This is a genomic window from Aureispira sp. CCB-QB1, assembly GCF_000724545.1.
Taxonomy (GTDB): domain Bacteria; phylum Bacteroidota; class Bacteroidia; order Chitinophagales; family Saprospiraceae; genus Aureispira.
Genome location: NZ_JHBV01000002.1, coordinates 1 through 57,671, shown reverse-complemented (window position 1 = coordinate 57,671; position 57,671 = coordinate 1). Strand labels below are relative to the sequence as shown.

Annotated in this window: 42 protein-coding genes and 3 tRNA genes (1 of these 45 running past the window's edge); 21 read left to right on the top strand and 24 right to left on the bottom strand. The window is 33.7% G+C overall.

Going from position 1 to position 57,671, the window contains the following annotated elements:
• Window positions 1–613: the 3' portion of a DUF4804 domain-containing protein gene (locus tag CG11_RS00315; RefSeq protein WP_052591949.1), read on the top strand. It extends 449 nt beyond the left edge of the window; 613 of the gene's 1,062 nt are visible here — the last part of the coding sequence; its start codon lies off the left edge, out of view; its stop codon occupies window positions 611–613.
• 16 nt (window positions 614–629) lie between these two features.
• Here the strand turns inward: CG11_RS00315 and CG11_RS00310 are convergent, their stop codons facing one another.
• The 8 genes from CG11_RS00310 to CG11_RS00275 all read right to left on the bottom strand — a co-directional run bounded on the left by CG11_RS00310 (window position 630) and on the right by CG11_RS00275 (window position 8,999).
• Complete coding sequence (locus CG11_RS00310; RefSeq protein ID WP_052591947.1) at window positions 630–1,034, bottom strand: hypothetical protein; 405 nt, start codon at window positions 1,032–1,034, stop codon at window positions 630–632.
• A 168-nt stretch (window positions 1,035–1,202) separates the two neighbouring features.
• Window positions 1,203–2,813 carry an NAD(P)/FAD-dependent oxidoreductase gene (locus tag CG11_RS00305; RefSeq protein ID WP_052591944.1) on the bottom strand — a complete coding sequence of 537 codons (1,611 nt, stop codon included), beginning with the start codon at window positions 2,811–2,813 and terminating at the stop codon, window positions 1,203–1,205.
• A 233-nt stretch (window positions 2,814–3,046) separates the two neighbouring features.
• Window positions 3,047–3,709 carry a hypothetical protein gene (locus tag CG11_RS00300; RefSeq protein ID WP_052591942.1) on the bottom strand — a complete coding sequence of 221 codons (663 nt, stop codon included), beginning with the start codon at window positions 3,707–3,709 and terminating at the stop codon, window positions 3,047–3,049.
• Window positions 3,710–3,951: 242 nt separating this feature from the next.
• Complete coding sequence (fmt, locus tag CG11_RS00295) at window positions 3,952–4,890, bottom strand: methionyl-tRNA formyltransferase (RefSeq protein WP_231512743.1); 939 nt, start codon at window positions 4,888–4,890, stop codon at window positions 3,952–3,954.
• Window positions 4,891–5,051: 161 nt separating this feature from the next.
• Window positions 5,052–5,720 (bottom strand): ribulose-phosphate 3-epimerase, encoded by a 669-nt coding sequence (gene rpe / locus CG11_RS00290; RefSeq protein WP_052591940.1) that lies wholly within the window; start codon window positions 5,718–5,720, stop codon window positions 5,052–5,054.
• Between the two features lie 206 nt (window positions 5,721–5,926).
• Window positions 5,927–6,934, bottom strand: coding sequence for a Gfo/Idh/MocA family protein (locus CG11_RS00285; protein ID WP_052591938.1), 1,008 nt, complete (start codon window positions 6,932–6,934; stop codon window positions 5,927–5,929).
• A gap of 9 nt (window positions 6,935–6,943) precedes the next feature.
• Complete coding sequence (locus tag CG11_RS00280; protein ID WP_052591936.1) at window positions 6,944–7,687, bottom strand: hypothetical protein; 744 nt, start codon at window positions 7,685–7,687, stop codon at window positions 6,944–6,946.
• A complete protein-coding gene (locus CG11_RS00275) occupies window positions 7,680–8,999 on the bottom strand; it encodes an AAA family ATPase (protein WP_197043746.1) in 1,320 nt (439 codons plus the stop codon). The genes CG11_RS00280 and CG11_RS00275 overlap by 8 nt, the downstream gene beginning before the upstream one ends.
• A gap of 165 nt (window positions 9,000–9,164) precedes the next feature.
• Between CG11_RS00275 and CG11_RS00270 the strand changes: the two genes are divergently transcribed.
• The 4 genes from CG11_RS00270 to CG11_RS00255 all read left to right on the top strand — a co-directional run bounded on the left by CG11_RS00270 (window position 9,165) and on the right by CG11_RS00255 (window position 14,204).
• Complete coding sequence (locus CG11_RS00270; protein ID WP_052591934.1) at window positions 9,165–12,482, top strand: AAA family ATPase; 3,318 nt, start codon at window positions 9,165–9,167, stop codon at window positions 12,480–12,482.
• A gap of 156 nt (window positions 12,483–12,638) precedes the next feature.
• Window positions 12,639–12,712: transfer RNA gene (locus tag CG11_RS00265), tRNA-Asp, on the top strand.
• 40 nt (window positions 12,713–12,752) lie between these two features.
• A tRNA-Asp gene (locus CG11_RS00260) sits at window positions 12,753–12,826 on the top strand.
• A 691-nt stretch (window positions 12,827–13,517) separates the two neighbouring features.
• Complete coding sequence (locus tag CG11_RS00255; RefSeq protein WP_052591933.1) at window positions 13,518–14,204, top strand: hypothetical protein; 687 nt, start codon at window positions 13,518–13,520, stop codon at window positions 14,202–14,204.
• Window positions 14,205–14,913: 709 nt separating this feature from the next.
• Here the strand turns inward: CG11_RS00255 and CG11_RS00250 are convergent.
• Window positions 14,914–15,768, bottom strand: a complete 855-nt coding sequence (locus CG11_RS00250) for a hypothetical protein (RefSeq protein WP_156039608.1) — start codon at window positions 15,766–15,768, stop codon at window positions 14,914–14,916.
• A gap of 5 nt (window positions 15,769–15,773) precedes the next feature.
• A complete protein-coding gene (locus CG11_RS00245; RefSeq protein ID WP_052591931.1) occupies window positions 15,774–16,256 on the bottom strand; it encodes a T9SS type A sorting domain-containing protein in 483 nt (160 codons plus the stop codon).
• 99 nt (window positions 16,257–16,355) lie between these two features.
• Between CG11_RS00245 and CG11_RS00240 the strand changes: the two genes are divergently transcribed.
• Window positions 16,356–16,568, top strand: coding sequence for a helix-turn-helix domain-containing protein (locus tag CG11_RS00240; protein WP_052591930.1), 213 nt, complete (start codon window positions 16,356–16,358; stop codon window positions 16,566–16,568).
• Between the two features lie 67 nt (window positions 16,569–16,635).
• On the top strand, window positions 16,636–17,634 hold the full coding sequence (locus CG11_RS00235; protein WP_156039607.1) for a hypothetical protein: 999 nt from the start codon (window positions 16,636–16,638) through the stop codon (window positions 17,632–17,634).
• 26 nt (window positions 17,635–17,660) lie between these two features.
• Here CG11_RS00235 and CG11_RS00230 read toward each other — a convergent pair whose 3' ends face one another.
• A complete protein-coding gene (locus tag CG11_RS00230; protein WP_052591928.1) occupies window positions 17,661–18,833 on the bottom strand; it encodes a hypothetical protein in 1,173 nt (390 codons plus the stop codon).
• 20 nt (window positions 18,834–18,853) lie between these two features.
• Complete coding sequence (locus CG11_RS00225) at window positions 18,854–19,480, bottom strand: hypothetical protein (protein ID WP_052591927.1); 627 nt, start codon at window positions 19,478–19,480, stop codon at window positions 18,854–18,856.
• A 119-nt stretch (window positions 19,481–19,599) separates the two neighbouring features.
• Here CG11_RS00225 and CG11_RS00220 point away from each other — a divergent pair, with 119 nt between their 5' ends.
• Window positions 19,600–20,160, top strand: coding sequence for a hypothetical protein (locus CG11_RS00220; RefSeq protein WP_052591925.1), 561 nt, complete (start codon window positions 19,600–19,602; stop codon window positions 20,158–20,160).
• Window positions 20,161–20,166: 6 nt separating this feature from the next.
• Here CG11_RS00220 and CG11_RS00215 read toward each other — a convergent pair whose 3' ends face one another.
• Window positions 20,167–20,583: a hypothetical protein gene (locus CG11_RS00215; RefSeq protein ID WP_052591922.1), complete on the bottom strand. Its 417-nt coding sequence runs from the start codon at window positions 20,581–20,583 to the stop codon at window positions 20,167–20,169.
• Window positions 20,584–20,805: 222 nt separating this feature from the next.
• Here CG11_RS00215 and CG11_RS00210 point away from each other — a divergent pair, with 222 nt between their 5' ends.
• On the top strand, window positions 20,806–25,515 hold the full coding sequence (locus CG11_RS00210) for a sacsin N-terminal ATP-binding-like domain-containing protein (RefSeq protein WP_197043745.1): 4,710 nt from the start codon (window positions 20,806–20,808) through the stop codon (window positions 25,513–25,515).
• Between the two features lie 434 nt (window positions 25,516–25,949).
• Here CG11_RS00210 and CG11_RS00205 read toward each other — a convergent pair whose 3' ends face one another.
• Genes CG11_RS00205 through CG11_RS00195 form a run of 3 tightly spaced genes read right to left on the bottom strand, consistent with a single transcriptional unit; the run spans window position 25,950 to window position 32,005 of the window.
• Window positions 25,950–27,662 carry a hypothetical protein gene (locus CG11_RS00205; RefSeq protein WP_052591917.1) on the bottom strand — a complete coding sequence of 571 codons (1,713 nt, stop codon included), beginning with the start codon at window positions 27,660–27,662 and terminating at the stop codon, window positions 25,950–25,952.
• A gap of 8 nt (window positions 27,663–27,670) precedes the next feature.
• On the bottom strand, window positions 27,671–29,626 hold the full coding sequence (locus tag CG11_RS00200; RefSeq protein ID WP_052591915.1) for a hypothetical protein: 1,956 nt from the start codon (window positions 29,624–29,626) through the stop codon (window positions 27,671–27,673).
• Between the two features lie 45 nt (window positions 29,627–29,671).
• Window positions 29,672–32,005, bottom strand: coding sequence for a dynamin family protein (locus CG11_RS00195; RefSeq protein ID WP_052591914.1), 2,334 nt, complete (start codon window positions 32,003–32,005; stop codon window positions 29,672–29,674).
• Window positions 32,006–32,331: 326 nt separating this feature from the next.
• On the opposite strand from CG11_RS00195, the gene CG11_RS00190 reads away from it, so the two are divergent.
• Window positions 32,332–32,718 carry a hypothetical protein gene (locus CG11_RS00190; protein WP_052591912.1) on the top strand — a complete coding sequence of 129 codons (387 nt, stop codon included), beginning with the start codon at window positions 32,332–32,334 and terminating at the stop codon, window positions 32,716–32,718.
• A gap of 298 nt (window positions 32,719–33,016) precedes the next feature.
• Here CG11_RS00190 and CG11_RS00185 read toward each other — a convergent pair whose 3' ends face one another.
• Both CG11_RS00185 and CG11_RS00180 read right to left on the bottom strand, forming a co-directional pair.
• Window positions 33,017–33,316, bottom strand: coding sequence for an AlpA family transcriptional regulator (locus tag CG11_RS00185; RefSeq protein ID WP_052591911.1), 300 nt, complete (start codon window positions 33,314–33,316; stop codon window positions 33,017–33,019).
• A gap of 34 nt (window positions 33,317–33,350) precedes the next feature.
• Window positions 33,351–34,586 carry a site-specific integrase gene (locus CG11_RS00180; protein ID WP_052591909.1) on the bottom strand — a complete coding sequence of 412 codons (1,236 nt, stop codon included), beginning with the start codon at window positions 34,584–34,586 and terminating at the stop codon, window positions 33,351–33,353.
• A gap of 246 nt (window positions 34,587–34,832) precedes the next feature.
• Here CG11_RS00180 and CG11_RS30025 point away from each other — a divergent pair.
• From CG11_RS30025 to CG11_RS00170, 3 genes are all read left to right on the top strand, one after another.
• A tRNA-Asp gene (locus CG11_RS30025) sits at window positions 34,833–34,893 on the top strand.
• 578 nt (window positions 34,894–35,471) lie between these two features.
• A complete protein-coding gene (locus CG11_RS00175) occupies window positions 35,472–36,365 on the top strand; it encodes a hypothetical protein (protein ID WP_052591907.1) in 894 nt (297 codons plus the stop codon).
• A 183-nt stretch (window positions 36,366–36,548) separates the two neighbouring features.
• Window positions 36,549–36,947, top strand: a complete 399-nt coding sequence (locus CG11_RS00170) for a hypothetical protein (protein ID WP_052591905.1) — start codon at window positions 36,549–36,551, stop codon at window positions 36,945–36,947.
• A 91-nt stretch (window positions 36,948–37,038) separates the two neighbouring features.
• On the opposite strand, the gene CG11_RS00165 is transcribed toward CG11_RS00170, so the two are convergent.
• The 3 genes from CG11_RS00165 to CG11_RS00155 form a co-directional block, all read right to left on the bottom strand.
• Entirely contained in the window at window positions 37,039–37,923 is an 885-nt protein-coding gene (locus tag CG11_RS00165; protein WP_081909412.1) for a T9SS type A sorting domain-containing protein, read from the bottom strand.
• A 238-nt stretch (window positions 37,924–38,161) separates the two neighbouring features.
• Window positions 38,162–41,278: a leucine-rich repeat domain-containing protein gene (locus tag CG11_RS00160; protein WP_052591901.1), complete on the bottom strand. Its 3,117-nt coding sequence runs from the start codon at window positions 41,276–41,278 to the stop codon at window positions 38,162–38,164.
• Window positions 41,279–41,299: 21 nt separating this feature from the next.
• Complete coding sequence (locus tag CG11_RS00155; protein ID WP_052591900.1) at window positions 41,300–42,589, bottom strand: DUF5103 domain-containing protein; 1,290 nt, start codon at window positions 42,587–42,589, stop codon at window positions 41,300–41,302.
• 442 nt (window positions 42,590–43,031) lie between these two features.
• On the opposite strand from CG11_RS00155, the gene CG11_RS00150 reads away from it, so the two are divergent.
• From CG11_RS00150 to CG11_RS00130, 5 genes are all read left to right on the top strand, one after another.
• Window positions 43,032–43,985, top strand: coding sequence for a magnesium transporter CorA family protein (locus tag CG11_RS00150; RefSeq protein ID WP_052591899.1), 954 nt, complete (start codon window positions 43,032–43,034; stop codon window positions 43,983–43,985).
• A gap of 322 nt (window positions 43,986–44,307) precedes the next feature.
• Window positions 44,308–46,551 (top strand): type IV pili methyl-accepting chemotaxis transducer N-terminal domain-containing protein, encoded by a 2,244-nt coding sequence (locus tag CG11_RS00145; protein WP_052591898.1) that lies wholly within the window; start codon window positions 44,308–44,310, stop codon window positions 46,549–46,551.
• Window positions 46,552–47,188: 637 nt separating this feature from the next.
• A complete protein-coding gene (locus tag CG11_RS00140; RefSeq protein ID WP_081909411.1) occupies window positions 47,189–47,743 on the top strand; it encodes an RNA polymerase sigma factor in 555 nt (184 codons plus the stop codon).
• A gap of 56 nt (window positions 47,744–47,799) precedes the next feature.
• Complete coding sequence (locus tag CG11_RS00135) at window positions 47,800–48,564, top strand: hypothetical protein (RefSeq protein WP_052591895.1); 765 nt, start codon at window positions 47,800–47,802, stop codon at window positions 48,562–48,564.
• A gap of 411 nt (window positions 48,565–48,975) precedes the next feature.
• On the top strand, window positions 48,976–50,601 hold the full coding sequence (locus CG11_RS00130) for a hypothetical protein (protein ID WP_052591894.1): 1,626 nt from the start codon (window positions 48,976–48,978) through the stop codon (window positions 50,599–50,601).
• Between the two features lie 189 nt (window positions 50,602–50,790).
• Here CG11_RS00130 and CG11_RS00125 read toward each other — a convergent pair whose 3' ends face one another.
• The 3 genes from CG11_RS00125 to CG11_RS00115 all read right to left on the bottom strand — a co-directional run bounded on the left by CG11_RS00125 (window position 50,791) and on the right by CG11_RS00115 (window position 54,345).
• On the bottom strand, window positions 50,791–52,032 hold the full coding sequence (locus tag CG11_RS00125) for a T9SS type A sorting domain-containing protein (RefSeq protein WP_052591891.1): 1,242 nt from the start codon (window positions 52,030–52,032) through the stop codon (window positions 50,791–50,793).
• 308 nt (window positions 52,033–52,340) lie between these two features.
• Entirely contained in the window at window positions 52,341–53,306 is a 966-nt protein-coding gene (locus tag CG11_RS00120) for a hypothetical protein (protein ID WP_052591890.1), read from the bottom strand.
• Between the two features lie 286 nt (window positions 53,307–53,592).
• Window positions 53,593–54,345 carry an isoprenyl transferase gene (locus CG11_RS00115; protein ID WP_052591888.1) on the bottom strand — a complete coding sequence of 251 codons (753 nt, stop codon included), beginning with the start codon at window positions 54,343–54,345 and terminating at the stop codon, window positions 53,593–53,595.
• A gap of 184 nt (window positions 54,346–54,529) precedes the next feature.
• Here CG11_RS00115 and CG11_RS00110 point away from each other — a divergent pair, with 184 nt between their 5' ends.
• The 3 genes from CG11_RS00110 to CG11_RS00100 all read left to right on the top strand — a co-directional run.
• Entirely contained in the window at window positions 54,530–55,303 is a 774-nt protein-coding gene (locus CG11_RS00110; protein WP_052591887.1) for a ScpA family protein, read from the top strand.
• Window positions 55,304–55,588: 285 nt separating this feature from the next.
• Window positions 55,589–56,860, top strand: a complete 1,272-nt coding sequence (locus CG11_RS00105) for a lysylphosphatidylglycerol synthase transmembrane domain-containing protein (protein ID WP_063832975.1) — start codon at window positions 55,589–55,591, stop codon at window positions 56,858–56,860.
• A gap of 99 nt (window positions 56,861–56,959) precedes the next feature.
• Window positions 56,960–57,671: ABC transporter permease (locus CG11_RS00100; protein ID WP_197043744.1), on the top strand; the 712-nt coding region annotated here is incomplete at its 3' end.

The following is a 57,671-nucleotide window of genomic DNA, read 5'->3' as shown; positions in this document are numbered from 1 at the left end:
ACTATACGAACGTCGGTTGTTGCCATTGTTGAAATATGCAGATGTAGAAGCTGCGAAAGCAAATAAAGAAGCGTTTATAACCATACCTGGTTTGGGGTGCGGTATGTTTGCTGGTCGATTTCAAGGGCAGTTGGGGGCTTTGTTGAAACAGGTGCTCATTGATTTATTAGAAAATTATGGAGGGCAGTTGTCCAATATAAAAGCTGTCTATTATGACCCTTATCAAGAATGTAATAACGAACGCTTGGAAATTGAGGGCATTTCTTTGATGGTTCGCCCTTTGGCAAAGGGCAATGAAGGAAAATCTCAACTAGCAAAGTTATCTACTTTTGAAGAAACTTCAGACGATTTTTCAAACTGCTTATTGTTTAGTCTAGTTGCTTGGGATCATGTTTCTTGGCCTGGAAACGATTTTTATGTTAACTCTAGGGCAACCGATGATGGTGTAAAGGCAGCGGCAACAAGTTCTATGTTTGTGATGACAGGAATAGAAGGTGCTTATGATAAAATAAGTTGTTGCTATCAAGCACCGTCTCCTTATCAAAACTGGAAACAAGTCATTATTAACAATCAATTGAAGTTGAGAATAAGAGGAAATTTACAAGTATTGTAGCTGCTGATGAGGAAATTTAAATAGATAAACTACCCCAATATACTAAACCGCTTAAACATAGTAATAATAGCCATTGCCCTAATTTTATATAATTCTTAGGAAACGATTTGGATATAGCAATTGTCAGAAACCAAACAATTGCGTAACCTAAAAAGTAAATTGCTAATACTTGCAGCAAGGTTTGAGAGGTTGTTAAAATATCTGTAAAATTAATGACAGTCAGCCCAAGGGTAGCAAACAAAAGGTCAAAAGAAACCCAATGCCAGCCACAACGTGCCATCGTCCATTTTTCTTGATGGAGAAAATCATTTTCAGGATCGGAAGGAGGGGCAATCATTCTTATTTCCTTGTCTCCAACAAAAGTATGGGCAAAAAAAGCTAACAAACAAAGGGTATTGGCAATTAAGAGTGGGATATTCATTGGATTTATTTTTAATACGAGATCCTTTATTTAATTTCGTATAAGCATTACTCCGTTGAAAAATCAATGGAGTAGTAATAAGATGAGTGTTGAGAGATTGCTGTATATCAAATGATAGAAATAGACAATCGCTGTTGATAATTCAAAGAACGAAATCAAGGTATTAAACTAAGTGTAAATTTTCATAGATTTACCTCGTTTTTTTCGTTGTTGATTATCCATTTTTATTTTAGGAATAAGCGAAATGGCTCCTAGTTTACTTCCAATTTTAGCAGCCGAAATAACACCACCAAAAGCAGCACCAGAAACTCCCATAATCATCACATCGGCACCACTTAGGTAAAGGTTAGGAATAGAAGTTTGAGCGTTGAGACAGGTTAAATCAAAGCGTTGTTTACTTAAATCCAAACCATACATGGCACCTTTAGGACGCTGCGTAAACTTTTTTAAACTTAAAGGAGAAGAAACCTCAATATAGTCTATCATATCCTTAAAACCAGAGAAACGTTTTTCTATAAAAGAGATATAACGTTCGGCAACCATTTTTTTGTAATCCTCGTATGCTTCGCCTCTGTTTTGCCAGTCAGTATGTTGCCATTGTTCAAACGTTTTGTACTGAGTAAAGGCAACAATTTCGGCAGTATGTGCTTTTCTGGAAGGGTCTTTGAGAGAAGGAAAAGAAAGAAAGCAAAATTGAGCAGGATTTTTTGCAATGTCTTCGTTTTTGACAAAATCATTGTGATTATAATGATTAAACAACCAAAAATTTCCCCCTGTAACGCCTAATTTCTCTTTTGGATTTTCTTTTAATCCTAAATAAATAGTCATTGCTGTATGTCCAGACTGTATCTGTTCTATCTCTGGGTGGATGGGATTCCGAAGTAATTTTCTAAAGGTATTTTTAGCGCCTATACTCGAAACAATATTGTCTGCATAGACTGTCTTTTCAACCCATTTTCCCTGCTCTTTGATCCGATAAGTACAACCTATGGCTTGACCATTTTCGATCAAAATTTCATTGACAGAAGCATTGCACAAACATCTCCCACCTGCCGCTTCAATGGTTGGAACAACAGATTGAGCAATGGTTTTGGAGCCGCCTTTGGGATAAAATCCCCCAATACTATAATGATTAACAATCATACAATGTCCCCACAGTATACTCTCGTTTGGAATGGTAGCATAATCCCCCCATTGAGAAGTTAGCAAAGCCTTTAGTTTGGGATCTTTGAAGTTTTTATCTAAATAATGCTGTGTAGTCTGCATGAAAAATCCTTCCTGAGACTTTTTAAGCAATGCCATTATCCAACTTAACGGACGAGGAAGGGTTTCTTTTAAGAACCAAAAAGCAGCCCAGTTAGCGGCTGATTTTACATGCTTAAAAAAACGTAAAATAGCTTTCTTTTCTTTTGGGAAAAGTGCACAAAGGTCTTTTTTATACTGTTCTAAGTCTGAACTGACACCAAATCGAAAGTCAGGATACCAAAATGTATCAAAGGGATCTTTAATTTTTTCCCATTCCAGCTGACCATTGCTAATATAATCATAGACCTCTGTCATTAAATCTCCTTGCTGTAAAAAACCGATATAGTGTACCCCAACATCCCAGTTATAAGTATTGGAGGCTGTTTTTCGCTCAAATTCATGCGTTAAACCTCCTAATGTCCAATGTTGTTCCAAGACCAAGACTTTTTTATGATAAGCTTTGGCTAGTAGGGCGGCGGTGGTTAGTCCTCCAATTCCAGAACCAATCACGATGGTATCGTATTTATTTTTCATTCGTTTGTCTTATTTCAATAGTAGTGATAGTTACGTTAACACGATCTTAAACAGAGCAGTGCTTCTTAAACAATAGTTAGCTGCGCTGCTACTACGTGGTCGTTGAAACCACAAAGTAGCAATGCCGTTAACTACTATCTTAAAAGTAACTAGTTTTTGAATTACAACAAAAAAGAAAGCCATTCCGAAAGCTTCAGAATGGCTGTAATTATATTAACTTGTTTTATAGATTACTATAAATTATCTTCTACCACAACAACATCTTTAAGTTGATAAGGCAATTTTAAGAAATCTGTGGTGTTAAATTCTAAGCGACCTCTAATTTTAATTTTACGTTCTGTATAGGAGATAGGTTTTTTAGGAAATGCCTCCATAACAGATTCTGCCCCTGCGCCACCGCAGAAGAAACAAGAAGCTAAAGGAAAAGCCGAGAACATAAATTGTTGTCCATCGTCATCCAAATCAGCCATTGCATCCGCAGCAATATCATGAGGGATAATAAAACCTTCTACTTCAATTATCTTTCCTTCGTATTGGCGAACTCTTTTTGAAATTTTAGGTTCAAAAATAACATCGTCAACACTTTCATCAAAACGAATATCGAATTTTAAGGTTAGCAAATCTTCCCAAGGACCTACAGGTTCCATTTCCTTTTCGACAACAAATTTGCCATCCATAGGATGGTCAAAAACTTCACCTAAATTGGCAGAACTATATCCTTCTGCATATTCGGTTGTTGATTCTCCAACACCACGAGTAGCAGCAACAAGATTTTCTCGATCTATTAAGTCCTTGTCATTGGATTCATTACTACTGAACATTCCTTTGAATAGATTAGGACGTAGACAAACCAATAAACTTAATAAGATTATAAAAAAGCCTATTTTCTTAATCATGTTTTCTTTTTTATTTGAACAAAACACTTTGTAAATGCAAACTCTATTCCTAAAAAAGAGTCGTTCCCTTCATTTACAAGGTTACTTTCTAACATGGTTTTAGAAATCTAAAGTATTCCTATCAAATTTCAAACTATTATAAATATAGTATTTTTTCGTTTTAAAGCAACATTTAGATAACTACAAAGATACATTTTCTGTTGTATAAGCCTAAAGGCTTCACTTTTTTTTAACAATTAGCTTTAAATACTAGATGTTGTTATAGTGTTATCTTGTATGGTATAACCATTTAGAAAGCTTTTGATATCCATGCGTTTGCGTTTGGTTAGTTGGACATCTAGTAAGTTGACATAACCATCTTGAGTTGCTACTTTTAAGAATTTTTTACCATCTGTTTTAAGAGTGCCTGGTGGATAATTGTGTGTAGTGGTTTCTTTTTGAGTTTTAAAAATTTTCAATTTTTCACCGTCTAAAGTTGTCCAAGCAGTAGGGAAGGGGCTCATACCGCGAATAAAGTTGTGTACCGCTTCTGTGGTTTGATCAAAGTTGATGTTACAGTCTTGATGAAAAATTTTAGGTGCATGGCAAACTTGGCTATTGTCCTGTGGTTGTAATTGATAATTACCGTTCTCAATGGTCTGAACGCTTTTTAGCATCAAATCAGCTCCAATTACTTTTAAGCGATTGTATAACTCACCTGTTGTTTCATTTTCTCCAATTTCTGTTTTGGCTTGAAAGAGCAAATCGCCCGTGTCGATTTCATGTTGCAACAAGAAGGTTGTTACACCAGTTTCTTTTTCACCGTTTACAACAGCCCAATGAATGGGAGCTGCTCCGCGATATTTAGGTAATAAAGAACCATGCAAATTCATCGTTCCCAAAGGAGGCATATCCCAGACAGCTTCAGGCAACATACGAAAGGCAACCACGATTTGCAAATCGGCTTTTAAGGCACGCAATTCAGCTTGAAATTCAGGACTTTTTAAGTTTTTAGGTTGTAAGATATGGAGCCCTTTTTCTACAGCATACTTTTTGACATCAGATTCTAGCAACTTCTTATTGCCACGACCGCCCCATTTGTCTGTTGCCGTAATAACGCCTACAATATCGTAGCCATTTTTTAATAAAATATCTAAAGAAGGAACCGCAAAATCAGGCGTTCCCATAAAAACAATTCTCATGTAGATTCTATTTATACCCTCCAGTTACCATAGTATAGCAACAGAGATGGGCAAATTATTACTAAAATACACTTGTGTTGAGTTAGTAGTTAGTTGAGCTGCTACTTCGTGGTCGTTGATTACTTCGTGAGCTCGTGAGCGCAGTTAACTATTGTTGAGTATTAGATGATTTTTTCAACGCCCACTTGTTTTAGGCGATTGATCATATCCTTTGGATCTTCGGCTTTGAAAACAGCAGAACCCGCTACCAATACATCGGCACCCGCTTGCAATAAAACTTCTGCGTTTTGCAACCCCACACCACCATCAATCTCAATTTTGGTATTTAAGTTTCGAGTGATAATTTCAGCTTTTAAATCTCGTACTTTTTGCAACGTCGAATAAATGAACTTTTGCCCTCCAAACCCAGGGTTTACAGACATCAAGCAAACCAAATCAATTTCTTCTAAGATGTCAAACAATAGGTCTACTCTAGTATGTGGGTTTAAGGCAACACCAGCTTTAGCTCCTGTTGCTTTAATCTGTTGCATCGCACGATGCAAGTGGTTGGTTGCTTCGTAGTGAATGGTAATAATATCGGCTCCAGCGGCAGCAAATTCTTCAACATATTTTTCTGGTTCCTCAATCATCAAATGACAATCCATTACTTTGTCTGTTAAAGGTTTGATGGCTTTTAGGACAGGGAATCCAAAAGAAATATTGGGCACAAAACGACCATCCATGACATCTACGTGTACCCAGTCGGCATTGCTCTCGTGTAACATTTGGATGTCTCTTCCCATGTTGGCAAAATCAGCAGCTAGAATTGAAGGTGCAATTAAGTGTTTCATTGTTGTTGTCTATTTTTTGAAAATGAGTTTGAAGTCAAAAGTAACTTGATTAAGATTCTTCAAACTGTAGGAATGTATGGTATGGCACAAAAATAATAGAATCCCCTAAGAATAGGTAAGAACTCAAAATTATTATTAAACATTTTGTTCTCCTGCTTATGGTTTCAACGAATTCTGTTTTCTTAAAAGAAAGAAAAGTAATGTTCTTAAAATAGTTTATGTTGATTTTGGTTGGTTGTAATTCGATTTTGATGATGTTCAATCTCTTGCATGATCCAGTAAGCTAATTGCAAGGCTTTTAACCCATCTTCTAAGGCGACTTTTGTTGGTTGGTTGCTAAGAATGCTATTGGCAAAGGACTCTAATTCCATTTTAATAGCATTGTTGGGCTTGGCTTCGGGCATATCCAATTCAATATAGCGTTTACCAATACTGGTATCCAATTCCATGCAGTTGTCTTTACCTGTTGGAATTTGCTCGTGAATGCGCACCACTTCTGTTTGTTTGTTTAGAAAATCCAAACTCAGATAGGCATCGGATTGAAAAACTCTCAATTTGCGCATATTTTTCATAGAAATACGGCTGGCTGTAATATTGACAATGGCGCCATTTTTGAATTCTATTCGAGCATTGGCAATATCTGCCGAAGAACTAACAATAGCAACGCCACTCGCTTGGACAGAATGAACTTCGTGAGGAATTAATTTTAAAATAATATCCAAGTCGTGAATCATTAAATCCAATACAACAGAGACGTCTGTTCCTCTAGGATTAAACAAGGCCAACCGATGCGCTTCTACAAACATAGGATTTAAGTTTTTATCTTCGATGGCTAACAAGGCAGGATTAAAACGCTCTACGTGTCCTACTTGTGCTTTGATGGGTTGGTTTTGTACCAATGCGCAGAGTTCTTGTGCTTCTTGAAGCGTATGGGTAATTGGTTTTTCGATAAAAAAATGCTTGCCAGCAGCAACAACTTTTTTTGCCAACTCAAAATGGGTAATGGTTGGCGTTACAATGTCTACTACATCTACTGCTTCGATCAAGGCTTCAACCGATTCAAAAGCTTGAACATTCTGTTCTGTCGCTATCTTGGAGGTTAACTTTTGGTCTACGTCAAATAAGCCAACTAACTCGTATTGGTCAATCATTTGAATGCATTTGACATGAATTTTACCTAAATGACCTAGTCCTAAGACGCCTATTTTGAGCATGTTTTTGGTTTATTTTAAATCTAAAGCACAAGATTTTGCCAAGTCTTCTAATTCTTGAAATGTAGGTGCCCAGAGATTGTGTTTTATAAAAATTGCTTTGGTTTGTTGATAAGAATCCTCATGGAGTAGAATGGTTGCTTTGGTAGCACTGAAAACAGTACTAGGAATGCAACGTTTCATGATTTTGGATAAATGAGAAGTCAGCCGTCCTTTTTGGCTATATAGTCCTTTTTCAAAACGTTCCGCTTTATCTAAGATTTCTTCTAATTCAAAAATAAGTTCTTTACCCAAGGCATAACGAACATCGACCAATCTATCATCATCGTTAAGGTTGATTTTACGAATGGTTTCCTTTCCTAAATCTGTCTTACCATAAAGTCGATATAGTTTAAAAGAAAGCTCGTCTTGAGGATTGTCAATAGCAGGATGGATTAAAGGTGTCTCCACAACATCATGGTCGTTTTTTGTGGTGTTGCAACGTTGACAACAAGGAAGTAAATTTTCCCAATCTAGTACTTTGTCTTCAAATTTATCTTTATGATAAAAGTGCTCTACTTGCATATAGTTACTTGCTTGAACAACATCACATTCGCAGTAACAACATTTGTTGTTAGACATTTTTAGAAGTGCTTGTTTAATATCTTTTCGTTTCCAAACTGCCTTTTTTTTATTTTGTTTGAATAAATCGGTTAACTCTTTTACAAGGGCATCTGTTAATCCAATAGGTCTAGGTTCAAAGGTTAATTTAATCATTACTTAAAGATGCCATTTGGAGTTTTAACAATTCTAATTTTGCACTTTGGGGGTTTAAAATCTGTTTTAATTCTTCAAAAGCTATATTTGCTAGCTGATAATTATCTTCGTCTAAACCTTCATTGAATCTTGATAAAAGTTCTAAGTATTTATCGGAACGAATTTTTGCTCCCATCCCCATCAAATCAGATAGAATTTCTTCTATTGTCCAACCTTGAAAGTTGGTTTCTTTGGGCTGATAAATACTTACTTCATCTGTTTCCTCATTCTTTTGCAAGACCACCACATTAATATCATCTGAAGATTGAATTACCAAAGGGCTGTGAGCAGTAACAATGAATTGCGTTTTAGGAAACTTATCTCTCAAAAAAGATACAATTTTACGTTGCCATTCGGGGTGCAAATGCAAATCAATTTCATCAACCAAAACAATAGCTGGTTCCGCCAATGGATTGTCGCTAGTAGGATAACGGTCAAACATACGTTTGGCAAAGTCTACGACCCAAGTGACCAAACTTTGGTATCCCGAACCCAATTGATTCACTAGAACTCTTTCGCCTCCTTTGGTGACGAAGTGGACGCGCCTATTTCCGTTTCCACCAATTTCTATGTTGGTAATATCGGGTAAAATGGAAACTAGCGTATGGGTAATTTGAGTTAAATTTTGTTGTGCTTTTTTATCTCCATTTAGAGCATCGAATTTTGTTCCTAAAAACCATTCTTCTGCGTTGATAATGGATTTTATGTCATCTTTAAACAAGGACTCTGTCCGATCATTGAGCTGGTATTCTATAAATGTACTTTTGCCTTGTTTTCGTTGGGTTCCATATGCATCTATTAATATTTCATTAATGAGCAAAGGATTGTATATAATAGGGCTTGAATAAAGATAAAATCCAGTAGTATTATGAGGCAAGTTTTTGTGTTTTAGCTGAGTAGAATTGAGGATAGCATCTTCTTTCTGTAACCAAAAATTATGTAAAGCTGCAAAAGCTTTAGTATTAGAGTAAGAACGAGAGTCGTATGCTCGTTCAAATTTTAAACTTACGTGAAAACCTCTATGTGTTTTAGGAAGCTTACTAGTATGTTTTAAGGGAGGGGTTACTGAAATAGAAATTGTCTCAAATCCCGCCAAACACCGCAAAAGCGTAGTCTTCCCTGTATTATTATTTCCCAAAATAACCGTCCACATAGCAGGATTATCATCATTGTCTGTAAGGTCAATGGTTTGTTCTGATTTAAAACAATGGATGCCCTCAATCGTCAATGATTTAAAATAAACGGCGGGTGAATGTTGTTCTTCTTGCTTCATTTTTTGCATATAATTTGAATCCCAAGATACACATTCCAAAAAATAAAACCCACCAATCCATCTACGATTTTAAAATAAAAAACAAAAAGCCTATTTTGTAGTTTCAAAGACCAGTTATAAGAAGGGAAACATAAGACCCAAACAACCAAAAAAGAAGCAGCATACATGAGCCAAGTAACGGTAACAGTACCCGTAATGGTACAACATTTAGAGATTAACAAACAACAACAATATCATATTGCCCCTATTTTTTTTCCAAATCCTGTTGCCGTCAATCGGCGTTATGAGGAAGCCGTCTCACTGTTTAAGAAAGAAGTGCGAGATCATTTTAAAGGCTTAAAAATTGGGCGTTCCAATGCTGATTATTTGTTGTGGTATATGTTTAGCCCTAAGATGCAACACAAGGTGCTAAAAATGAATTTTGTAGCAGGCAAACAATCGGTAAACGGTTCTTTTAGTATCATTTATTTTCAGCTACAAGAAAAGACATTTGTGTGCTTGCCTAGTTTTAATTCTTTTGTTTTTGTCATGGAAGAAGCTGAAAACAGCTTTAAAGACATTAGCATCCAAACACAATTGGTGATTGAAAAGCTGTTGCGGATTTACAAAAAAAATGCTGGATTGACTACGTTGGATATGGATCCCTACTATGCCAGTAAAGGAGAGTTTGTGACTACCTTGGAATTTAAGGTGAATGTGGCGCATAACAACTTTCGATTTGAGAGCAGTGCGGACGATTGGATGTTTGCCTTTTTTGGAGGGCAGGAAGATTTTGACGGTGCCGAAGAAGTTGGAAAGGTTGGCGTAAATTTAAACGAATTGTATCCAGTTGGTTTGAAACGGGCTTTTCAGAGAGAAGAATTGGTGCAGCAGTTGTCAGGGATTGTTTATCAACAAGAGAATACACCGATTGTATTGGTAGGAGAGGAAGGCGTTGGCAAACATAGCTTGATTCACGAAATTGTCTATCGTTTCTGCAAGACATGGGATAAGCCAGATACAGAAAAAATGACTAGGCTTTGGCATATTGACCCTACTCGTATTATTGCAGGAATGAGTGTGGTTGGTATGTGGCAGAAGCGTTTTGAGGCAATATTGCAACACCTTAAAACTCGTCAAAAAGGAAAAAAAACAGACAAAATCCTAATCAACAATGTGGTAGCAATGCTCCGTATTGGCAAGTCGTCACAAAACAGCATGACTTTGAGTGATGTTTTGAAACCTTATCTGGAAAAACGCTTGTTGCAAGTTATTCTGATTGCAACACCAGAGGAATGGAAAATTATACAGGAGAAAGATCGTCGGTTTACAGATTTGTTTCAAGTAATACGGATTCAACAACCAACCTTAGAAACAGCGGTTAAAATGGTTTTGGAAGAGCGCAAACGCTTGGAATTACAACACCAATGTACCATTTCAATCCCAGCAGTTCGGCAATTATTTACCATTCATAGAAACTATTTTAAGCGCAAGGCCTTACCTGGTTCTGTTTCAAAACTGTTGACACAATTGGCGGTTAAATATAGTATGCAAACGGTTGATGTAGAACAGGCACAAGAGGAATTCGAGATGTATAGTGGTTTGAGTAGCCAAATTTTTGACATGGGGTACACGTTTGAAGAAAATGAGGTGCGCCAACATATTGAGGCCTCATTGGTTGGTCAAAAAAATGCCGTAGATTGTTTGACCAATGTGATTCACACCATTAAAGCCAAATTAAATGATCCTAACAAACCCTTGGGCTCCTTCCTGTTTATTGGTCCGACAGGAGTTGGTAAAACGGAAGCGGCTAAAATTATCTGTGAATATTTGTTGGGAGATGCTAAAAAGTTGATGCGTTTTGATATGAACGAGTATATTGACGAAATGGCTTTGTCTCGTTTGATTGGCGATTATTATAATCCAGAAGGACAGTTGACAGGAAAAATTCGTTACAATCCTTTTGGGGTAGTTTTGTTTGATGAAATAGAGAAGGCACATCCTAAAATTCATGATTTACTCCTGCAAGTTCTAGATGATGGTCGTTTGACAGATGCTTTGGGGCGAACGGTTGATTTTGGAAATACCATTATTATTATGACCTCTAATATTGGAGCGTCAGATGTAGACAATCAACTTGGCTTTCAAACTCAAAAAAGTACGGATGATGCTATTTATAGGAAAGCGGTAGAGAATTTTTTCCGACCTGAGTTCATTAATCGAATTGATAAAACAGTTATTTTTAACGCTTTAGAGCTAGAGCATATTTTAGGAATTGCCAAACTGCAAATTCAGAATTTGTTAAGTCGAGATGGTTTTGTGCGGCGGACAACTATTTTGAATATTTCAGACGATGCTCTAGAGTGGGTGGCTAGACGTGGGTTTAATGCTAAAATGGGAGGGCGTGCTTTGAAACGTCAAATAGAAAAGGATTTAACCGCTTTTTCGGCAGAGCAATTAATTAAAACAACTTCTGACCAACCTGTCATTTTTGATATTAAGCTGAAAAATGGAACCTTATACCCCAAGATTGAAGTACTTGATTTTGTCAGCCCCTTACAAGAAAACTTTTTACCTCCAATCCCTACCGAGAATCAATTAAAGCGGTTTTATGGTTTTCTGATTGAAGAAATTGAATCCATAGAAGATCGTTTGGCCGTCTTAGATGCTGAAGAGGATTATGTAATTGATATGAATGAAGGGGATGATTTGGACTGGCAATATTATGACTTAAAAAATCAATTGGCAGAGAAAAAGGAGGATGCGAATAGAATGTTGTTAGGGGTGAGAAGCAAGTATTTGGATCATATCGTATCTACTTCTCTACGCTTAAAAAGTGCTGGAACAAGTAGCATTATTTATAAACGAGATACGACTAAAATTGATAAAATTTTACTCAAAGAGCAATTGTTTCAAAAAAGCGCGTTGGAAGAGTTGCGTTATGTTTATCAAAATGCTCCTGAGCAATTCGATCGCCAGCAGTCGGTGTACTTGACTGATTATTTTGATGTAGCTTTTCTAAAAGTAAAGGTAGAGCATTTGGAACGAGAACAATTGGATAAGCTAGAAATTGAAATTCGCTCAACGATTAGCAATCAAGGGCAGGAAGAAATAAAATATTTAAAACGGGTTTACAAAGCAATTTTTGAAGAACTAGGATTGTCTTTTAAGTTGATTGATGCTGTTTTTTATATCGAAGGTTATGGGGCACACCAATTGTTAATTGCAGAGGCGGGGTATCACTTGTTTTATCGCTCGCATCAAAATCCGTTGCCTATACAGGTAGAAATTCGACGATCGGAAGAAAAGAAGGTGGAACTAGGAACTAATTTTGTAGTACGGTTGTATGATATATCGTTGGGAGAGGAGCACAAGGCTTCTACCATTACTGATTTGAGAACAGGATATACCAATCAAGCACGAATCACAGCGAACGAATATAAGCTGTTTTTGTACGCATCTTTGCTTCTTGAAAAAAAAACAGAAAAAAAAGTTTCTTCTTAAATACTTGATTATGTAGTGACTAGGTTTTTTGGCAAAAAAAACTTTAAAAAAACTTTAAAAAATACTGCTCAAATATTTGCAAGTACTGATTTTTGCCCTATATTTGCATCGCACTAGTTACAAGACATGCTTGTAATCGCAACAAAATAAAGAGTTGGTCTGGTAGTTCAGTTGGTTAGAATACCTGCCTGTCACGCAGGGGGTCGCGGGTTCGAGTCCCGTCCAGACCGCAACTTTTACAATAAAATACAAAGTGAGTTTACTCATTTTGGTCTGGTAGTTCAGTTGGTTAGAATACCTGCCTGTCACGCAGGGGGTCGCGGGTTCGAGTCCCGTCCAGACCGCCCTAGAATAAAGGGTTTCAGCGTTTGCTGGAATCCTTTTTCTATTTGGTTGAAGTATGGTTGAGATTTTTGAATATTTTTAAAACAAATTTCTTTGATTCGTCCTTTTAGCATTTTACCTCAATTATGCCTATTTCTTTTCCAAAAACATAAGAAGTCTCTCAATAGGTTTCAAACACCTTATCTACCTAAATTTCTAACTTAAAGGTAAGTTACTTCAACTTTTTCCTCCTTCAAACACTTTTCTAAGAGTAATTCAATTAATTTTTAGATAATAGCATAATTTACTCTTTAAGAAGCGTTTATGTTTCGATTTAGATTGTAGTTTTTTATGTTACTAGCTTTTCTAGCTCTTGTAATTTAAGAAAAAATACGCTTTTTTTCAACTTTTACTTCAACCGAATTTTTGAAAAGCTTGAGATAGCTCTTTTTATTCTCGTTTGAGTTCACTAGTTGTATTTTCTCCCTTTCAAGACTTAGATTTTAAGGAATGCAAGAGTTTTTTGAAAAATAGAGCATATTTATAAATAAGACAGGACAAAATGTCCTCTATTCAAAATGGCTAAATAATAGCCTTTTATATACAACAATACGGTTTATTTTTTTTCTCAAGTCTAATGCCTTGTATTGGACTTCGTATATCTGAAAGTAAGCAGTACCTAAAAATTAAAAATATCAATGGACGTAATTAATGAAATTAAAAAAGAGTTACACAACACAAGAGATTGCCGAATTGCTTGGTATTTGCAAGAAAACAATAGCAAGAAGAAGAAAAAAGATAGCAAATGATAAAATGAAAAGTGATTGGGTAAAAAAGAAAGGAACTAAATATTATCACAAGAAGCAGTTTCTAACAGAATTTATTCCCGAAAAAATCCTAAGCTCAAATGAAGAAGATTTAGAGTTAGAATTGAAAAGGATTAAAACTTATGTGAATAAACTAAAGAATCCAAATGACCTAGCTACATTCTTATCCTATCTTGATTGGTCATATTTCTGTACAGTATCTTACGAAAAAGATTTATCGCCTGAGCATTGTCGTTCAAATATGGATAAGTTATTTGATGAGCTACGAAAACAATATCCTAAAAAATCGCTTCGTATTTTGTTTTCAACAGAACCGTTTAAAAAACGTGGTGGAGGTTTTCACAATCATATTGCTTTATTTGGCTCATTAGAAAATGAAACTATTCAATCTATTTTAGATAATCAATTTCCTCATGCCATTAATCATGTTGAAGACTACCGTAACTCAATGGCTGGAATGAATTACATATTAAAAGATTGGAACAAGATGGATGGTTTATATTGGGGAATAAGAGGAACAGACTTAGAAAGAGATGGGGAGAGAGTACATAAGATATTGGAATGTGCATAATCCCCCCCCTTGTTATCCTAAACCCCTCTCTTCCTCCTTTATATAGGGAGGTGTATATAATAGGTGATGAGGTGCTTTAAAAATTTTTTAGAATTTTTTAGATTGCCTTTTTTGGGTTTTTTAAGGAGTTGTTTTGGGTGAGTGGTTGCAGTTTTTCTTTTTGAGGAAGAATTGATATTTATATATGTATGTTTCGAGTAATATAAATCATAAGTCAAGCTAATTTAGCGAAACGGTTATAAAGAGCTTAATTTATTTATATTCACTGAAGGAGAATAAGAGAGTGCTTGTTCTCCTTTTTTTTGTAAAGCAGTTCAATAACTGATTATTTATTTCAAATAATTTTAAACTAAATTAGCATTTTTTCGCCTGAACATAGGGTATGAACTACAGTTAATTTGTGAGTGAATTGAAAATTTTTTAAGCCTTTTGGTAGAATGTGTTAAAGTGTTGATTATCAGTGTTTATGGTTGTACTTGTGAACGCTCTTGTTATTATAAATAAGGAACTCTCAAGTACACTTTTTTTATAATGAAATACTGTGTTATTCTTGCTTGTTAAGATGGATTAAAATATACAGTTTTTTAGTAAAGAAAGATAGCTAATGTTTACTTTGGATTTGAAGGAGGAATTAGTGATAAGATGAGGATTGGGTTCTGTTATTTAAGAAAAAAGGTGAAAGATACTGTTCTTCCACCTATGTTTTGTTTTACCAACAAGCTCTCCATATTGTCCCATCGTAAACCATAAGTTTATTCTGAGTATCATCCATATACATATCTCCTTTAGATGGATTACTAGGGGCTGTTGCTCTTGGTTCTAGTCTCATCACGTTGTTAATATGTAGCTTTCGTTGAGGGGCTAATGTACCTATTCCAAAATTTCCTGATGTGCCTGTGAGAACTGCATGATTTGTGTTTTGAGTCATAAACATCATGCTAGACCCATATCCAGCCAACAAAGTATCTCTAACTTGTACTTTCCATTGGTTATCACATAGAATTAACTTTCCACCACTTGTTCCTCCTCCACAAACCACAAGTTGCCCTCTATCTACTCTAAGGTTTCCATCTGTAACATTTAATTTTCCTGTTGGGTTATTTGTGCCAATACCAACATTTTTATAGGTATAAACGGTATCATCCTTAACTGACCAAGCAGCAGAGTTCTCTGCATATAAAGCATAGGGAACAGATAGCATTTGAGTTGTTCCAACCATTGTATAAGTAGTACCTCCATTTTCATCCATTTCAAGTTGGAGATAATGAGAATTAGTCCCCCAGTTAATCGAAGAAAATGTACCAGCTTGAACACTACCTCCTCCAATCTGAATACTGAAAAGACCAAGAGTATTTGTTGTCACATTGTGAACTTCTGCATATTCTATTGTACCTGTTGGAGAGCCACTTAGAATACTCATTCTAAGGCTTATATTTTGGCTTGTAAGAGGGTTTCCTGATAAATCTCTTGCAACACCTTGGTAATTTATTAATTGTGGTGGAGATTGGCAAAATGAGGACGAAATGATAGTTACTAAGATGATTATTGTAAGTAAATATTTCATTGCTATTAAATTTTTGTGATTTTGAATGATTGAATAGTTTTGAATGAAGATTGTAGGGATAGGAAGTATGTTCCAGTCGGCAAATCTGATATATCTATGCTCCATTGCTTTTCATTAGTCATAGGCAATAATTTTTGAATAACTTTTCCATCATTACTGCTCAAAATAAATCTAAGGTTGGAGGGGATTTGTTCGTCTATTTGAACATTAATTTTGCTTGTTGTAGGATTAGGAAATGTACTGATGTAGATAAGTGGCTTTTCTACATTTTTCAATGGTGAAACGACAAGATGAGGCTGGTGAAAACCTTGAGAAACCATAGAGTTTGTGCCATTAATTGTTGTAGTAAAAACTTCACCTACTGTCCAATCAACTACAGTATTTGTTCCTGTTATTCGATTTCCTGCAACACCTAGTACTTCAGGAGAAGAACTTTGAGCAATTGTAGAGCCTAAGGAAATACAGATAATTATAAAAGTCAATTTCATTTCATGGCGATTTATATATTATGAAAAATTAAACTTGTCTTTAAAGATAACCAAAAATTTTAACAAATCATAACCTTTATTCATTTACCAATTGTGAATATGGATTTTGAAGAATTAAAATTACATGTAGGAAGGCGAATAAAGCACTACAGGGAGAAAAAAGGATTGCAACAGCAAGCGTTGGCTGCTAAGATAGATTATGACAAATCTAATATGAGCAGATTAGAAGCAGGGAAGATGAATGTAACTCTTCTTACATTACATACTGTAGCAAGGGCTTTAGATATTAATATTGAAGACCTTCTAAAATAAAGAAATCAATCTATTTTCATAAAAGAAATGGAATCATAATCTTCTTTCAAGTGTTACTTTTAAATATTTGATATTAAGAGAAGTACAAATGGAAGAAAGAATAAATACAATCACACACAACCTTACTCAAAAGATAAGTGGAAAACCATATTCCAAAAATATAAAAAAGACTGCCAAAGAGTGTTTTATAGACCTATTAGAATACCTAGAGAAATTGAAACACACGCATAAGTTTAAGGATAAAAGTCATACCTCAAATTATGTCATTGGGCTAATATACAAAAACCACACAAAGGGGAAAACGAAAGTAGAATATAGAAATTATGCTAGGCAACAAATCTGTCTAGCAATAAAATACCTTAAGTCCTTGAAAGATTTGATTGAACAAAAACATGGCAAACTATCTTTTCATTCAATATCTAAGTACAGTCATTTGATTCATGATTTTATTATTGATTTAAAACCATTCATTGAGCACTTTGAACCTTCTCAGGTTTTCTTTGACGGATGGAAAAACTATAACCATAACTCCATTGAAATATTAAGAGCAGGTGAAAGCTTTATTTGGTCATCTTCCTTAATTCCTATTAAGCAAAAAGAAGCTACTAATTTCTCTGTCTTTGCATTAAGGCAATCACTTGAAATAAAGTTTAAAAGAATTCTAGGACTTCATAGCATTCATAACAAAAATCATAATGGTCCTAAAGTGAGACATGATTTTTTCATTAATTTTATTAGCAAAAACTCTGATTTACTAGAGTTTCCTGATTACAACTTTTCGGATTTGTTTAATTTGTACTCATGGACCAATCATTGTATTCATAATGCTGTTATTCCTAGGGTGTGGGAACTAATGTTCGCATATGATTATGTTCGTGAAATCTTTAATGCAGGCAAAGCTAAGGTAAATGGTAAAACGATTCTTGCTGTTGGAGGGAATGTTAAAATAAAAGACTATCAAGTACTAAAGGAAAGATTGTGTCTCAAAATAGGACAGGAATGCTCAATAGATGAAATTTACTGTGTAAGTTTTATGGCAACCCCCGAAGCTATTGTCTTAAAATAATAGATTACAAAATCAAATATAGCGTTTTACGAAGCTTTTTTGTTAATTGACTCAACAAAAGGGATTAAATCTTCATCAACAAAAGAGTTGGGTCTCCAACCTGAAATGAGATTATCCAATAAAAAACTATCACCTATACTTAAAGCTAAACTCCCTGTTCCTCCTGTAAACATATCAGCTAACATCCCCGTCCAAGTAAAAAACATCCATCGGAAACTCTTCCCTGTGGATTTGTCAACCCAAGTACCTTTCGTGACTTCATCATAGTATTCTTTAATTAAAGATTCATCAGAACCAATGTTACCAAGCCATTCTTTGAATTTACTCGCCTTGTCAATAAGCTTTATTAATTCATCAATGGACCGATTCCCCTGATTTATTGTTTTACTAAGAGAATGCCCCTGAGACAAAACTAATTCAGAAAAGCAATCAATTTTTTGAGAATTGTTAATTGACCTTTCAATAATAGACGTTATCTTTTCTTTTACAAGTGAAAAAATGACTGGATTAGATGCAAAATCACTATTCAAATCGGATGCAATACAGGAATCTAATCTTGCGCTGGTTAAGTTTTCAAGGATTGTATTAGAGTCAAAAATCTGATTAGGACTAAACTGATTTATTACTTCAAAGGGGGGATTGGTTTGAATAACAAACCCTTCTCGAATTTCTTCTTTTAGTATTTGTATCTCTTCAGGGGTTATGTTTAAGACGGGGGTGTATAAATTAATAGCTTGAGCAATAGCTCTTTTAAGATAAGTATTATCATCCAAATCATTATAGATGTATTCCAATACTTTTTTAGAATGAAGGAATGAGGATGAGTTTTTTATTATTTTAGGCATGATATAGTTAGTATAAGCACTATTTCCCGTTTCTCTGTTGATTACCAAATCAAGTCTATCATACACCGTCTTGGTAGGGTGTTGGGCAAGCCCCATTCTTTGCCAATACAAATACTTTCTGCCTTTTATTTTTCTAGTTTCTGTAGCAAGCAAATTTTCTTCTAACATTACATTTAAAAAAGGAGTAGCCATTAACTCCACAAAAGAATCCAATTTTTTTTGTCTAACTAATTCTTGGAATAAAACAGGAGAACAAACTAAATTAACTTTCTGATAAAACAACATTGCTTCAGCAATTTGCCCTAAAACATTACTCTCGTTTTTTCGTGAGGATATTGTGATTTCTTCAAACATGTGAAATAATATAAAATTTATTAATTAGTAGATTCAGTACTTATATTAGGAAGGATGTATGAAATAGCTATCAAAAGGTAAGAGATAGGAATTGAAACGAAGGCAAACACAAGAAATGAAATTAATCCTGCTACTGAATAAGTAACCTTTAGCTTCACTATATCGGCAATTAATCCTATTTCAGCCCCTAATATTGCTTCCCAACAAATTGCCGCAAATAAAAAGGATATGGCTACAGAAAATAGCAATAGGATTGGAGTTAATGACTTTCTTGAAAACTCAAGACTGATTGGAATAGATGCAATAAACCCTAAGTAAGAATAGGCTATTATACTTGGGAGTGTAAAGAATGATATGTGATTCACACGATTAAAGTCCTCAACTCCTATCCAAGATGTAAAGACTATAGGAGGGAACACATAAATTAAGGAGATAATAAACGAACTTGGTGCTTTGGTTATAGCCCTCACTACTGCAAAAGCCAACAGAGCATAAATAACAACAAGTGATTTAGCTATAAGACTGGACAAACCAACTTTAGCCAATAAAAATGATTCTATTGAATTTAATGGTATAAAATATAATAGAATACAGAATAAAATGGCAAAAATGCCAGTTCCTAGATTGTTTTGGGTATTTTGATTCATGATATTTTGGGCTGATACTTAAAAGTAACATAAATAGAATAAGTATAGTTCCTGTTGTGTGAATTTTATTACATACAAACTTCCCATAATAAAACCATTACAATCTTATTTGCTCTGTTATGATTTCAGAAAACATTATTGAATTTAGGTCGAAACTATACAAAGATTTAGAGGCATTAGAATATCGTAGAATACTTCATGAAAATTATGAATGGCTTGAATCGTATTGGCAACAACAGTTTAGAGGCAATAATGGAATTCAACAATTTTGCGATGCACATGGAAATTTTTATTGGGAGATTGATTGTGTTATTGATATTGCAAAAGAGTTTTCAATTCTTCGCCCTGTAGGTAATTCCAATCAAGGCTTTAATCCATCAGAGAATATTCTAAGAGCAACCTATTGTTTGAAATATAATTCCAACTTGTTTGATGAAATTGAAGTTATAAAAGATGAACAAGAGATTGCTAATTTATGGCAAGGGACTCCGTTTAAAGCTGTATTTGAAATTGTTAAACAAATAAGGAATAATCTATTTCATGGTCAAAAAATGGAATTGGAAGACGGACAGTTTAATAGAAATAAATTATTAGTAAAGCATGCTGTAAATTTCACATCTTGCCTATTGGATAATTTGATTGAAGCAGAGCATATATTAAAGCAAAGTGAAGCTAAATGACAAAAGTTAAACACTTTTTAATTTGTCCCAAGCTTCAAAGTGCTCTCTTAAAGGACCATGATTTACAGTTTCACGTCCATCCCTTCTACCTAAACTAGCACCATAAAAATGTTTTTTTTGAGCTAGTAGTTCTCTGCCTGTAACTATGTAATATTCAGGTGGTCTCTCTATTGGATTAAGATAAACAAAGAAGTAAACTGTATCTTCCCTAATTTTTCGAGTATGGAGTGTAAAGCAGTTAGGTTTCTTTCTTAGTGTCTTTACCTGAATAGAATATGTTTTTTCGGTTTCTTCATCTGTTGCATATAAATCAATCGCTTTTGCATTCCCCATTGTTATTGCAACTTGATAATTTCTTTTAAGTAATTCTGCTGCGACAAAATACTCTCCTGATAATCCTGTTATTTGTTTATTGTATTTCATTTTTTTGTGTTTATTGTTGATTTATAGAAAAAAAATACTAGCATTTAAATTATTGACTATTAATTTATTAATAGTCATTGATTGTTAAAAAAAGTTGATTTTTTAGATATTTTGTCTTGCTTAATGTTGAGATTTCTTATTATTTTTATTAATCTATCAATATAATAATTTTTTATATTAATAGAGTAACCAAATATTAATAGACTCAGGATGCTTAAATATATGAAAATAAAGAACATAAGGCAATATCGTAAGTATTATAAAGCAATAGTAAGAGATGCCAAGGATAATAGGGATGAAAATTTTATTGGGCATTCAATTTTATCAGGTGATAAAGAAATAAAAGGATATTTTGAAATAGCTCACGCTGACAAAAAAGATATTAAGGGGTTTCTTACTGGTTTCTTAGACATGGCAAAAGATAGCCAAGCTGTTTATGAATTTTTGCAGAATGCCGTTGATGCTGAGTCTTCTCTGTTTTATATGTTTTATGGACCTGATGGCGAAGATGGAGAGTATTTTCTTGCAATTAATAATGGAAGACAATTTGATTTTGAAGGAGTCCGTTCAATTTTGAATATCGGTCAATCGACGAAGTCTAATGAGGATAAGCACAATATTGGTAAATTTGGGATTGGTTTTAAACTAGTGCATAGACTTGTTGGAGAAACTTCAGGAATTGATGAATTAATTAATCAGAATTATGGTCCGATTCTTTTTAGTTGGAAAAACTTTCAATTAAAGCAGTTAATGGATTTGACAAAAGTTGAAGATATTAACTTTTCTCCTTTGGATGGTGAAAACATTCAAGAAGAGATAAAACGAAAAGAAGATGACTTTGCAAAGCATGAGTGGAAGGATAATGACTTTGCATGGTTCTTTAAAATTTTACTGACTAATTATCCTTGCCAACCAAGAGATTTATCAAAAAATTACCATTATCAAGAGACTAATCAATTGTTTAGTGATGGTGAGGTCCTAAAAATGGTCAGTTGGCTAAACAAAATAGATACGGATAATGGTTTAAACCTACGAGATATTGAAGAAGGGAGTATATTTTTTCTTAAGCTGGGGAAAGATAAAGCCAATATTTTACTTGAAGATAAGCTTGATGAGGGAATTGAGTTTTCTCTTACGTTTCTTAACAAAATAGGACAGCATCATAAAAAAAATGAAATATTAAATGAAGTCCAAATCAATGAAGATACAATAAAACCTGCCTCAATAATTATTGAAGATGTCTTTGAAATAAATCCAATTGACCATCAAAACGATTATGAGTATATAATGTCAGATGTAAAGGGCGTAGATAAAACACCTATTGAAATTCTTTTTGGCTATTATCCTCTTTCTTCTAAAGAACATATCAAAGAATTGCCCAATTTCTACCTTTATTTCCCACTTAGTGATGAAAAGTATGGGCTTAATTTTGTAATACACTCAAATGCCTTCTATAATGCGAGTCAAAGAACTTCCTTGTATTACACAGAAGGGAAGAAAGATGAGGAAAAAGCCAAAGAAGATTATGGGCGAAATGAAAGACTTTTTATCATATTTACAGAACATTTAATAAAGAGGTTAGATGGGTATAAGACCACAAATAAAGAGAAGTTTTTAGATATATATGTTGCTATTTTAACTTCCAATTCTGTTTTCAAAGACGGAAAGATTTTTCAACCTTTATACTTACCTCTTTTAAGCTATATAAAAGAGAATATTCCAGTACAAGGAGAACAAGAATATGCTAAGGATGTTTCTTGTGTAAGAATCAATAATACTGGATTTGATATATTGCCAATTGACTTTGGAGTTGAAAATATACAATGGTTTTTATGGAATGCAGGAGATAAAGAACATGAGAATATTGTAAAAGATGCTGATAATCAGTATAAATTAAAGATTGAGAAGTGGGATATATGTAAACTTATATCGAACACAAAAGACGTTACAAAAATTGATGAGTGGTTGGCTAATAATACCGAGATAATTCCTGAGTTTATTAAATTAATTGAGAGCCAATGGAAGAATGAGCAGTCGTCAGAATTTAAAGAAATATTTAAAAACATAAAATTTATTAAAGGTAAGGATAAATTATACTCACTTAACGATATAGTAGAGAACAAGTCAATAATCCTTAATCATAACAGAATTGTTCCGATTAGAGCAGAGCTTGAGAAGTTAGGCTTTATAATAACAAATCAAAATTTTGAAGATTTTATATTCTTAAATTCATTCATTAAAAATATAGATGGTTTAGAATATATTCGAGGTGGAAGCTTTTTGTTTCAAAGATTGCAAAATTTAAGTGCTAATAACATATCTACATCTAAGCACTCAGAATCCGAAGTGGATGCTCTAATAAAGTATTCAATAAAGAATCAAGAAAAAATATTCAGTTTTCTCAAAATTGTTGCTATAAACGATGGTGGTTATGAGTTAATGTATCAAGATGAGATTAATAATTATTATTTGTCTCTTGATGATGTAAGCTATGTAAAACTCTACTCATATATAGAAAAAAACTACCCATCAGTTTTTAATAGGATACCTCAATCTATTTACAAGAGCTATACTTTTGAAGATTTAAGATTAATAGGTTTAAAAATTCCCTTTGAGATATATACATCCCTATTAGAGAAAATTAAAATTGATTATCAGAGTGTTATAGATGTTGTTCATTGTATTAAGGATAAGGAGCTTAGACAGATAAAGTGGGAGTATATCTACAATTATGTACCTGAAATTAGGTTGAAAGAAGGTGTCTCTTACACTGAAAAAAGTGTGGAGTATAAATTGCTGGAAATTGCTCAATCCGCAGAAGATAAGCAAGTAGTATCTGATAGAATATCAATAAGAGAAAAGATAGTGATTGAAGATAGTTTAGGAGTATCTAAAAGTCTTAAGGATGTGAACATGAATAACAAAATATCCTTGAAGACAATAGAGGAGGACATTCTAACTGTTTCAAGTGTATTGGGACAAGGATATGCTAATAAAAGCGGTTTATTAGATGGAATAATTAAGCAGTTTGAATTGTTAGGTTTAAAATTAAAGCAGTTCTTAGGAGTTGAGAAACCAATGAAACTGGCAACTATTCATTCTCTTTTACCTAAACAAATCACAAAAAGTCATGAATTAGCATTTTTATATGCTTATGCTCACGAGTCAGAAAATATTGAGCTGCTTAATGGATTCAAATTTCAGAAAATTGGTTCTTCTAGCAATTTATTTATTAAGGATGGTGTTCGTTACACACGTAACTATAACTTTATAAAGGATGACTTTATTTTTGATTCTGCCTTTCAGGAGTTAGAAAATATTTTAATTCCAAATGCCAATTCATATCGAATTCAGGATAAGATTGTTTTGATTAAAAATCCTTTTTTTGAAGAAGAAGTATTCCATGTGCCATCAATTAAAGCATCTTTGTCTATTGAGCAGAGAAAGGAGTTTATGTCTTACCTAATTAAAAGTTGGGTGCAAAATCCGATACCCAATAAGAAAGATAAGAGGTTGCAAGTACATGGTATAAAATGGGAGGAAATACTAGGATTTAGCCCTAGAATTAAAATATATATTACAAGTGATAATGATAAAAGGTATTTACTGCCTGACGAATCGTTAGATGATTGGTTTTTAGCACTATTCTCAGGAATTCCTCAAAAACAAATGATATTCTTTAATTTGAATATAAAAAACTGGAATTCATATGTTTATCTTACTCGGAAACATTTTGATGGTGTTCTCTTGCAAGACTTTGAAACAAAAAGTAAATCTATCAATCATGGTAGGATGCTGAAGTGGCTTCATTCAAAGAACATTATTACAGATAATCAAGCCGATTTAGGTAGAATTTTTGCATTATCTTCAACGAAGGACTATGTGCCTATAGTATCGAATGTGACAGACTTTGGTGAAGTCAGTTTTAAAATTCATTTAAAAGAGAATGATGACACTTTCTATAAGTACAAGTCCGAAAAGTGGGAGGAATTTAGAACTTCAATAAAAGAAGTGTTTGATGTTTTGAGTTCAAGTAAGAAAGGGCTTTTAGTTTGCCATGATATACTTCCAAATTTTGAATGTTCCAGTGTTAGTGATTATTTAGGTTTGACTTTAGAGGATATGACAGCCTATAAGGTTGAAGGCAATGAATACAATGCTACTTTTTATAAAGAATGGAGTAATGAACATGGGTTTAAAATATATTTTTGTAAAAAAATAACTCACCGCGTTTTCTTTGATAAAACTATTGAAGTAAAATCAATAGAATTTGGAAATTCGATTATTGTCGGAAATGATATTTTTATACTAGAGGAGAAAAAAAATATGATACCTCTAGTTCTAGACCAACTGTCTTCTGATGAATCTCAATTGAAACAAGAGCATGTTCAGGATTTTGTAAACAAAAGAGAGAAGTCTAAAAATTCTCGTCATTCTAGAGGACATCATAGTCCTGAATTAAAGAAGATTGGCAATTGGGGAGAAAAGTACGTCTACAATATATTGTTAAAGAGATTTGAAAATAATACTGATAATGTTGAGTGGAAAAACAAGGTATATATAGAAAATGGCTTTGGTGGAATCCAAGATTCAGGAGAACCTTATGATTTTAAGATAACAACTAATGAAGGTGAAAGCATTTATATTGATGTGAAAACTACTTCAAGGGGATTGTATGATGAGCCAATTTATCTTTCTGAAAATGAATGGAAGTTCATGCTTGAAAATAAAGAAAACTATCATATTTATCGGGTTTATAATGCTGACTTAAACCAAGTACCTGAAGGGAACACCAACGCTTCCTTAAAAGTATTTGATACATTTTATAGGGAAGAAGCTTTAGAACAGTTTGAAAAGGGATTTATTGTACCCCAAACTAATGATGATGGAGTAATTGAATTTAGGCTAGAAGAACATAAGTTAAAAATCTAGTATAAAATTAATAATAGTTACTCCCTAAATACACAATATTGCGTCATGTTTTATATCTGAAGATGATATTTTAGGACTTTCAGGAGTAAAACAAAATATTAATTTAAGATTATTTTGCTTTATAAGCAATTGATAATTGTTTATTTAAAGCAAACATTATTGTTTTTTGCTCATAATGCCTACTTTGGGAATTTTAATTCGTACCCCGCTTTTAAAGGTTTTGCTTCAAAAGCAGGGTAATGGCTTCTTTAAGATTCAACAACAAATTATTTCTGATTGTGTGTAGGTGTGTTTATAAGCTCTTAATAGGCTTGTATTCAATGTTTTTGTTGTAAAATAAGTATTAGAAGCACCAAAACAAACACATTTGTTTTACTCCTGAATCTCCCTATTTTAATTTTAACTGAGAAAGACTAGTAGAATTGAACAAGCATTTAAAGGGCTTTGGTTGGATTCCCCCCCATTAACCCTCTCCACTTTTTAGGGAAAAAAGGCGTATTATAGTGTATATGTGCTAAGTCTATTAATTTACCAAAACCTAATTTTTTTGTTTTATAGCTTATTGAATATTCATCCTTCTTAAAAGTCTTATGTTTAAAGCTTTCAAATTCTGCTTCTAAGCGAATTTCTGACTGGAAGCCCTCTCTATACATCTCTCGCTTAAAAAGGGTCTCTTCATGTGATTCTTTTAATTCAGGAAGGTACTGGGTAAGCATTTTATCTGTGAAAGGGATGTATGTAGAAAGTTCAATATCAGCAAATTTGCCTTTTAATGCATCATACTCCTCTTTCATATCGAAGAGAGCTAAAAATTCAAACAACATACCAACTAACATTGACCCTGTGTCTTCATAATAAATACTTTTTTCTCCTTTGATAATAAGCCTAATTAGCGATTCAGGATTATTATTCCCATCAGGAAAAATCTTGCTATATTTTTGGTTGAGAAGAATTTGGTCAAACACTTTTATTAAATATACTCTTGCATTTTTTGTATCTCCATTCTCAATATAAAATTGAATAATAAGAAATACAGATATAGAATGATTGTCAAGCAAAGGGCGATAACATCCATCATTGTTATTAATAATAGTTGTTAAAGTTTCAACGGAGTTAGATTCTTGTTTCTCTTCTTCTGTCATGCTAGAGAACCAATAAATGAGGTATTTAACAAAATCCATACATCTTATTGGAAAGCCTATTTGCTCATATCTTCCACCACTTTCAGAATACAAACCATACTCTGAGATAGCTATTGGTAACATTTTTGCAAAATATTCATCTAATATAACTTTGTGCAAATGCATAAGTTCTTTAAACTTTGAGATTATTCTATTATCCGATTCTATCTTTTTCGAAAGAATCCAATACCATGTTTGTAGAACTAAAAATGTAACACAGTTTTTGCTTATTTCTAAATTGTTAGCTTCTTTAGAATATTGATGTGTTATTAACCCTATCAATTTTAAAGTTTCAAAAAATCTTGTTAGGTGTACAGGAAAATTGTTTTTATTAAGTTTGCCTACCTTAGTATTCGAAATAAGATTATTGACTAGAATATAAAAATCTCTTTGGCTATTTTCAGGGACATCCATAAAAACCAACATACGCTTGAAAAGCCTAATATTCTCTTCATTAGTCAGTAAATATTCATTAAATAAATACTCTGAGAATAATTTAGTTAATGTAGAAATTCCCCATCTAGCAAAGTGGGATTCTCCGTTAGGAAAATTCTTTTTTATAAACCCATCAAAAGTTTCACTAACGTCAGGCTGAAGAATGCCATTGTGGACTATTACTATTTTTATTGGAAGTTCATTGAACCCTTCAATAGAATTATCAGAAAAATCCCTGTCAATAGCTTCAACAAGGGACATTCTTATTCCATCGTCTCCTGCATAATTCTTAGCATTAATATGACGTGCTCTCCCTCCTTTTAACTCAAAATAGAAACGTTTTTTTATATTATCATAAGGGTCTGTTCCGTAGGCAATAATATCTTTTCCATATTGCTTATGTCCTTTATATTCTTTAGCTCTTGTGACTATTTGGAAATCTAAGGTTTCTAATAATAATGGAAAAATAAGGTCTAATTCTCCATCTTCTTTCAATGATTCTAAATATTCTCTTACTATTATTTGTTTCATTTGAAAAGTTAGGGTTTGTAATTTTTGAACAAAATTTGAGTTCTGTATGTGGCTTCATAAACAGATGGGTTTATGAAATACCTTTTATCTCTATATGTTATTTGTTCTATAGTCGTGAGTTTAGTTATCCTATTACTACCTTCACTTTTGAAAGCACAACCTCTAATAACAGATATTTCATTGACTAACCCCATTTGTATCATAGTGCTATTCTTTCGAGCTTCTTCAGTTTTTTCTGTATTGAACTCTCTTTCCTCTCTGTAGTACATTTCAGCATATCGTTTCTGATTTATAAATGGATTAAGCTCTAATAACCCCTTCTTTGTTTTTAGGATTTTTTTGTACTTAGTCCAAACTCTTTGAATTTTTGAAAGTAAATCTAAATCACTTGGAACTGTCTTGTCAAGACTAGATTCAAGTAATTCAATAATTACCCCTTGATATGCAAATATTAACTGTTTTAGATTTTGATATAAAAAATCTCTTACAATTTGGAATTGACTATTCCTTAGTTGAAGAACTATAGGTAGTGTCTTCTCAATTTGAAAAGGCACTGAAAGTAATGCATCAATGACGATAACCTGCCTTTTTTCATCTAATATTAAGAGGTCTAGGTTATATGCTCCTGAGGTTTTAGAAGTAATTAAATCAAGCCCAGCTTTTCTTATCAATCCAATGTCGTTTGAAATCAACTCAGTTAGATTTTTATAGAACTTCTGAGGGTGTTTTGATTCTAAAGAATCAAAAGCAGGCTTAAATAGCTTTATATTGGCACTAAGTTTTAGGGCGAGATAATATCCTTGGACAAATCGAAATAAATAAGAAGGGTCTGAAAATTTTCTAAAATACATTCGGAAATCAACAGGAATATCTCTTTGAACTAACTGAAATAGAAAATCAATCCTTTCCTCTTCGTACTCAGTGATACTTGAAATCCAATAAATCGCTGCATTAACAACTCTCGTGTCATCGTGTATAATCAGCGTTTTAAATTCATTTATGACATTATCTCTTAATTCTCTAGTTGTGAAATCATGTTCCATGAAATTACTATAAGCCATTGGCAATTCTACAATGTATTCGATTTCTTGTGAAGTATGGTCTTTTATAAGGTTATATACATATAAGAGTTCTTTTGTGCTAGGATAATAAAGTCTACAAATACATTGCAGCCCTAGAGATTCTGATTGTCTATTGTTTAACAACTTCAGACTTTCTTGTAATGCAGTGTTGTAGTCAAATTTTGATAACTTTATGATTACAGGAACTTTATATTCTGAATCATTACTCCCTTTTTTAATAATTTTAAGAAATTCTTTTGCTCGTTCTTGTGACCTTCCTGCAACAGTCGTTATAATATTATTGGCAATGTAACGGTCTTTATCATTTGTTAAAGAAATAGAATTAGATAATTCCCAAAATTGTTCTGTAGTCAAGTTGTAATAGGGAACAACATCATCAATATATAGTTTTACATCAAATGCAGAGGAACGATGTTCTTGTTCCTTTGTAAGCAAGTTTTTAAGTTCGTCAAAATTATTAATAAAATAATTTTCACATTCTAATAACATGTAAAACCTAATATTTCTACTAAAAGTTGTTGTGAACCAATTATAATTAGTGCGTGGTTTCTTTATCTCATCAAGAAATTCATTAGCAAAAGTTATAGCATCATATGGATTATTAGATGGATTCCTTTTTAATAAATTATTAGCATATTCTATAGATTTGATATAGATTAGAGGCGATTCAAAATCAAAGGTGTAATGATTAGCTCTATCGTTAAATTGCAATAGTTTTGAGTCAATCAATTTTTTATACTTCGACTCCACTTGTGTTTTTGAAAAGGTGAATTTTTTTTGATTAATCCCCAGTTTTAAAGCATTACTTATCAAATCACCTAAGTCTTTCTGTTTTTTCAAGTCTTCTTTTGCCTCTTCATATTCTATTAAGGGTATATCCATTTTGTTTGCTTATTTGTTTTGAGTTATTATTGGAATATCTAGCTTCTAATTTATATCATCATCAATCCAATTAGTGTAATCCTTTAAATTGGATAAATTACTTTGGATTTCTAATTCTAGTTTTGAGACTTTTTCTATGAAGCAATTGTAGTTCTTCTTTTCGGATTTAGAAATTGGTTTATCCAAATCTTTTAACTGCTCTGATAGTTCCCCTAAATACACTCTAGCTCTATCTAAAGATTTTTCTTCCATGAAATTACACTTGCTCAATAAATGCTTGTTTAGGTTTAATAAGCAATCCTTAGCAATATTATCAAAACTACGTTTTGAGTTCTTCAGAATGTTATTAATCTGTTGTTTTCGTTTTTTTTCTTCAGACGTAAAAATATTCCCAATAGCAGTAAAAACACTCTCTATGGTAGTTGCAACTCCTCCAAAAAATGATTCTAATATTCCTAAATATCCCTTTTTTTTGTCATAATAATGGACACTTATTAGGTTAGTAAAGCGTGTTATCTCAGGCATTTGAGTTGATATTATGTTTTCAGGAGATTCAATTCCTATCTCTACTTGTTTTAGTTTTTTAGAAATCCAACTGTTGATAGTTGATTGTAAGTCATAGATATACTCATCTAAATATCTATATGTATCTGAAATCGTTTTAAAAGCATTGTCTTCAAGCCACTTTGTAATATCTTTATTTTGAGGGATTGGCTTATGAAGAGGATAGGAACTTAGGTCTTTGTATAGATAATCTAATAATCCATTCAAGGAATTTATTAAAAACTCCTCAAGTGTAAGGTAGATTTGTTTCTGTTTTTTTCTGACAAGCTTATTGACTCCCTTAATTTCGGATGAAATGATATGAATCTCTTTTTCAAGATGTTCTCTCTTGTCTGAACTGACCATTCTTGCGTTAATTATAGTTCGCATTTGTTCAATGAGTTTCAAGCAATCTGCAAAACTCCCAAGAATATTATGAAGCCCTGTTTTGTTATTACTCAATAGATACTCCCATATTTGGCTTTCTAATTCTTTTACGCTATCGTTTTTACTATCTCTTTGATTTTCAAGACGACATTCATATGAGAGCTTGGCACTAATATAAATTGGGTCAGAAGCTAAATAATCTAGTACATTATGACGTTTAAGAGTCCTACTCACATACTCTTTTAATTCAACTAATTCATTAGAAGACAAAGCATCTATTTTATTAAAAACAAGAAAAATTCTATCCATTCTACCACTTAAACTGCTTAAGTCTTTGATGATTTGATTGTTTATTGAAAAGTCTCCACTAGCATAAGAACCAGCACTTATCAAATAAACAATTGCATTTACATTGAATAAAGCTGTTTTAGTTATTTTCCTTATTTCTTCATCGGGGTCGTCTAATCCTGGGACATCACAAATTGCAAGCCCACGTTCAAGTACAGGGTTTACTACTTGAACAGAAACAATTTTGACATTTTTTTCATTATCAGGGTTTTCATCTTTTGTTGTGTATTCTCGTAGAAAGATAGAGTTAGCTTTTCCTTCAATTTTTTTGTCATTTTTGAAAGTTACGATTGCCTTGTTCTCGCTACTTGGGAAAATTGTAATTGGAATTCCTGTGGTTGGAAGTCGTCCAATAGGAGAAATATCTTTTTGTATAAGAGTGTTTATAAGAGTACTCTTGCCTGCTTTATTCGGTCCGACAACTGCAATTGTATATATTGATTGTTTCGTTGTTTTGATAAGTTCGTCAAGCTGTTGAGAAAGAAAATTTACCTTATGTTCTTTTACAGAATCAGAAAGAGAATTTATTAGCAAAGTTGCTTCATTGCTATACTTAAAATAACTGCCTGCATTTAGTACAGTTTTTGAAGGACGTTTCCACGCGTGAACATATTTCTGAATATCAATTAGTGATTTTGCATTGATGGTTTTATTCTTTACGAAACGGATGCTTATAGTCTGTTGAGCTATCCAGTTTGGGTTTTTATTATTTAGCTCTTGTACTAAATTGTCATCAATCCATCGATAATAACAGACCTCAGAATTTAGGTCAACATAAACTAACATTATTGGTTCTATTGAGTTTCGCCAATAATTAATTTTTTGAACATCAATGGAGAGCGAAAAAAAATCTTTTCTAAATTTACTTGATTTTGAAGACTTTAGTTGAATGGAAAACCTTTTTCCTGTTACTATTTGGTCTTCGGAATAGCTTGGAGCTTGGGTTATTTCTACAAAACCATCTATGCCATATTCTCTATTTGTAGCTCCTTGAAACATCCAAGGGGTAATAGCATCCATGAAAATGCTCTTGGAGTCATCTTCTTTGATATGTGATGATGGTCTTAATGGAAGAGGTTCATTCTTTTTTAATTTAGCCATTTTTCTAAGCAATTAACATTTGATAAACGTAATAAAGACCCATATACACACCAGCAAAACGTATTCTGATGCGAAATATAGGAAGTTGAATGATAGAATTTGTTGCCTGTCTGTTAATGTCTTATGAAGAGATATAATTAACATTTGTTATGCCAAAGTTAATATATCTGCCAATATGGCTGTCAAGAGTATTAATATAACAATAATTGCTCAATATGTTAATATGAAATAACAATTATTCCTTGTTTGAAGGCTCTTGAAAGGGAAATAATTTATTGGAAATTTACTTTTTTCATTCTTATGGTATATTCAAAATAAAATCAAGAATGAAGAACATATATCAAGATTATGAGTCATGCGTTTATGAGGGGTTGATTGATTCAGAAATCAGCCAAACTGATTGGTTATTAATAACTAGGATTCTTTTCAAAATAACCCAATTGAAGATGAGTGTCATTATTGCAATTCCTAACAAAGAAAACAATGGGAGAGGGTTAAGAAACTATGAGTTTAAGCTATTTGGTGAGGACACTTGCAAAGATGGCTTAGGGCTTTTTCACTTGTATATAAAAGGGGAAGAAAATTTCATTGAACATCAATCATGTTTCAGATACCTACATGAAAACTTGACTCAAGCTATTCCATTAACTTTTTCAGTTTTATCAAAATTGACAACTAGAGAGTTGATGGTTATAATTAATGATTTAGACTAGGATTTTGGAGGGAAATCCTCCAAAAGTGCGTGTGAAATATGCTATGTTTGATGACTCAAGTGTTATTTTTTTTAACCAAATGGTTAATTGATGTTTTCAACTGCAACTTTTAAATTCAAAAGTGCGTGTCTTTTATCGTATTTATGTATGAGTTGCAAATAATTTTCTATGAATGAGAAAACTTAAAGTTAAATCAAAGCTTTTATAAGCTATTTATTTTGGTCGCTAATATCATAGCAATTCCTCACTATAATATTAGAATCTCAATTGTCACATTGAGGTTTGAAGGGATAGGCGTTTAATAGGTAGCTTCCATCTGAGCTAGGTATTCTTCGTAGCTTTGTTCTTTTTTTGACTCAATCCAGTTGAATATTTGAGCTTTATTAAAGAAAACGAGCCTTTGTGATAAATTATATTTTAAAAAGTTTCCTTCCTTAGCCAATTGTTTAGCCTTTGATTCGGAAATATTTAAAAATGTAGCCAGTTCCTTATATCCTCTGATATAAGTTTCGTTAATGCTTTGATTTGTTTGAATTAGTTCAAACTTCTGATTTAATTCTTGTAAGAGTGATTTTAATTCAAATATTTCTTCATTCATTAAAATGTTTTTATTTGTTAAAAAAAAATAATAGTTATACGGCTAAAGAGTTAGCCATGTCATCAATTTGACTTTTAGGGAAGTTGTCTAAATATACTCTTGTGTATTTTACGCTTTTATGTCCAAGAGCTTCCTTAATTGTCTCTGCATTGTATCCATTAATTTGTAAGTTTGAACTGAAAGAGTGACGAGCTACATTACTTGATAGACTCTTTTTAATTCCTACTGCATTAGCTATTTTTTTTAGTCCAGCATTGTATTGTGTCAATACTTTTTTTCTTCTATACTCGATTTGTTTATTAGATAGCCCCTTTTTTAATAAAATTGGGAAAATGTATCCAGTTTCTATTGGATAATTTTCTTTGAAGAAATTCAATAGCTCTTGTAGCTTTGTGTTGATATGAATATCAAAGTGTTTTCCTGTTTTAGACCTTTTGTAATAAATGCGTTCACCACTAATGTCTTCCCAACGCAATAACATCATGTCAATGAAGTTCATACCTCTTGCGTAATAGCTAAATAGGAATAGCTTGTGAAAAACTTCTAGTTTCGGATGTTCTTTTGCATTGAAGGATGCAAAGCTCTTCATTTCCTCAAGTGATAATCTAACTTTTGGTTTTTCTTCTTTTAAATTAGATATTTTATATGTGTCAAAAGGATAATCTTTTGATAAAGCAATATTTCTTCTTATTGCCTCATTGAATATTGAACGAATGCTTCTCATTCTTACACTTATACCACCACCAATATTTCCTCTACTGCGTAGATGAGCCTCAAATTTTGCAAGAAATTTATAGTCAAGTTGAGTGAAAGTTAAGCTCTTGTATGGATGAAACTTAAATAAAGCATTCTTTGTGTCAACAAGAGTTCTAAAGCTTTGTTTTCCTTCTTTTTTTTCATTTATTATCTCCTCAAAAAAGTCAAATACCTTATCATTTGTATCTGATTTACCTAAAAAAGCTTTTAGGAACATTTCTTTTGTGAAATCAGTCTTATTTGTATGGAAATCAAGTAGAATTGCTTCTGCTCTTTCTTTTACTTCCTTTAAATAGCGATTGGCTTTTTCAAAGTTTCTGTACGTTGTTTTGGTATGGTTCGTATCTACCTTTAATAGGTTCTTTCTCTGATTCCATTCCTTTTGAGTGCATTTAACCTTTAATGCTTTTAGAGTAAGTCTTTTGCCATTTTTGATAATTTCTAGTGATACAGAATGTGTTCCATCTTTTAATTTTTTGTGAATGTTTAATACAATGTTCGCTGTTGATGTCATCCAAATTTGTTTTTATTGTTAAAAAAATAATACTAAGCCTTTCATTAAGCCCTTCATATATATAAACAAGAAATTAAGTGTTAAAATTCCTTTAAAAATTGCTTTTTTGAACTTTATTTTGCATGAAGTTGGTTGAAGTATAGTTGAAGTACGAAGAGGACTAACTTGACCTAAGTTACACTTTGGTTTTGTTAAAGTGCTTGATAATCACTGGTTTAAAAACTAACTTGCACTCTAAAAACTTCAAATGCACTATGAGTATGTCTGCCTGTCACGCAGGGGGTCGCGGGTTCGAGTCCCGTCCAGACCGCAAAGCGCTTCAATAATCTTATTGAAGCGCTTTTTTTATGTTATGATAAAAATCTTCCAATAAGCAATATACGTTGTCTTTTTACAGCTAAAAGAAGTCTGTTAGGTTCGATACTAAAGCAATAAAAAATTAGCATCAAAATTTTACCTTTTGAGGTGGTATCTTTTGGTATTATTTTTCGTTATTATATTATTACTGTAGTTTGCTATGCCTATGAGATCGCTAGCTTACTTTGTAAAGTATCCTAGTAAAAACTATTTAAAATTAATACTCCGTTGATTATTATTTGCTGCGCTCGTTTGGGGCATAGAAATACCATGTAATAAACTAATACGATTTTTCAACGGAGTAATGTTAAATTAATACTCCGTTGATTATTCCCTCTGGTCATGAGGGCGCAAGCTTAGTTTTTTAGTTTTTCTATAAAAAACATAAAAAAACATCTTGCATTAGTTTGATTATTAGTATTTTAGTATAAAGGTTAACAGTGATTCATCTTACTGATAATTAACTGCGAAGCACTCATACAGTAAACTAATACGATTTTTCAACGGAGTAGCGTTAAATCTAAATCCATGAAAACTATCCTAAGTGTTATCTTATGCTGTCTTTCTTTTTTGTCATTTGCACAAAATACTGAGTGCGATTCTCTCTTTAGCCGTAGTATTGCACTTTATAACGATGAAGAAATAGATTCTTCGTTAAGCTATTGGTTGCAGATTGTTCATACATTTTCAGATACTTCGTCTTGTTATAAGAATAGTTTACATAATATCCCTTTGGTTTATGAGCAACTTGAAGACTTTGAAAATGCCAAATTATGGATTACAAAAATTTTAGAAAAGGATTTAAATAATTTTGATCCAGGAACAGGAATTATGGAACCCTATGCGAACTATCATCATAATGCTTGTATGCAAATGGCTCGAATTTTATCCAAGGAAAAGAAATATGAGGAAGGTTTAAATTATCTGCTTTGGGCAGAAACCAAGTATCCTTATGAAACTTTCAGTGCAACTTCTTTTGAGAAAAGGGCGGTTTCTATTGCTATGTGGAAAGCAGAGTTTTATTTGGAGAATAACCAAAAAGAAAAAGCGATCTGGGTTTTGGTAAACAAGGCTATTGACGTAGATGTATTTTTTAGGAAACCTGATTGGGGAGGCTTTACGAGTGTTGATTTTTATTCTAGAATTAGCCAAAGAGCATTGGACTTAATTGATGAAGTATATGGCTTTGATAGCTTTAAAGAGGCTTTTAATGAAGCTTTGCAAAAGGTAAAAACAGAAAGAGCTTTTATTGAGAAGAATGGTAAACAGACAAAAGCAAAAATCGGAATGTTTATTCTTTATGGCAACTCCTATAGATTGGGATCTTCAGATAAAAAGTTTAATGCTGCAAAATTTAAAAAACAGATTCAAAATACTAGGTTTTGGACTATGTTAAAAGAAAAAGAAAGTGCTAAAAGTTAATCTATAAGTGCAAATTAGGGACTCGTTTATTGAATTTTAAGACACATACACAGCAGTTTTTTTTGAAAAAAAATAAAAAAGTGTTAAATTGATAAGCATTTGATACTTATCGTACAACGTCCTATGTGTCGGAAGTATAATGATAATGTTCTTTTTTAGTCCCTAAGTTTAAAAGATTCATATATGTACAACGTAGAACAAAAAGATTATGGCGTAAAGTTAACATTCGCAGGTTTTTTAAGAGAAACGGAAATGAAAGCATGGCAAAGCGAAATGTTGACTTTATTAGACGAACTGCCTCCCTCTTTTGGTATGCTCATTGATATGATAGAAATGACCGCTATGCCAGCCAAAAGCCAAGAAATATTAATGGCTACTCAAAAGAAATTTAAACCTAGAATTAGTCGCTCTGCCACAATTACTAATTCGGTAATTACAGACATGCAATCCAAACGCATATGCACTAAAACTGGTGTTATTAATACCAAAATATTCATCAATGCTTCGGAAACACCTGATTGGGAAGAAAAAGCTATTGATTGGATTGAAAATGGAGTCTATCCAAGTGCAGAAGGTGCATAGTAGTTGTAGAAATTTTAGAAGAATTTTGCGCATCAAATTATAACTGCTCACTTCTAAAAAAAGTGAGCAGTTAAATCAATTGTTCTAATGGTTAGATTTTGATTAATTTATAGGTGAGTGTTTGTTGAGGAGATTGGATCTTTAACCAGTAGATTCCTCTAGAGTAGTCGCTTAAATTTAATTCGATGAATTGCCCGTTTAAATACTGACTTTTTAATAATACTCCATTAGTGTGATAAAGTTGTATATCGAAATCATTTTGATTGAGAGCGTTGATGCGAATCGAAATTTTTTCAGAACTCGGATTAGGGTATATTTGAACTTTTACAAGACTATTTTCTTCTTGAACTTTGGAAGTCGTATTGAACACAGAGCAAGAATAACCAGGAGTAACGATTAATTGCTCTCCTTGTTTTTCATAGCAAAGCAAACGAGTACTGCCTCCAACAAGCTGGCAAAGACCACCTATTGGCTCAGAAACAGCTCCGATGCCTTCAATGTATGAATTCATGTCAGAATAAGTTGGAAAATTCCATCTTCTTAAAGGAGTTGTACCTAAAAAGACAGTGTCAATAAAAGCAACAGTATCAGTACAATAATGGGTTATAGTGTCTCCAACCAACTTCGTGAAGTCATATAACAAGGATTCTTGCCCAGAGAGTTGGTAACTATAAAACTTGTTATTATCTTCTCGAATCAAGCCATAAAAACTTTTAGGAACTAAGCTTGTAGTCGTACCTCCTGTCCAGTTATTGGTAGAATCTATTCCATGTTGATAAAGTTTGTAGTAAACTTTAGATTGAATTGTTGTATCTCCATCAATACTAATTGTGATATATTCTTTGTATGCTCCAAGAGAATTATGCCCATTTCTTAGAATTTTCCATGTTGAAGTGCTATCTAATTGTTGTTGTGAAAAAGCTGATTGGGAACAGCATAAAACCATTAATAAAGTTATTATTGTTAGAGTTTTCATAGCGTGGCATTATTATATTAAAAAATACTCTACTAAAAAAAGCATTTTAAAATAATATTCAAAATACAGGGAAAGGCATTTATCAAAAAAAAAAAGATAAAAAAAATATTACTTTGCTGTTAAGTTGTTGATTTTTAATGAATAATAGTTGTTATCTGAGGAAGACTATCAGTATTGTTACTCTTGTTTGTGTTATTGTTAAGTATTCTAATAGTGGCTTTAAAAGAGGGAACAACAGCTAAAAGTAAATTTTTACATTGGGCAAGGAATGTTGTAATGATCTCTTTTGTTGTATGTCAATAGGATTATCTTTTAAATTTAGATAGCGTAGCTTTTTTAGTTTTTTAATGCTTGTAGGCAAGGATGTTAATTGATTGTCGTCTAAATACAAATATTCCAAGTTAGAGAGACTGCCTATTTGTTCTGGCAATGTATTTAGTTGGTTACAAGCCAAACTTAACCTTCTCATTTCTTTTAGATCAAATAGCGAGTTGGGCACTTCTTTTAACTCATTGTAACTTAACCACAAGGTTTGTAAATTTTTTAATAGACCAATATTGTTAATGATTGAGTTTATAGAGTCTTTTTGTAATCCGCTGATATAGAATTCTTTTAAGTCGGGGGGGAGTGACTGCAAAATATCTGCGGAACTCTTTAAATTTTGATTAAAACTAAGAATTAGTTTGTTTAACTTTGTCAATTGAGCAATCTCAGGGGGAATGGTTTCTAAACCATTGCCTGTCCAATCTAGAGAACGTAGGTTTTTTAGTGTGAAAATTTCATTAGGGATTATATTCAAACCAGAGAAATTAAGTCGAAGTTCTTTTAGGTTGCCTAGTTTATACAAGTTTTCGGGCAGTCGGAGGATATGGTTGCCCGTTAAATCCAAGGATTCCAACTGTTGCATTTTTAGTAAAAAAGCAGGGAAGGTAGTTAAGCCAAGGTTGCCTAAAGCTAGCTTCTTTAAATGAGGCAACTGAACAATATTAGTAGAATAAGACTGAATAGGATTGCCTGAAAAATCTAATTCTTGTATGTTTTGTAATTCAATAATTCTATCTGGGATAGCATCTAGTTGATTATAACTAAAACTTATAGTTGAGAGTGAAGGCAGTTGGTATATTGCTTCGGGAATTTGAGTGAATTGATTACTGTTGAGGTATAGGCTTTTTAAATTGGGAAAATTTCGTAAAACAGAAAGTGGCAAATCTGATAATCCCTGATTCATTAAACTAGATAAGGCATAAACCTGTTGAGGTGTTTTTAATTCTTTGTGTAAAATTTTTCGGACTTTTTTCTCTAGGTTTTTATCTTCCTTTGATACTACTGCAACTTCTTTTTTAGAAGGAGGTGAGTCTGTTTTGATGGTATCAAATTTTAGAGTAGTATTGGGAAGTAATTCTTGTAGAGCAGTGATGGCATCTTTTGTTAATGGATTGCCTGTTAAATCCAACTGAGTCAATTGCTTTAATGCCCCTAATTCATTTGGGATTTTAGAAATATTATTATTAGCTAAAAATAGAACTTTAAGATGGGTTAGGTAGGCAATGTCTGGAAAAATCGTGTGAATATTATTATAAGATAAATTCAAAACCTCTAATTGATCTAATTCGCTAATCTCGTAAGGAATTTCCTTAAAATTATTGTTGGATAAGTAGAGTTGACGAAGATTAATACAATCAGGCAAGTATAGAACGACAAACTCGCTTTGCTCATCCAGTTGTCGATTGGGCAAACTAATCATTTCTAGTTGATCTAGAGCTGTTTTTTTATACCAGTTTTTGGTGTTAAATAACTTTTTTAACTCTTCGTGAGAAAGTGAGGTAGAAAGTTTTTTAGTTAAATCATTTGATTGCTTATCGTCTACTTGGTGTTCTTGAATAGGTTGCGGTGCAATCGAGTTGGAAGCATCAGAAGGTTGTTGTTGGGTCTTGACAGATAGCACTGCTGCTCCAATTTCATAGAGAACATAGAGTCCAATTAGTTGAGCGATCACATCCCCCCATTGTATAGAACCTTGAAATGCTCCTAAAGGGTGTTGGATGTACGGAAGAAAGATAAATAGACTACCAATTGTCATAAACAGAAAACCTGCCCAACTAGAGCTTTTAATCGTTGCTATTTTAGCGAAGAAACCTTTTTTGTTTGCCCAATATAAGAATGAGAGTCCAAGCAATGCAGCGGCAATAATCCAGTAAATCGTGGAGTCTCCATTGCTTGGTTCTAAATCTTTGAGTGCTTGTAGGACGATATAAACTATTAAGCCAATAATTTCTCCGAAAATTAGAACAATTCCCAAAACACCCCAGCCCCAATGTAGCCGAAGCAAGGCAGGAGAAGCCCAAACAAGCAAACCAATGATAATATTGGCTGCTGGACTAGTAGGTTGATACGGAAAAATAACCCATTTACATAGTAAAAAGAATAGAATCATAAAAACCGAAACCCCATCCTGCCATTTTAAATCTAAAGGTTTTCTTTTTTGATTTCCTGTAGAAAAAAAGCTAAAGATAGAAGTGATTCCTCGCCCGATTTCAAATAAAATACGAGGTAGCCGACCAAAGAATTCTATTATAAAGAGTCTGAACCAAGATGGATTTTTATCTTTTGAGGCTTTGGGAGTAGCGGTCACTTCTTTATTAGTAGCATCAGAAACGGCTAGTTCTAGGGTAGGGGTGTCATCAGAACTGGTGATAGGTAGTTCATTATTAACTGTTTGAGATTCAATTGTGGGAGGATCTATTGTTACGGTATCTTGCGGTACCTCCTTTGTTGTTGAAGCAGCTGTTGGAGTGCTTGACGTTGTTTTTAAAGGCAAACTAGACCAGTCAATATTGATACTAGAATCAGAATTACCAAGTGTTGCTAAGGGTTGCAAGGGGGCATTGTACTCCAACCAATAGCGTTTTTTCCAGCGATTAATAAGCCATTTGCCAAACAACCACGTTAACATAAGAAACAAGAGCAAGCCTACAATTAGACTGCCTAGTGATGGTAAATCGGTTGTAATTGCTTTGTTTACTGTGGGAGCAGTGGGGGGAGTGGTTAATATAGTAATTTGAGTAGTATCCTTGATCTCTGTGGTTTGCACGACAAAGTTAGTATCTATTGTTCCGCTGTCTATATTGTGAATGAGGCGAATCTGCGTATCTTGAACATTAGTTGTGGTAACAATAAAGCTATCTTTCTGTAATAATGTATCCCCATTCACTTGATTTAGGCTGTCATTGACAGCTAAAAAATCATCTCTATCCCAAACGGAAGGTCGTAAGGGGATTAATAAAAGAACAACTACAAAAAGTAGAAGAATTGTAAGTAGAAATGTGTTATAGTGATTGGGTCGGTATAAGCTCATTCGTTTCGATTAAGAAGTGACTTATTTGGGTCTAGTATTGAGTTTTTGCACAGCAACCAGTTGATCATATAGACCACCAAAAGGTTTGTAGTAAACTAAAAATAAATAATCATTTTCAGATTCAAAACTACTGCCTTCAATTTTTTGGATATTTAGTTCGTTCGTAGCATGATCAAAAACACCATAAAAATAATCGTAAAAACCATTTTTAAAGGTATTGCTTAATTGATAACACAGACAATCGCTATTATAGTTCATTTTGTAAGAAGGTTTTGGGCGAAAATTATTAAACTCTCCCAATACATAGACCTCGCCCTCATAAGGAGTAAGTGCTTTGAGAGAAAAGTTGATTTGAGCGTATTCTCCTTCTAGTTTTCCTTCTCGGTCGTCGTTGGACTCAATCAAGAACTTGCCATTCAAATCGTGGGTAAAGACATGCGAGGTGTATTTTCGGTTAGCATCTTCAAATAGCCAGAGTTCAAAACCATCGTTGTACTCCTTCAACTGTTCTACTTGTAGTGTTCGATATCTAAAAGAGCGTAAATCTAAGGGACGAAATTCTTTGTAACCTGGAAAAAGCAATTTGCCATGCATGTCATAGCCAATTTCTTCATCTTGGATAAAAGTAGGCTCTAAGTCAGTAATGGCGTTATCCCAACGCCCGTTTTGTAAAACAGCCGTCTTGATTTGAGAACCAGGATTTCCGATTCTAATGCCTGCATGTTCGATGCTAAAAAACAATTCTTGATGAGAACTAGAATAGGGAGGTGTTGCCGAACGGCGCATATTAGGAACGACCTTCATCTTTGTATCCACAATCATAAATCGGCGGGTAATAATCAGGTCGCGCTCGTCGTTATCTCGATATACTTTTAATAGGTAGTTGCCCGATTTTGTCCATTTTATATCTTCGTTAGGAAGCTGAATTTCGTAGTGTGTGTATGGAACCTTTGTGTTGAATGAGTTTTGAGATTCATAAAAACGGTTCTCTTGATAGCCATCAATATAATCTAGTGCATCTAATTCTTCTGATGGATTCCAATTGGCATCACAATGGATGATTTTATAAGAAAAATCCTTGGTATAAGCTTCCATATCGTCAAACGATAAGATAAAATGACCAGGGCTTTGAAGGCTTAGTATGGGATAGTCTGTTTCTGAGTCATATTGATAAAATCGGACGCTTTTGATATATTCTTTATAGATGTAGTCGTAGTTTCTAAATTCTGGATATTCTTTGTCTTGGCTGAATAAATAAGTTTGAACACTGAAAAATAAGCTGAAAATTAATAAAGAATGTTGTAAGCGCATAATTAAATTTTTAATAAAATAGAGCTGTATGTGGGATCTTGTAAGTTGTATTTCCCAAGCATATTTGATAGTATAAATATGCCGTTTTATGGACAACGATGCCATCCAACTTTTTGACTTTAAGAAAGCGTTAAAGTTATAATTGGAGTGTGTTAAGTGAGTCCCCAAATTGCTAAAAATATAGGACAACAATAGGAATAATTACAAAAGTACTCTTTTCTATCTATTGAATATTGTATTTTCGTGCCAAAATAAGTGTTTGTTAAAGATAATTTCTCGATAATTTGCTGTGCGAGACCATAAGTAATTCACTTAATAAAGGTTTTAGATTATTGGGCGAATCATAAATGGAGGGTGTAATCGCTATTCCCTATGACAGAAAGTAGAAACTATCCAATACACGGAACACCATTATTTTGCTTTTACACTAAATCAAAGTATTATGGTTCGTTATTTTGAAAAACAAAAAAAGGGCAAGTTAGAAGAGCTAGAAAGCTTGGTTTCGGGCTGCTGGGTAAACATCTCTCCACCATTTAATGCTGTTGAAATTGATCAACTAGCAGAGCAATTAGATGTCCCTATAGACTTTTTGACCGATCCTTTGGATATTGACGAACGAACTCGCTTTGAAATTGAAGATGATGTGAAATTTATTGTTGTCAACACCCCCGCTTTGAATGAAAAAGGAAGGGATGACCTGACATTATACATCACTGTTCCAATTGGTATTATTATCACAACAGAACATATTGTTACGATTTCTTCTTATGAAACAGCTGTCATGCAGAAGTTTATAGAGAGCAAAGTGCGCAGCTTTAACCCACAAGATTTTTCTCTTTTTGTATTGCAAATTTTGGAACAGAATGTCTATACCTACCTTCGATGCCTAAAAGATATTAATGTTCGCCGAAATATTATTGAAAAAGAAGTGTATGAGTCTAGCCAAAACAAAGACTTAAAACGTCTGTTGAGTTTAGAAAAAAGCTTGGTTTATTTTGTTACGGCTTTGAGTTCCAATGCGCTGTTAAAGCAAAAGCTACAGCGAATGGACTTGTTGAGTATCCAAAAAGATGAAGAAAAAGCAGATTTGCTAGAGGACATTATGATTGATAATAGCCAAGCTCAAGAAATGGCGCACATCTATACCAATATTTTGAGCAATACGATGGACGCTTTGGCTTCTATGATTTCTAACAACCTAAATGAAGTCATGCAACGGTTGACACTTATTACCATTATTTTGATGGTTCCTACTTTAGTAGCTAGTTTTTATGGTATGAATGTCAATGACTTGCCATTGCAAAAAAGCCCTTATGCGTTCTGGTTTTTGTTGGGAGGTTCAATGCTATTTTCTTTTTCTTTGGTAATCTTTTTTAGAAGCAAGCGAATGATTTAGTAGGTGAAGCCCCTTGTTTCGAGCAATTGAATTTTTGTTATAAGAAAATGTACTAAACTAGAAGCACTTAATGTGCACGCTATTTTTTTTTAGCTTACAAAAGCTTTTTTGTAATTGTCTTGGGCGTATAAGTAGTTGCTTTTTAGATAACATAAATCTATGCTGTCTATACAAATGACCAATGTCATGTTTCTAAGTATTTCCTATCATTTTATGCCGTGTTTGGATCTCGTACCTTTGAGGTAAATAATAGATATTATAATAATAGAAATATTTTTTGTTTTTATTTATAGAAGAGGACTTTAAAAAACACACATATCAAATGAGACAGATTTTATGGCTAGTTGCTATCCTTTTGAGTTCAAATGTATTGCAAGCACAAGAGACAGAAACACTCCTAATCGGAGAGATATTAAATAAGGCTGGTTCAGAAAGAATGCTTACCCAACGTATGGCAAAATCTTATATCGCACTTTATTTAGGAACAGACGTTCGAACTCATAAAGATGAGCTAGATGGAGCCGTATTGCTCTTTGAAAAAAGATTAAGAGAGTTGAAAGCTATTCGTATTAGTGCTAGATACGCTAAACGAATTGAAAAAGTAAATACTTTATGGAGCAAGTATAAAAACTTGGTTCAAAGCCGCCCTACGAAAGAAAACATACTTTTGTTGTTGGAAGAAAACAACACTATTTTAGAAGCTTGTGATTTGGTTACGAAAGAAGTAGAGTGGTATGCCAATCGTTTTGCAGACAGAAATGGATTGTACCAAATGAATGCAAGCATTGTCCATTTGGAAAATAGATCAGGTCAACAAAGAATGTTAACAGAACGAGTATTACTTTACTTTTTGGCAAATCATGCATTGATAGGAAGCAACACGAAGTTTGATAAAGAATTAAACCTTGCCTTGGAGCATTATCAAACTAATCTAACTGCACTGATGGGAGCGACAGAGAATACACCCGAAATAGATTATCGATTGATTTTATTAAGCAAAGAGTGGGAAGCTCTCTCGACTTCTTGTGGTCAAAAAGAAAAAGACTTTTCGAATATTGAGAAAGTTTTGAAAATGGGAAAAGGACTCTTGGAAGCAATGGAAGAAATTACCAAGAACTATGAAGTGTTGATTGATTTGAGGGTAGCTTCTTTATTATTAAATAATGCCATTGATTTGGCTGGTCAACAAAATGTATTGACTCAAAGAATTATCAAGACCTATATTTTAGAAGGGATTTCAAAGAATACGAAATACCAAAAAGAACGTCAAAAAGATATTGATCGCTTTGAGCAGAATATAGATGAGTTGAAGTTATTTTCTCCAATGGATGAAATTACTGAGGCGTTGAATATTGTAGATGCTTTATGGACCGATTATAGAAATGAGGCAATGAATGCAAGTACCAAAGAGGGAGCGCAAAAGCTATTGTACAGCAACAATGAATTGTTAAGAGCTTGTGATAATGTGAGTATGTTGTTGGAGCTATATGCAAAAATCTACAAGAAAAATGTTCGTTCTTATAACTATGCCATGGCAGATTGGATCAAGCAAATTGATCATCAAGAAATGCTAACAGAACGGATATTAATGTACAGCTATGCACTTTCTTGGGGCATCAAAAAAGAGGGTATTGCAAAAGAATTGGAGAAAACGGGTTATGAGTACCTTGAAAACTTTAATAAATTAAGTTTGTCTATTCCAATTCCTAACATTCAAAAACGAGGAGAAAATTTGGTTGAAAAATGGAGAGAGATCAAAAATTACTTGCAAGATACAGATAGTTACAGAGAAGAATTGAGCGATTGGTCGGGAGATTTGGCAACTGAACTAGGTGATTTAACAGAGCTGTATAGAGAAAAAATTAACGGCATGGTAGAAGAAGAAGCAATAGAAAAAGCCAATCAACAATGTATGTTGTCTCAAAAGATGGCTGCTAACTATTTGGCAGTAGCAATGGATTTGAATGGTCAACACCAAGCGCAACAATTAGAGAAAGACAAACTTGTTTTTCAAAAGCAATTGGAAGAACTCAAATCATTTGCTCAAACGGCTTCTTTAAAAAATGCACTGGCTTCTGTAAGCACTCAATGGGAACGTTGCCAAACGGTCTTTAGATCTGAATTGGTTAAAGAGGATGTTGCTTCTTTGTTGGAGGTAAGCCAAGAAATGTTAGTAGCTTGTGAGTCGGTTGTCAAGGAAATTAATGAAACAGCCAACAGACAGCAAGTAACAACGATTAATGCTGCCGCACATCTAAGAACTCGAACTGAACAGGTGTTGTTGTATTGCTTGGCAGGGCGTTGGAGTCAAAAAAGCTATGAAAATGAATTGAATGAGATTTTCTCTGAATATGAAAAATCATTAAAACTTTTTCACAATTATATGGACGATGCGCCTGCATTGACCAATCAATTAACGTCGATAGAGCGCTACTTCAAACGTTTTAAAGAATATGGTTTGAAAGCCAATGACGTTGATTTATATGCTTTGTTAAGTGTGCATAACGTCTTGTTACTAGAAACTGAGAAACTAACTAAATCTTCTAGTGAAGTAACACTGTTTTAACTTACTTAAATATGTAAATGATTGGTATTTTTTATAGAGGGCCCAACTGAGCAACTTGCTTGGTTGGGTTTCTTATTGTATTGGTGTATTAAGTAATACTCCGTTGATTAGCTCCCTGCGGTCGTGAGATCGCTATCGCTTAGTTGTTTAGTTTTCCTACAAAAAACATAAAAAAGCATCTTGCATTAGTTTGATTATCAGTCTTTTAGTATAAAGGTTGGCGAAAGTGCATCTTGCTGATAATCAACTGCGAAGCACTCATGCAATAAATTAATACGATTTTTCAACGGAGTAATGTTAAGTAATCGTTCAAAAAAATAACAAGTACCACGCAGTAGCAGCGTAGCTAAAACAGCCTTCTTTTTGCGCTACTCTTCATTAGAAAAACTTGTCTTAGCTCGCTAAGCCTTCCTTTTTCTTCTTGGATTAGCAAAAAAATAATCCCATTTTTTGTTCTTATTTTTTCTGACCACTTACTTAAGTTGGCTACAAGAACATTGTATGGCATCGTGTTCATGTTATTATAGGAGTATTTTGCACCATCTTTCTACTTGTCTAGAAAAAAAATCATATTTTTTATAAAATTTTTTAGGCGCTAGGCAACCTTTTTAGTCATTCTATACTAAGCACTGATAGAATGATAATTATCACAGATATGAATTTGGAAGACCAACTACTTATTAAGAGAAGTTTGAAAGGTGACGAAAAAGCAATAGAAATGCTTTACACTCGTCACAAGCAATACTGGTTTGGTATCTGTCTGCGGTATGCAAGCAATCGGTTTGAGGCACACGATGTTTTTCAGGAAGCTGTTAGTAGTGTTTTTGAAAAGTTAAATCAATTTAAGCCCCAAAAAGGTAGTTTTAAAGCTTGGTCCAATCGAATTTTTGTCAATGCGGCATTTCTATATTTAAAAAAACACCAATGGCAACAGTCTTTTAAAGATTTAGATTTGGTCGAAGATGAAATGGACATGTCAGAAAGTACGCTAGGAAAAATCACTGCAAAAGAATTAACCCAATTGATTCAACAATTACCCTTTGGATATCGAGTTGTCTTTAATATGCGCGAAATTGAAGGTTACTCACATTACGAAATTGCTCAAATTCTTGGAATTTCAATTGGTACTTCCAAATCACAGCTCTTTAAAGCTAAAAAAGCTTTGAGGGCAAAAATTAAAATTTTGTTTTAACACACACTTCTTTATCAGGATAAAAAAAACTGATACAAGAATCAAAAAACGTAATTATGGTTGCTAGAAATTCAAGAGTATTGTTGTTTATTGGTTTATTATGCATGGCTTATAGTATGACTCAAGCTCAAACTCTAATTAGAGAAAGCAATAGAACCAATGAGATTGAAAAGAGTTGGAAAATGGAATGGGGAATTCTTACAGGAGTAGGAGTATCTAATGTTTTAAAACCAGAAAGTAATCCAACCCTTAAAATGCCAGAAGGAAAGGGAACGTATCGAGTAATGTATGCAGCAAGACCAGAAGCACAGATCGGTGTTTTTGGAGAAATAGGTAAGACAAAGAGTATTTTTTCTTTTCAAATACATTTTGCTTATACCATGCGTGCTATTCCTGAGCCTGTATTTTATAGTTACAACGATGACATCAAGGATGTATACAAGTCTACTTATTTGAATGGAGGAACTGTTAGCGCCTTATTTTGTTTCAAACCAGTTGATAAGTTTAAAGTTGGAGTGGGTATAGAGGCGACAAATTTTTTGGTAACAGAAGGAGTAAAGAACTCGGATATAGGAGAATATACAGAATGGTATAGTAGTTCTGCTGGTCTTAAATTGATGTTGTCATACAAAGTAAGCCCTAGAGTAGATATCAATGTCTACGGGCGTGCAGGACATATTTTTGATTTTGATAAGAAAAACTTGATGCCAGATGATATTTCAGCAGGAATGACAGTTGGATATAGATTGTGTGGAAAAGAGGTTCGATACAAAGCAAAAATAGAGGAGGAGAAAAAAGTATATAGATTGGATTATCAATAGTTAGCTACGCTGCTACTTCGTGGTCGTTGAGAAACTTTATTATTTTACTTCGTGAGTGCTGCGCAGTTGATAATCAATAAGTTGTGTGTTTGTTGTGTTCTGTGTTAAGGTTTTGGTTATCAAGTTAATATAAATGTGATTTTTTATTTTTTGTAAAAAAGTAAACAACTAAGCGATAGCGATCTCACGACCGCAGGGAGCTAATCAACGAACTACTAATTATAATAAGTAGCACAATAAATTAGAAGGTTTGAAATGGGCTACTAGTTGGCTGTTTTCAAATCTTCTAATTTCCTTTAGAAGCTATTTAAAAAAGTTTATAGAGGTACGTTTATGAGACTGTTAATAAATGGCAAGAATTCTTTGGTGGATGTATTGTAGCTTTACCCTAGTATTAATATTGAGAATAAGATGGAAGATAATAACAACAACTTAGGAGATTTTTTTAGAAAAAGGCTGTCCTCAATAGAAGGAGAGGATGCTGACTGGTTTCATCCAGATCCTAGAACAGATGATGTCGTCTTGCAAAATCTTATTGGCGCTTCTAAAAATAGAAAAAAAACATATTGGTTAAAGTATTTGTTGCCTGCTTTGTTGATATTGGCAATGTTGGCGTATATTTTTTATCTAAAGTATCATATTGCTCAATTAGAATATGCCCAAGCTACTTCAAATACTCAAACTATAAATACCACTCCATCATTAAAGCCATTAACAACATCTATCAATACTCATCAAAACATTACTTTAGACCAAACGACTTCAAGCACAACAGACAAAACAGAATGGACCACAACATCTATTGATTCCAATACAATTAAACAAACGGAGCTGGATAAGGAAATTACAAAAAAAGCAAATATAATAGAGGCTTTAAAAGCAGAAAAACAGCACCTTCAAACGTTACTTGCTCAACAAAATAAAACGATTCAAACACTAGAGTATCAATTGGATCAAAATAATTATGTTGCTAATGCAATCAATAGGGAAGAGGGAAGAAACGAAAAACCAATACTAAGCACTTCGAATGGAGACCAAAAGGCTTCATCCATATTGTCTAATGCTAAAAAAGCAAGGTTGAATTCTGATGATTTACAACCAAAAACTCAACAGAAGAAGGCTGTTGTTAAAGCTGTTACAGCAGAAGGAAATAAATCTATGGATGATTTACAGGTTATTGCACCTAGTCTATTGGCAATTCCATCAACAATACCTAAGGCAACTCCTGATTATTCTTTCTCCTTAAAAAAGAAGAAAAAAAGAGAGCTACATTCGCTAGAAGTTGGCTTTCAAGTTGGTTTACAAGCTCTATTTACAGAAAAGGAAATTGATATTCTCAACCAAAGAATTATAGCAGATAAAGAATTAACCTCAGAACGATTAATAGAACCTTATGTGGGAGCGAATATAGCTTATTCTCCATTCAAAAATATATGGGTAAGAGCAGGAATACAATTGGGAGGAAGCAAGGACTTTTGGGGGCAACGAATGGGAATTGTTTATAGCGATGCACAGGAATACTTATTGCCTTCGGGAGATGTTGGAAGTGACTTGATCGTCAATACGTCTACAGGATATACAAAGGCTATCAATACCTTACAGTTAACAGTTCCTAGTACAACGACGGATGGCGATTTGGTAGAATTAGATTACTGGGAAGAGCTAGAAACTACACACATCCAAATTCCTCTGAGTGTCGAGTATCATTTTGACTCAAAAAGATGGCAGCCTTTTATTTATGCTGGTGCCAAATGGAATGTTTTTCGTTATGAATATAAGACGTCTAATATAAATGTAATGTCAAACGATCAAGCAATTAATTTTGCACTTAATGAAGACAATGCGAATACCAAAACATTACAATACATGAGTTTTATGACAGGGGCTGGTTTGAGTTGGAATGTGCGTCCTCATTTTTCTTTGAGAACAACATTAGGGGTAGAGAATAACTTTATGTTAAAAGAAAATAAGAGTACGGATTCTAGTTATTCAAAGAGTGGGTTATTTGCCAACTTTGGGGTGTATTATAAACTTTAGTTAATCGCGAAAGGGGGCGCTAAGTTGAGATTTAGTTGTGCTGTTGTTATGTAATTGTGGAGTAGTTTGGGTATAAATGCTTGGATTAGGATTTGTTTTTTGATGAAAAAATGGGAAATACAAAAAGAAGGCTGCCAAGGCACACTCCCTTAGACAGCCTCTATACACAGTTTAAGGATACTTTATCTATTATTCAATGACAACTTTTCCACTTCCTAGTAGTTCATTATCAACAGTGGCACGGTACATATAGATGCCTGCAGAAAGTTGATTGCGTTGAATCTCAAATTGAGTTTTGTTCGTTTGTATGGATGCAACACGCTCTCCTAAGGCATTGTAAAGTTCAAATAAAATAGGTGCTTCGCCCTCATAGTTATCTATAGATACAGCAGCAGAACCACTGAATGGATTAGGAGCAATAGTAACATTTCCTATTGGATTACCTTCCAAAGCACTTATGTCATTGTCCACATCTGCTTCAAAAGAAGCTTCTATCGATTCGTTTTTAAGTCGTTGAGCCATTTCGTTGTCTTCTATCCAAATGTATTCGTTGGTGTCTTCGGTAATAGTAGATGGATCAATTCTACAGTTGGGGTCAACACGAATAAGAGCTGTTTTGCATTGCCAAGATGGCGTACCTGTACAAATGCTAACTCGATAAAATCTTGCTTGCCCAGTGGATAGGTTGCCACCAATTAAAATATTTCCTTCTCTACTAGCGTCGGTTCCTGTATATCGAGCACCTGTACCAAATGTCGTTGCCAAACCTTGCAGATTGATGTTGTTAGGTGCTTGTCCACTAATCCAGCCCCCCCATTCATATTCGAAGGTTCTATTCCACCATTCATTAGACTCTTGAACACCTATGTAGTAAGCAGTTTCACAGCTAGTAGAAGCTGCATTGATTTTGATGTTACTAATACATGTATTAATATAGCCACTAGCAGGAATGGCTGTTCCATTTACATTAAAATTAGGGGTAGCAGGTGTAGTGCCAACTGTAATGCTGTTGGTATAGCCTACTGTAAGCGTTTCCCAACCAATGCAAATCGGCTTTCTACGTTCTACTTTTACATAAGCTCGATAGGTTCCTGGAGAAGTGGGCACATTATAAAAAAATGTATTGCTCCAAACACTAGATGCTTGGAATACTTGAGGAGAACCAACAGCTACACCATTTCTTTGTAGCTCAACTGTGTAACGAATTGGGTTATTACCACAACCGCCAATACAATCGACATTGACATACTGCGGGCAGTGGTGGTAAGCTACTTTGAATTTTTTTTGTGGTGGATTACCACAAACAGAAAAGTTTTGAGTGGTGTAAGAGTTGCCCAATGGACTCGTTTTGTACCAAGTTAATTGGCGGAGTTGTGCATTACTATAATTAGTAAATACAAAAAGAAAACATAATAAAATTAGGTTTTTCATGATCATTGTTTAAAAGTTATAAGGATGGTTATAAAATCATATTATGGGGGAATTATGTGAGGTTACTAAAGCGTAACTTTCTTATGCAATATTATGACATATTATTTGTGGAGTTATAACCAATTTTGGGCAATTCTTACAAGTCAGAAGAATAGTTGAAAGAATGGAATGCTTTGTTTATGGGATGTTGGAGAGCCTGTTGATTACATCCAATAGTAGTTAATTTATAAAAAAAAAACACCATCCAAAGATTGGATGATGTTTGAGGTTAGGGAAAATCCCAACTCTATTTTATGTTATAATATAGGTTAAGAGCGAATGACTTTTTCCTTAGGTTTGGGGATATGGCGTTGTTGTAAATTGAGTTTTGCTGTTTCATACTTCATTGTAAGTGTGCCAGTACTTTTGGCTAACTTCTGGATACTTTTGTTGTATAAATCTACTTTTTCATTGATAACATTACCTTTTTTATCAAAGGCAGAGACCATATCTGGATATAATTTTTTAGAGGCATCCTTATAAAAATCTACTAGTTTTTCTGCTTGACCAATAGCGGTAGCATCCTCTTTGATACGCTCGATTTTTTTCAAGCGTTTGCTAGCATTGTTGGCTGCTTTAACCATGTTTTTAACTTCTTCTTTTGCCTTACTAGGATTTTTTTCATTCAATGCTTTGACAATGGCAGCATCGGCATATTGTACTTCTAAGGTTGCTAAATTCAATTCTTGTAGATAATTGTTAATTCTATTGATTTTGGCTAATAACGTCTCGTGATTATCACCCTCATCGGTCATTTGAATATTATTTGCTTTGGCAAATTCTTCAATACTTTTGACCATTGAGCTCATTGCCTTGCCTAGTTTATCTACATCCTTGTCTATCAACTCTGTTTCAATCAACACCGCTTCAAAACAATCCAAACAACCTGCTTTGTCAATTGCAGTAGCTGTATAGTTGTTGTTGCCTAATAAAAGCATTATATCCAAGACCTTAACCGCATTAGATTTGATGCCTTTGTCGTCTTCAAAAGCTTTTAAACTAGCAAATCGATCGTGAATTTTTTGAGAAGATGCTAATAAACTTTGGCGTTTGGCTTCTGCCTCAGCGCTACCTGTGTGTGCTAAGAAAGAGGAGTATTCAATCTGCATTTCTTGCATTAATGCAAACTCTTTATTAAAGTACTCGATATACTCTACAGGAGAACCAAATCCTTGAGCATTGATAAGTGAAATAGATAGAAAAAATAGGCAGTTTATTGTTAATAAAAATCGCATAGGTAATTTGTTTATTATTGTATAATAGTTAGTTTGTCGTCTTCTGTTTGCGGTTGTAGTTGATAATAAGTTACTTGATTATCAAAGTTTTGTTATAGGGTTTGGTACTTGGTTATTGACCCTTTGCAAGGACTTCAAGAGATGAAGTTATGATAGTCTAAAAATCAATCTATTAGCTTCTTAGGGGCATAAGAAAGCCCTATCACAAGTTATGAAAGAATAACTGTAATTTTTAGGATAAAGTTCATCTCTAGTAAGAATGGCAGCTCCTACTATAATTTTTTGTTTAGGTGCTTACATCTGTGATTTGCTCACTAGTCATTCCAAAACGACGCTCTCTGTTTTGAAAATTAAGAATAGCTTCGTAAAAATGTTTCTTGCGAAAATCGGGCCAAAAAACAGGGGTGAAGAAAAGTTCGGCATAAGCCAATTGCCAAAGTAGGAAATTACTAATTCTAGATTCCCCACTCGTACGAATCATCAATTCTGGATCAGGAAAGTCCTTTGTACTCAAAGCATGTTTGATACTGTCCTCGTCAATATCGTCAATAGCAATTTCTCCACTGACTGCTTGACGAGCGATATCTTTGACCGCTTCGATAATTTCCCATTTAGAACTATAACTCAGGGCGAGAATTAAGGTCATACGTGTGTTATCTTTGGTACTTTCAATTGCTTCTAGCAACTCTTTTTGAGCAGCAGAAGGAAGCATATTGATGTTGCCAATCATTTGCAGCCGAATTTGGTTTTTATTTAATGTAGCAATTTCTTTTCGAATCGTTGACACCAAGAGGGTCATCAAAGCTGTAACTTCAAATTTTGGACGATTCCAATTTTCTGTAGAAAAAGCATACAATGTCATATACTGAATGCCTAATTCTGCGCCAGCTTCTGTTACTTCTCGTACTGAGTGAACACCATTTTTGTGTCCAAAAACGCGTGCTTTACCTTGCTGTTTTGCCCAGCGACCATTTCCATCCATAATGATGGCAACATGTTTTGGTAGATTGTTTAAATCTATTTGATCTTTTAGCTCCATTAATATTATTTTTCCCTAATTTTGTGTCTATTTGGGATAGATTGTATTAATTGACAATACCTGTATTTTTGCATCTATACCCTAAAATGCTTTTATGCACGAACGACAAAGTTAATACTATTAATTTTGAATTAAAAAGAATAGTTAGCTTGTTCCGCTCATTTGACCATTAAAAACACTAAAATTGACTTATAAAATAAAACTTCCTGAGTTTGAAGGGCCGTTTGATCTCTTACTCTTCTTTATAGAACGAGATGAACTGGACATTTATGATATTCCAATATCTTCTATTACAAATGATTTTTTGGAATACTTGCGGGAAATGGAAGAATTAAATATAGACACAGCAAGTGAGTTTATTTTAGTAGCCTCAACATTGATGAGAATCAAAGCCAAGATGCTCTTGCCTCGAAAAGAATTAGACGAAGATGGCAATGAAATTGATCCTCGTAAGGAATTAGTTGAACGATTGTTGGAGTACAGACGTTACAAAGAAGTTTTGGAAGAGTTGCGTCAAATGGAGGCAACCCGTGCAGCAAGAACACATCGAGGAAATGTTTTGGACGAAGTCCAGCAAATGACCTCTGCGGCATTAGCCGATGCAGAACTAGAGAACCTATCCTTATTTCGTTTGTTACAAGCGTATGAACGAGTCTTGTCTACTTTTGAATTTAGGATGGAAAAAACTATACATACTGTTGTCCATTATCATTATACGATAGAAGAACGAAGAGATTTTTTATTGAGTAGTTTAACTACAAAAAAGAATCTTTCTTTTAGAGGTATCTTTAGCAATTGTGAAAATCGACTGCATGCAATTTTTACTTTTTTGGCGATTTTGGACTTGATGCAGCAAGAACTAATTATCTTTGTAGAGGGAAATGGTGGTTTTAACGATTTTACGATTAAAGCTCCACCAATAGATCATATATTGGGGACAAATGAAGAGGAAGAATAGGCTGTTTACTTCGTGAGTGCTTTGCTTTTAGTTAGCTGTGTTGCTACTTCGTGGTTTATAAAATTTTTTCCTAGACGATTACTTATGTTGCATTAAATTAGCTTTGTTACTCCCTGTAGTCGTGAGCTCGCACAGTTCATTGCTACAATGTGCAACTTCGTAAGTGTTGGTTACATAGTTGATAATCAAATTTTTAATACTTTTAACACTAAAAATAATACCTGCTGATTATCGGTTTGATGCGATTTTTCAGCGAATTATTGATTACAATAAATAAAAAGAATAATGAGCGAAATGGAATCTGTAGACAACCAGTCTATTAAGGAGCAGGAAGAAGAACACGCAGGCGTCTTAAATTCTATTAGTCCATTTAGAATTTTTTTGGCGGCAATGATTGGGTTATCGGTTGTTGTGTATATGTTCGTCAAGGATTTTAATGCAGAAGAATTTAGTAAAATTGAATTTAGTAGCCACGTATTTACATGGATTGGAATGGCTGCTTTTTTTATGTGTTTTCGCCATTTTTGCTATATGGTACGGTTGAGGATTATTACCAATGGCTTCTTTTCATGGAAAAAATGTTTTGAGTTGGTGATGATGTGGGAATTTAGTTCTGCTGTAACACCAACGAGTGTAGGAGGAGCAGCAGTGGCTATGTTTGCGATAGCGCAAGAAAAGCTGGCTGCTGGAAAAACAGCAATGATAGTGTTGTATACAGTTATTGTAGATACTTTCTCTTTCTTATCAGCATTGCTTGTTTTCTTTCTACTATTCGGACCTCTTATGATTCAACCAGGATCAGATACTATAGCACATCTTTGGCACGATAGTGAGTGGGGAATTGCCTTTGTTTTTGCTTATAGTTTGATGTTGGTCTATGGAGGTATTTTTTTCTATGGAGTATTAGTTGATGCCAAAAAGCTAGAAAACCTGCTGCTTTGGTTCTGCAAAATTCCATTCTTGAAACGTTTTAGAGAAAAAGCGATCAAGATAACAGACGATATGGATTTGGCTTCAGAAGAGCTCAAAACTCAAAAATGGACGTTTCATATCGGTACCTATATTAGTACTATGTGTGCATGGGCTTCTCGTTTTATGGTATTAAACTGTTTGATTGTTGCTTTTGTTGCTTATTCTCCTAACCCTGAAATTCAAGCGCATTATAACGACTTTATGCACGGGCAATTAAACTTTACAGCATTCTGGGAACAATTGTTTATTTATGCTCGTCAGCAAGCGATGTATGTAATTATGGCTGTTATGCCTAGTCCAGGAGGAGCAGGGGTTGCTGAGTATGCATTCAAAACATTCCACTTTGATTATATACCAACAGAAGCTACAGGTATTGCAGCAGCAGGAACTTTAATGGTTATCATGGCGACAATTTGGCGTACATTTACGTATTATGTATATCTTTTAGTGGGGGCTATTGTTGTCCCTAATTGGGTTGGCAAAATTATTAAACGAAACAAAGAAGAAGCTTTAATGAGAAAACAAGGTATTGTAATAGAAGATCCAACTACCTACGATTCTTTGATTTCGGACAAGAAAGATTAATCTAGCTATCGAATTGGATGCGTTTTGGTGAAAAATACTTTGTAGAAAATAATAGAATTTAGCGAGGAATCATGTACTAAAGATTTAATTTGCAATATTATGAACATACTAAAATTAAGTTGGAACTATCTAGCCGATAAACCATTTTCGACCTTACTGAGTACTGTTTTAGTAGCATTAGGAGTAAGTTTGACATCGATTTTGTTTTTGTTAAACAAGCAATTTCAAGATCGATTGTATAAAAATATAGAAGGAGTGGATTTGGTCGTTGGTGCAAAAGGTAGCCCTTTGCAAATGATTTTGTCTTCGGTGTACCATATTGATGCACCAACAGGAAATATTCCTCTCAAAGAATCTTTTGTTGTTACCAAAAACCCATACATCCAAAAGGCAATTCCTTTGGCATTGGGAGATAGCTACAATGGATTTAGGATTGTCGGAACAGACAGCCAATATATTGCTCATTTTAACGCAGAAGTAGCTGAAGGTCGTTTGATAGAAAAAGACTTGGAAGTAAACGTAGGGGCACGTGCAGCGAAAAAGCTAGGTCTTAAAATAGGGAGTACATTTTACGGTTCTCATGGATTAGTTCAAGAAGGCGGACATGTACATGAAACCTATGCTTATGAAGTGGTTGGAATTTTAAAAGAGACAAATCTGATCTTGGATCAATTAATTTTAACAAACGTGTCTACTGTTTGGAGAATGCATGACGATCACGACCACGGCAGCCACGACCACGGCGATGGACACAGCCATGACGATCACGATCACGGCAGGCACGACCATGGCGACGGACACAGCCATGATG

Bases quoted from the DNA above. Each gene is read 5' to 3' on its own strand.
- CG11_RS00310 (WP_052591947.1), bottom strand. From the start codon at position 1,034: ATGAATATCCCACTCTTAATTGCCAATACCCTTTGTTTGTTAGCTTTT.
- CG11_RS00305 (WP_052591944.1), bottom strand. From the start codon at position 2,813: ATGAAAAATAAATACGATACCATCGTGATTGGTTCTGGAATTGGAGGA.
- CG11_RS00300 (WP_052591942.1), bottom strand. From the start codon at position 3,709: ATGATTAAGAAAATAGGCTTTTTTATAATCTTATTAAGTTTATTGGTT.
- fmt (WP_231512743.1), bottom strand. From the start codon at position 4,890: ATGAGAATTGTTTTTATGGGAACGCCTGATTTTGCGGTTCCTTCTTTA.
- rpe (WP_052591940.1), bottom strand. From the start codon at position 5,720: ATGAAACACTTAATTGCACCTTCAATTCTAGCTGCTGATTTTGCCAAC.
- CG11_RS00285 (WP_052591938.1), bottom strand. From the start codon at position 6,934: ATGCTCAAAATAGGCGTCTTAGGACTAGGTCATTTAGGTAAAATTCAT.
- CG11_RS00280 (WP_052591936.1), bottom strand. From the start codon at position 7,687: ATGATTAAATTAACCTTTGAACCTAGACCTATTGGATTAACAGATGCC.
- CG11_RS00275 (WP_197043746.1), bottom strand. From the start codon at position 8,999: ATGAAGCAAGAAGAACAACATTCACCCGCCGTTTATTTTAAATCATTG.
- CG11_RS00270 (WP_052591934.1), top strand. From the start codon at position 9,165: ATGAGCCAAGTAACGGTAACAGTACCCGTAATGGTACAACATTTAGAG.
- CG11_RS00255 (WP_052591933.1), top strand. From the start codon at position 13,518: ATGAAATTAAAAAAGAGTTACACAACACAAGAGATTGCCGAATTGCTT.
- CG11_RS00250 (WP_156039608.1), bottom strand. From the start codon at position 15,768: ATGAAATATTTACTTACAATAATCATCTTAGTAACTATCATTTCGTCC.
- CG11_RS00245 (WP_052591931.1), bottom strand. From the start codon at position 16,256: ATGAAATTGACTTTTATAATTATCTGTATTTCCTTAGGCTCTACAATT.
- CG11_RS00240 (WP_052591930.1), top strand. From the start codon at position 16,356: ATGGATTTTGAAGAATTAAAATTACATGTAGGAAGGCGAATAAAGCAC.
- CG11_RS00230 (WP_052591928.1), bottom strand. From the start codon at position 18,833: ATGTTTGAAGAAATCACAATATCCTCACGAAAAAACGAGAGTAATGTT.
- CG11_RS00225 (WP_052591927.1), bottom strand. From the start codon at position 19,480: ATGAATCAAAATACCCAAAACAATCTAGGAACTGGCATTTTTGCCATT.
- CG11_RS00220 (WP_052591925.1), top strand. From the start codon at position 19,600: ATGATTTCAGAAAACATTATTGAATTTAGGTCGAAACTATACAAAGAT.
- CG11_RS00215 (WP_052591922.1), bottom strand. From the start codon at position 20,583: ATGAAATACAATAAACAAATAACAGGATTATCAGGAGAGTATTTTGTC.
- CG11_RS00210 (WP_197043745.1), top strand. From the start codon at position 20,806: ATGAAAATAAAGAACATAAGGCAATATCGTAAGTATTATAAAGCAATA.
- CG11_RS00205 (WP_052591917.1), bottom strand. From the start codon at position 27,662: ATGAAACAAATAATAGTAAGAGAATATTTAGAATCATTGAAAGAAGAT.
- CG11_RS00200 (WP_052591915.1), bottom strand. From the start codon at position 29,626: ATGGATATACCCTTAATAGAATATGAAGAGGCAAAAGAAGACTTGAAA.
- CG11_RS00195 (WP_052591914.1), bottom strand. From the start codon at position 32,005: ATGGCTAAATTAAAAAAGAATGAACCTCTTCCATTAAGACCATCATCA.
- CG11_RS00190 (WP_052591912.1), top strand. From the start codon at position 32,332: ATGAAGAACATATATCAAGATTATGAGTCATGCGTTTATGAGGGGTTG.
- CG11_RS00185 (WP_052591911.1), bottom strand. From the start codon at position 33,316: ATGAATGAAGAAATATTTGAATTAAAATCACTCTTACAAGAATTAAAT.
- CG11_RS00180 (WP_052591909.1), bottom strand. From the start codon at position 34,586: ATGACATCAACAGCGAACATTGTATTAAACATTCACAAAAAATTAAAA.
- CG11_RS00175 (WP_052591907.1), top strand. From the start codon at position 35,472: ATGAAAACTATCCTAAGTGTTATCTTATGCTGTCTTTCTTTTTTGTCA.
- CG11_RS00170 (WP_052591905.1), top strand. From the start codon at position 36,549: ATGTACAACGTAGAACAAAAAGATTATGGCGTAAAGTTAACATTCGCA.
- CG11_RS00165 (WP_081909412.1), bottom strand. From the start codon at position 37,923: ATGAAAACTCTAACAATAATAACTTTATTAATGGTTTTATGCTGTTCC.
- CG11_RS00160 (WP_052591901.1), bottom strand. From the start codon at position 41,278: ATGAGCTTATACCGACCCAATCACTATAACACATTTCTACTTACAATT.
- CG11_RS00155 (WP_052591900.1), bottom strand. From the start codon at position 42,589: ATGCGCTTACAACATTCTTTATTAATTTTCAGCTTATTTTTCAGTGTT.
- CG11_RS00150 (WP_052591899.1), top strand. From the start codon at position 43,032: ATGGTTCGTTATTTTGAAAAACAAAAAAAGGGCAAGTTAGAAGAGCTA.
- CG11_RS00145 (WP_052591898.1), top strand. From the start codon at position 44,308: ATGAGACAGATTTTATGGCTAGTTGCTATCCTTTTGAGTTCAAATGTA.
- CG11_RS00140 (WP_081909411.1), top strand. From the start codon at position 47,189: ATGATAATTATCACAGATATGAATTTGGAAGACCAACTACTTATTAAG.
- CG11_RS00135 (WP_052591895.1), top strand. From the start codon at position 47,800: ATGGTTGCTAGAAATTCAAGAGTATTGTTGTTTATTGGTTTATTATGC.
- CG11_RS00130 (WP_052591894.1), top strand. From the start codon at position 48,976: ATGGAAGATAATAACAACAACTTAGGAGATTTTTTTAGAAAAAGGCTG.
- CG11_RS00125 (WP_052591891.1), bottom strand. From the start codon at position 52,032: ATGAAAAACCTAATTTTATTATGTTTTCTTTTTGTATTTACTAATTAT.
- CG11_RS00120 (WP_052591890.1), bottom strand. From the start codon at position 53,306: ATGCGATTTTTATTAACAATAAACTGCCTATTTTTTCTATCTATTTCA.
- CG11_RS00115 (WP_052591888.1), bottom strand. From the start codon at position 54,345: ATGGAGCTAAAAGATCAAATAGATTTAAACAATCTACCAAAACATGTT.
- CG11_RS00105 (WP_063832975.1), top strand. From the start codon at position 55,589: ATGAGCGAAATGGAATCTGTAGACAACCAGTCTATTAAGGAGCAGGAA.